The sequence below is a fragment of the Arthrobacter sp. CC3 genome, assembly GCF_039907775.1.
Taxonomy (GTDB): Bacteria; Actinomycetota; Actinomycetes; order Actinomycetales; family Micrococcaceae; genus Arthrobacter.
On the sequence record NZ_JARCCY010000040.1, the window covers coordinates 1 to 44,493 of the forward strand.

General features: G+C 65.8%; 36 protein-coding genes, 1 pseudogene and 1 riboswitch. Of the genes and pseudogenes, 10 read left to right on the top strand and 27 right to left on the bottom strand.

All coding sequences use genetic code 11. The features are described 5' to 3' along the window. The 6 genes and pseudogenes from PV761_RS19245 to fabF form a co-directional block, all read left to right on the top strand. A pseudogene (locus tag PV761_RS19245) lies at window positions 1-1,523 on the top strand (pyruvate dehydrogenase (acetyl-transferring), homodimeric type); the annotation flags it as partial. A gap of 186 nt (window positions 1,524-1,709) precedes the next feature. Beyond that, a complete protein-coding gene (locus PV761_RS19250; RefSeq protein WP_028271676.1) occupies window positions 1,710-2,954 on the top strand; it encodes a helix-turn-helix domain-containing protein in 1,245 nt (414 codons plus the stop codon). A gap of 87 nt (window positions 2,955-3,041) precedes the next feature. Further along, a complete protein-coding gene (locus tag PV761_RS19255; RefSeq protein WP_347899233.1) occupies window positions 3,042-3,971 on the top strand; it encodes an ACP S-malonyltransferase in 930 nt (309 codons plus the stop codon). Further along, complete coding sequence (locus PV761_RS19260) at window positions 3,968-5,029, top strand: beta-ketoacyl-ACP synthase III (protein ID WP_347899235.1); 1,062 nt, start codon at window positions 3,968-3,970, stop codon at window positions 5,027-5,029. The genes PV761_RS19255 and PV761_RS19260 overlap by 4 nt, the downstream gene beginning before the upstream one ends. A gap of 122 nt (window positions 5,030-5,151) precedes the next feature. After that, the gene (locus PV761_RS19265; protein ID WP_028271673.1) at window positions 5,152-5,397 is read left to right on the top strand and encodes an acyl carrier protein; all 246 of its coding nucleotides are present in this window, start codon (window positions 5,152-5,154) and stop codon (window positions 5,395-5,397) included. A gap of 158 nt (window positions 5,398-5,555) precedes the next feature. After that, a complete protein-coding gene (gene fabF, locus PV761_RS19270) occupies window positions 5,556-6,794 on the top strand; it encodes a beta-ketoacyl-ACP synthase II (protein WP_055795818.1) in 1,239 nt (412 codons plus the stop codon). An 85-nt stretch (window positions 6,795-6,879) separates the two neighbouring features. Here fabF and PV761_RS19275 read toward each other — a convergent pair whose 3' ends face one another. The 17 genes from PV761_RS19275 to PV761_RS19355 form a co-directional block, all read right to left on the bottom strand. After that, window positions 6,880-7,383, bottom strand: coding sequence for a DUF3145 domain-containing protein (locus tag PV761_RS19275; protein ID WP_028271671.1), 504 nt, complete (start codon window positions 7,381-7,383; stop codon window positions 6,880-6,882). Between the two features lie 247 nt (window positions 7,384-7,630). Beyond that, on the bottom strand, window positions 7,631-8,557 hold the full coding sequence (locus PV761_RS19280) for a tyrosine recombinase XerC (protein WP_347899238.1): 927 nt from the start codon (window positions 8,555-8,557) through the stop codon (window positions 7,631-7,633). A gap of 47 nt (window positions 8,558-8,604) precedes the next feature. Continuing rightward, window positions 8,605-9,789, bottom strand: coding sequence for a DNA-processing protein DprA (dprA, locus tag PV761_RS19285; RefSeq protein ID WP_347899295.1), 1,185 nt, complete (start codon window positions 9,787-9,789; stop codon window positions 8,605-8,607). Between the two features lie 10 nt (window positions 9,790-9,799). Then, the gene (locus PV761_RS19290) at window positions 9,800-11,344 is read right to left on the bottom strand and encodes a YifB family Mg chelatase-like AAA ATPase (protein WP_347899296.1); all 1,545 of its coding nucleotides are present in this window, start codon (window positions 11,342-11,344) and stop codon (window positions 9,800-9,802) included. Further along, entirely contained in the window at window positions 11,345-11,701 is a 357-nt protein-coding gene (locus PV761_RS19295; RefSeq protein WP_347899297.1) for a YraN family protein, read from the bottom strand. A 513-nt stretch (window positions 11,702-12,214) separates the two neighbouring features. Further along, window positions 12,215-12,541, bottom strand: a complete 327-nt coding sequence (locus PV761_RS19300; protein WP_003806068.1) for a DUF2469 domain-containing protein — start codon at window positions 12,539-12,541, stop codon at window positions 12,215-12,217. A gap of 55 nt (window positions 12,542-12,596) precedes the next feature. Beyond that, on the bottom strand, window positions 12,597-13,262 hold the full coding sequence (locus PV761_RS19305; RefSeq protein ID WP_347899298.1) for a ribonuclease HII: 666 nt from the start codon (window positions 13,260-13,262) through the stop codon (window positions 12,597-12,599). Continuing rightward, window positions 13,263-14,168, bottom strand: coding sequence for a signal peptidase I (gene lepB / locus PV761_RS19310; RefSeq protein WP_347899299.1), 906 nt, complete (start codon window positions 14,166-14,168; stop codon window positions 13,263-13,265). It lies immediately after the preceding gene. Then, window positions 14,169-14,846, bottom strand: coding sequence for a signal peptidase I (gene lepB / locus PV761_RS19315; protein ID WP_028271664.1), 678 nt, complete (start codon window positions 14,844-14,846; stop codon window positions 14,169-14,171). Between the two features lie 85 nt (window positions 14,847-14,931). After that, a complete protein-coding gene (rplS, locus tag PV761_RS19320; protein WP_011692321.1) occupies window positions 14,932-15,291 on the bottom strand; it encodes a 50S ribosomal protein L19 in 360 nt (119 codons plus the stop codon). Window positions 15,292-15,546: 255 nt separating this feature from the next. Next, a complete protein-coding gene (gene trmD / locus PV761_RS19325) occupies window positions 15,547-16,371 on the bottom strand; it encodes a tRNA (guanosine(37)-N1)-methyltransferase TrmD (RefSeq protein WP_347899300.1) in 825 nt (274 codons plus the stop codon). Continuing rightward, window positions 16,372-16,947, bottom strand: a complete 576-nt coding sequence (rimM, locus tag PV761_RS19330; protein WP_347899301.1) for a ribosome maturation factor RimM — start codon at window positions 16,945-16,947, stop codon at window positions 16,372-16,374. It lies immediately after the preceding gene. A 168-nt stretch (window positions 16,948-17,115) separates the two neighbouring features. Beyond that, the gene (locus tag PV761_RS19335) at window positions 17,116-17,358 is read right to left on the bottom strand and encodes an RNA-binding protein (protein ID WP_011692324.1); all 243 of its coding nucleotides are present in this window, start codon (window positions 17,356-17,358) and stop codon (window positions 17,116-17,118) included. Between the two features lies 1 nt (window position 17,359). Next, window positions 17,360-17,782 (bottom strand): 30S ribosomal protein S16, encoded by a 423-nt coding sequence (gene rpsP, locus PV761_RS19340; RefSeq protein ID WP_028271661.1) that lies wholly within the window; start codon window positions 17,780-17,782, stop codon window positions 17,360-17,362. 184 nt (window positions 17,783-17,966) lie between these two features. Further along, complete coding sequence (locus tag PV761_RS19345) at window positions 17,967-18,404, bottom strand: hypothetical protein (RefSeq protein WP_347899302.1); 438 nt, start codon at window positions 18,402-18,404, stop codon at window positions 17,967-17,969. Between the two features lie 112 nt (window positions 18,405-18,516). After that, window positions 18,517-19,392, bottom strand: coding sequence for a VOC family protein (locus tag PV761_RS19350; protein WP_028271659.1), 876 nt, complete (start codon window positions 19,390-19,392; stop codon window positions 18,517-18,519). A 78-nt stretch (window positions 19,393-19,470) separates the two neighbouring features. Further along, window positions 19,471-20,559 (bottom strand): amidohydrolase family protein, encoded by a 1,089-nt coding sequence (locus PV761_RS19355; protein ID WP_347899303.1) that lies wholly within the window; start codon window positions 20,557-20,559, stop codon window positions 19,471-19,473. An 83-nt stretch (window positions 20,560-20,642) separates the two neighbouring features. Next, window positions 20,643-20,750, top strand: a riboswitch (TPP riboswitch). Between PV761_RS19355 and thiC the strand changes: the two genes are divergently transcribed. Next, entirely contained in the window at window positions 20,745-22,631 is a 1,887-nt protein-coding gene (thiC, locus tag PV761_RS19360; RefSeq protein WP_347899304.1) for a phosphomethylpyrimidine synthase ThiC, read from the top strand. It overlaps the preceding riboswitch by 6 nt. Here thiC and PV761_RS19365 read toward each other — a convergent pair. After that, window positions 22,600-23,334 carry an alpha/beta hydrolase gene (locus PV761_RS19365; protein ID WP_028271656.1) on the bottom strand — a complete coding sequence of 245 codons (735 nt, stop codon included), beginning with the start codon at window positions 23,332-23,334 and terminating at the stop codon, window positions 22,600-22,602. The two genes, thiC and PV761_RS19365, sit on opposite strands and share 32 nt — an antisense overlap. 96 nt (window positions 23,335-23,430) lie before the next feature. Further along, entirely contained in the window at window positions 23,431-25,023 is a 1,593-nt protein-coding gene (gene ffh, locus PV761_RS19370; protein ID WP_347899305.1) for a signal recognition particle protein, read from the bottom strand. A 151-nt stretch (window positions 25,024-25,174) separates the two neighbouring features. Here ffh and PV761_RS19375 point away from each other — a divergent pair, with 151 nt between their 5' ends. After that, window positions 25,175-26,563 carry a glucose-6-phosphate dehydrogenase gene (locus tag PV761_RS19375; protein ID WP_347899306.1) on the top strand — a complete coding sequence of 463 codons (1,389 nt, stop codon included), beginning with the start codon at window positions 25,175-25,177 and terminating at the stop codon, window positions 26,561-26,563. A 157-nt stretch (window positions 26,564-26,720) separates the two neighbouring features. Here the strand turns inward: PV761_RS19375 and PV761_RS19380 are convergent, their stop codons facing one another. Then, a complete protein-coding gene (locus tag PV761_RS19380) occupies window positions 26,721-27,059 on the bottom strand; it encodes a P-II family nitrogen regulator (protein ID WP_011692333.1) in 339 nt (112 codons plus the stop codon). After that, window positions 27,056-28,408: an ammonium transporter gene (locus PV761_RS19385; protein ID WP_347899307.1), complete on the bottom strand. Its 1,353-nt coding sequence runs from the start codon at window positions 28,406-28,408 to the stop codon at window positions 27,056-27,058. Before PV761_RS19385 ends, PV761_RS19380 begins: the two co-directional genes overlap by 4 nt. A 354-nt stretch (window positions 28,409-28,762) precedes the next feature. On the opposite strand from PV761_RS19385, the gene PV761_RS19390 reads away from it, so the two are divergent. Continuing rightward, window positions 28,763-29,908, top strand: a complete 1,146-nt coding sequence (locus PV761_RS19390) for an MFS transporter (RefSeq protein WP_347899308.1) — start codon at window positions 28,763-28,765, stop codon at window positions 29,906-29,908. A gap of 77 nt (window positions 29,909-29,985) precedes the next feature. On the opposite strand, the gene ftsY is transcribed toward PV761_RS19390, so the two are convergent. Continuing rightward, complete coding sequence (gene ftsY, locus PV761_RS19395; protein WP_347899309.1) at window positions 29,986-31,200, bottom strand: signal recognition particle-docking protein FtsY; 1,215 nt, start codon at window positions 31,198-31,200, stop codon at window positions 29,986-29,988. A 73-nt stretch (window positions 31,201-31,273) separates the two neighbouring features. Then, window positions 31,274-34,909, bottom strand: a complete 3,636-nt coding sequence (smc, locus tag PV761_RS19400; RefSeq protein WP_347899310.1) for a chromosome segregation protein SMC — start codon at window positions 34,907-34,909, stop codon at window positions 31,274-31,276. Between the two features lie 398 nt (window positions 34,910-35,307). On the opposite strand from smc, the gene PV761_RS19405 reads away from it, so the two are divergent. Continuing rightward, window positions 35,308-40,083 carry a DUF4082 domain-containing protein gene (locus PV761_RS19405; RefSeq protein WP_347899311.1) on the top strand — a complete coding sequence of 1,592 codons (4,776 nt, stop codon included), beginning with the start codon at window positions 35,308-35,310 and terminating at the stop codon, window positions 40,081-40,083. 206 nt (window positions 40,084-40,289) lie between these two features. Here the strand turns inward: PV761_RS19405 and PV761_RS19410 are convergent, their stop codons facing one another. The 4 genes from PV761_RS19410 to mutM all read right to left on the bottom strand — a co-directional run bounded on the left by PV761_RS19410 (window position 40,290) and on the right by mutM (window position 44,410). Continuing rightward, window positions 40,290-41,318, bottom strand: coding sequence for a hypothetical protein (locus tag PV761_RS19410; RefSeq protein ID WP_347899312.1), 1,029 nt, complete (start codon window positions 41,316-41,318; stop codon window positions 40,290-40,292). Continuing rightward, window positions 41,315-42,604, bottom strand: coding sequence for an MFS transporter (locus tag PV761_RS19415; RefSeq protein WP_347899313.1), 1,290 nt, complete (start codon window positions 42,602-42,604; stop codon window positions 41,315-41,317). The genes PV761_RS19410 and PV761_RS19415 overlap by 4 nt, the downstream gene beginning before the upstream one ends. A 5-nt stretch (window positions 42,605-42,609) precedes the next feature. Beyond that, the gene (locus tag PV761_RS19420; RefSeq protein WP_347899314.1) at window positions 42,610-43,323 is read right to left on the bottom strand and encodes a hypothetical protein; all 714 of its coding nucleotides are present in this window, start codon (window positions 43,321-43,323) and stop codon (window positions 42,610-42,612) included. Window positions 43,324-43,453: 130 nt separating this feature from the next. Further along, window positions 43,454-44,410, bottom strand: a complete 957-nt coding sequence (gene mutM, locus PV761_RS19425; RefSeq protein WP_347899315.1) for a bifunctional DNA-formamidopyrimidine glycosylase/DNA-(apurinic or apyrimidinic site) lyase — start codon at window positions 44,408-44,410, stop codon at window positions 43,454-43,456. Between the last annotated feature and the right edge of the window lie 83 nt (window positions 44,411-44,493).

Consider the following 44,493-nt stretch of genomic DNA (forward strand, 5'->3'; position numbering starts at 1 on the left):
GCTACGGACTCGGACCGCACTTCGAAGGCCGCAACGCCACCCACCAGATGAAGAAACTCACCCTGGATGACCTCAAGTCGTTCCGGGACCACCTGCGCATCCCGATCACGGATGAGCAGCTCGAGGGCGACCCGTACCAGCCGCCGTACTTCCACCCGGGCAACGACGCACCAGAGATCAAGTACATGCTGGAGCGCCGGGCCGCCCTGGGCGGGTCCGTGCCGGAGCGCCGCAGCAAGCATGCCGCCCTAGCGCTCCCGGACCCGAAGTCCTACGAAGTGGCAAAGCGCGGGTCGGGCAAGCAGCAGGCAGCCACCACCATGGCGTTCGTGCGCCTGCTCAAGGACCTCATGCGGGACAAGGAGTTCGGCAAGCACATCGCCCCGATCATCCCCGATGAGGCCCGCACGTTCGGTATGGACGCGTTCTTCCCGACGGCGAAGATCTACAACCCCAAGGGCCAGAACTACCTGTCCGTGGACCGGGACCTTGTCCTGGCCTACAAGGAATCAGCCCAGGGCCAGCTGATCCACCCCGGCATCAACGAAGCCGGCGCCGTCGCAGCCTTCACCGCCGCCGGCACCGCCTACGCCACCCACGGCGTGCCGCTGATCCCGGTCTACGTGTTCTACTCCATGTTCGGCTTCCAGCGCACCGGCGACGCCTTCTGGGCAGCCGCGGACCAAATGACCCGCGGCTTCATCATCGGCGCCACCGCAGGACGGACCACCCTCACCGGCGAAGGACTCCAGCACGCCGACGGACACTCCCCCATCCTCGCCGCCACCAACCCGGCAGTGGTCACCTACGACCCCGCCTACGGCTACGAAATGGGCCACATCGTCCGCGACGGCATCGAACGCATGTACGGACCGGATTCGACCGACCGCAACCTGATGTACTACATCACCGTCTACAACGAACCCATCACCCAGCCGGCCGAGCCGGAGGACCTGGACGTTGAAGGCGTGATCAAGGGCATCTACCTGCTTGCACCGGCCAAGATCGACGGCCCCCGCACGCAGATCCTGGCCTCGGGCGTTTCGGTGCCGTGGGCGCTGGAAGCCCAGCGCCTCCTGGCCGAGGACTGGGGCGTTTCCGCCGACGTCTGGTCCGTCACGTCCTGGAACGAACTGCGCCGCGACGCCATGGCAGCGGAAGAGGACGCGTTCCTCAACCCCGGCCAGCCGGCACGGGTTCCGTTCGTGACAGCACAGCTCGAAGGTGCCACCGGCCCCATCGTGGCGGTCACGGACTACATGAAGGCCGTCCCGGACCAGATCCGCCAGTACCTCCCGAACGAGTTCGCCTCGCTCGGCGCGGACGGCTTCGGCTTCTCCGACACCCGCGCCGCGGCCCGCCGCTTCTTCAAGAACGACATCCACTCCATCGTGGTCCGTTCCCTCGAGATGCTGGCCCGCCGCAGCGAAGTGGACGCCCAGGCTCCCGCCCAGGCGATTGAGAAGTACCGGCTGAACAACGTCAATGCCGGCTCCACAGGAAACGCCGGCGGCGAATCCTGATCCGGACGCAGTGAATCACGACGGCGGCGGTCCCCACCACAAGGCGGGGGCCGCCGTCGTCGTTGTGCTCCCGTCGTCGTTGCGCTCCCGTCGCCGTTGTGCTCTCGGCGTTTGTGACGCAGCGCAAATCGAGTTGTAGCCTTTGCACAAATGGAGCTTGGCCTGCGCGCACCGTATGCTCGATGCATGGCAGAGCCAACCCCCACTCCCGCAAAGCGCAAGCCGGCCTCCCGCGCCCTGACGCCGGAAAAAACCCAGACGCTGAAGAAACTCCGGGCCAGCGTGGGGCAGTTGTCCACCACCACCATGCGACAGCTCGAAAAATCGCTGCCCTGGTACGGACGGCTCAGTTCCGATGAGCGGTCGGCCCTCGGCATGGTGGCCCAGAACGGCATCGCCGCGTTTGTGACCTGGTACGAGCGGCCCAGCTCGCCGTCATGGATCCTCACGGATGTTTTCGGGACCGCCCCCACCGAGCTGACCCGCTCCATCAGCCTGCAGAAGGCGCTCCAGCTCATCCGGATCGTGGTGGAGGTGGTGGAGGACCAGGTGCCAGTCATCGCGCCGGAGGCGGACCAGCCTGCGCTGCGGGAAGCCGTGCTCCGCTATTCACGGGAAGTGGCCTTTGCCGCCGCCGATGTCTATGCCCGGGCAGCCGAGTCCAGGGGTTCCTGGGACACCCGCCTCGAGGCGCTGATTGTTGACGCCATCCTGCGCGGCGAAAATACCGATGCCCTGCGGTCGCGCATTGCCGCCCTTGGCTGGAAAGCACAGGAGCGATTTACCGTCATGGTGGGCAATTCGCCCTCGGAACCCAGCGCCAGCTACGTCAGCGAGCTGCGCCGGACCGCCGGCAGGTTCGCCGAGGACGCGCTGGTGGGGATCCAGGGGGACCGCCTGATCCTGATCCTTGGCGGAGTCCAGGACCGGGAGAGCGCCTACCTGAAGCTCAGCGAACTTTTCGCCCCGGGCCCTGTTGTCTACGGACCGGAGGCCGGATCCCTGCTGGAAGCCAGCAGTTCGGCTCAGTCCGCCTTTGCAGGGCTGACCGCGGCGCGGGCCTGGCCCTCGGCGCCGCGCCCGGTGGCAGCTGACGACCTGCTGCCGGAGCGGGTCATCTCCGGGGACGACGCCGCACGCCGGTCCCTCATCAAGAACATCTACCGGCCGTTGATTGCCGCGTCCAACGGACTGGTGGAGACCCTGGGCACTTATCTCGAACTTGGACACTCGCTCGAAGCGACGGCGCGTGAGCTCTTTGTGCACGCCAACACCGTCCGCTACCGGCTCAAGCGCGTTTGTGACGTCACCGGCTGGGATCCGCTGCTCCCCCGGGAGGCATTTGTGCTCCAGGCGGCCCTTGTGGTGGGACGGCTTTCCGTGCCGCCCAAGGCGCCCACCGAACGCCAGACGTCCCGGAACGGCAACTGAACCGTTGTAGACTTCCTACAAACTGACCCAGTGAGCTTGGTGCATGAATACACCGAGAATCACGCGGTAATTTGGAAAGCTGGATACGTGCTTGCAATCGTCTGCCCTGGACAGGGCTCCCAGACCCCTGGTTTTCTGGCCCCCTGGCTGGAACTGCCTCCCGTCGCCGGCCATTTGGCCTCCCTCAGTGAAATAGCAGGCATCGACCTCACCGCACACGGCACCACGTCGGATGAGGAAACCATCAAGGACACGGCGGTGGCGCAGCCGCTGATCGTCGCGGCCGGCCTGGTCGCCGCAAAGTCTCTGTTCGACGTCGAACTCAGCGCCCTCCCCGTCATCCTCGCCGGACATTCCGTCGGCGAGATCACGGCGTCGGCGCTTGCCGGAGTCCTGACCGAGACCGAGGCCATGACCTTCGTCCGGGAGCGTGCCAACAGCATGGCCGCTGCCGCCGCTGTCACCCCCGCCGGCATGAGTGCCGTGGTTGGCGGGGACCCGGCCGAGGTACTGGCCGCCATCGAAGCCGCCGGCGCCACGCCGGCCAACGTCAACGGGGCCGGCCAGACGGTCGCGGCGGGCACGTTCGAACAGCTCAAGGCCCTCGCGGAGAATCCTCCGGCCAAGGCGCGCGTGATCCCGTTGAAGGTTGCCGGGGCGTTCCACACCTCGCATATGTCACCCGCCGTTGCGGCGCTGGAAGCGCTGAAGCCCTCGCTGCAGCCCCGGAACCCGCAGGTGCCGCTCCTGTCCAACTTTGACGGACAGGAAGTGACCGACGGCGACGCAGCTGTCGGCAGCCTCATCGCCCAGGTCTCCCGCCCGGTCCGCTGGGACCTGTGCATGGAAACGCTGGTGCAGCGCGGCGTCACCGGCGTCATCGAACTTGCACCGGCCGGAACCCTGGCCGGACTCGCCAAGCGGGGCATGCCCGGGGTCAAGACCGTTGCCGTCAAGACGCCGGACGACCTCACCGCTGCCCTGGCCCTATTCGCAGAACTGGAGGGACAGGCATGAGCGTTCCCGCACTCAAGCAGGCGCCACTGCGCGAACACACCCGCATCCTCGGACTCGGTGCCTACCGGCCAGATGTCATCGTCACCAACGAAGACGTCTGCCAGTGGATCGATTCCTCGGATGAATGGATCCGGCAGCGCACCGGCATCGTAACCCGTCACCGGGCTCCCGCAGACGTCAGTGTCATTGACATGGCTGAGGGCGCGGCCCGCGAAGCCCTGGCGAAAGCGGGCATCGAGGCCAGCCAGCTGGGCGCCGTGATCGTGTCCACTGTGACGCATCCGTATGCGACGCCCTCAGCTGCTGCCAGCCTGGCAGACCGGATTGGGGCCACGCCCGCTCCGGCCTTCGACATCTCCGCTGCGTGTGCCGGCTACTGCTACGGCATCGCGCAGGGCGACGCGCTGGTCCGTTCCGGCGCAGCCGACTATGTGCTCGTGGTGGGCGCCGAGAAGCTTTCGGACGTCATCGACAACACTGAACGCACGATTTCGTTCCTGCTGGGCGACGGCGCCGGCGCCGTCGTGATCGGCCCCTCCGACATTCCGGGCATCGGCCCGTCGGTCTGGGGTTCGGACGGCAGCAAGTGGGACGCGATCGGCATGACGCATTCCCTGCTCGACGTCCGCGAGCTTGCCCTTGCCGCGAACAAGTCAGGGGCGCTGAGCACCGAAGAGGCCGAGGTTACCGACGCCGCCATCTGGCCCACCCTGCGCCAGGACGGCCAGACTGTCTTCCGCTGGGCTGTGTGGGAGATGGCCAAAGTTGCCCAGCAAGCCTTGGACGCGGCCGGGATTTCAGCCGAAGACCTCGCAGCCTTCATCCCCCACCAGGCCAACATGCGCATCATCGACGAGATGGTCAAGAAGCTCAAGCTTCCGGAGACCGTCAAAGTGGCCAGGGACATTGCCGAAGCCGGAAACACGTCCGCGGCCTCCATTCCGCTTGCCACCCACCGCCTGCTCCAGGAAAACCCCGAACTCAGCGGCGGACTCGCCCTGCAGATCGGATTTGGCGCCGGACTGGTGTTCGGTGCCCAGGTCATAGTGCTCCCGTAGCCGAACCCTTTACCCACAACTGAATACGTTCTGAAAAGCACGGATTCGCGAACCAAGCCGTAATCGCGGCTTGAATCATTTCCGGCAGCACCTGCCGGCAACAACAAGAAAAGGAGCCATCAATGGCTAGCAACGAAGAGATCCTGGCCGGCCTGGCTGAAATCGTCAACGAAGAAACCGGCCTCGCCACCGAAGCCGTCGAGCTGGACAAGTCCTTCACCGAGGACCTGGACATCGACTCCATCTCCATGATGACCATCGTGGTCAACGCTGAGGAAAAGTTCGGCGTGCGCATCCCGGACGAAGAGGTCAAGAACCTCAAGACCGTCGGTGACGCTGTCAGCTTCATCGCTGACGCACAGGCCTAGTCCTGGCTCCTGCCGGCAACGGCCGAATCCGGTAGCCGGTCCGGGGCGCTGATCCAGCGTTCCGGACCGGGCACCGCTGAATGACCCCAAGTTTTCCCCACGCATCCCCGGCCAGGCATTTCCCGGACTCGGCATGCGCACCGATAGAGAGTGATCCCATGGCACGCAAAGTAGTCATTACCGGTCTGGGTGCCACCACGCCCATTGGCGGCGATGTCCCCACAATGTGGAATAACGCGCTGAAGGGCGTCTCCGGCGCACGCACGCTCGAGGACGACTGGGTAGCGAAGTATGAACTGCCCGTCCACTTCGCAGCCCGCGCCTCCACCCCCGCCCTGGACGTCCTGAGCCGCGTCGAAGCGAAGCGCATGGACCCGTCCACGCAGTTCGGCGTTGTGGCCGCCCGCGAAGCCTGGGCCGACTCCGGCATTACCGAAGTGGACCACGACCGTTTGGCCGTGGCTTTCGCCACGGGTATCGGCGGCGTATGGACCCTGCTGGACGCGTGGGACACGCTGCGCGAGAAAGGCCCGCGCCGCGTCCTGCCGATGACCGTGCCCATGCTGATGCCCAATGGCGTGGCAGCAGCGGTAAGCCTCGACCTTGGCGCCCGTGCCGGTGCGCACACTCCGGTGTCCGCCTGCGCGTCAGGCACCGAAGCCCTGCACCTCGGCCTGGACCTAATCCGTTCCGGCAAGGCAGACGTCGTGGTCTGCGGTGGCGCCGAAGCGGCGATCCACCCCATGCCCATTGCCGCATTCGCCTCGATGCAGGCTCTGTCCCGCCGCAACGACGATCCCGAGCACGCCTCGCGCCCCTACGACACGGGCCGCGACGGCTTCGTCATGGGTGAAGGCGCCGGCGCCCTGGTCATCGAGGCCGAGGAACATGCGCTGGCGCGCGGAGCCCGGATCTACGGCGAGCTGGCCGGAACGTCCGTGACGGCAGACGCCTATCACATCACCGCCCCGGACCCGCAGGGCCTGGGAGCCACCCGCGCCCTGAAGGCGGCCATGTTCGACGGCCGGATCCAGCCCGAGGAAGTGGTCCACGTCAACGCACATGCGACGTCCACGCCCGTGGGTGACAAGCCGGAATACACCGCCCTACGCGCCGCCCTTGGGGCGCACGTCGACAATGTTGCGGTCTCCGCGACGAAGTCTCAGATGGGCCACCTGCTGGGTGCCTCGGGTGCCGTAGAGGCCGTGCTGACCGTGCTGGCCGTCTACGAACGCAAGGCGCCGGTAACCATCAACCTGGAAAACCAGGACCCGGAGATCCCGCTCGACGTCGTCACCAAGACTGCCCGCGACCTGCCCTCCGGCAACATCGTGGCACTGAGCAACTCGTTCGGGTTCGGCGGCCACAATGCCGTGATTGCAGTCCGCAGCATCTAACGTCCCCCGCTTGCAAGCGCAAGAGGCCCCTGCCGTCCGGCGGGGGCCTCTTGCGTTATGGAGGGTGTAGCAAGGCGGAGGCCGGTCAGCCCACCTGGTGCAGCCAGCGCACGGGTGCGCCCTCGGCCGCGTGCCTGAAGGGCTCCAGCTCTTCGTCCCAGGCTTCGCCGAGCGCCAGTGACAGCTCGTGGTAGACGGCGGACGGGTCGCCGGCGCCGGATTCGTAGGCGTAACGGATGCGGTCCTCGGAGACCATGATGTTGCCGTGCACGTCGGTGACGGCGTGGAAGATTCCCAGCTCCGGAGTGTGCGACCACCGGCCGCCGTCAACGCCCTGGCTGGGCTCTTCCGTGACCTCGTAGCGAAGATGCGCCCAGCCGCGCAGGGCGGACGCCAGCAGCGCGCCGGTGCCCGGCGTGCCGGTCCAGGACAGTTCCGAACGGAACATTCCGGGCGCAGCAGGCTGAGCAGTCCACTCAAGGTCCGTCCGCTTGTCCACGACCGACCCGATGGCCCACTCAACGTGGGGGCACAGGGCGGTCGGGGCCGAGTGAACGAACAAGACACCGCGGGTCATTGCAACAGACATTCCATCCTCCATAGCTGTAGGTACGTCTTCCCCAACGACCTCTGCCTGGATGTGTGTCTGCCGCGCCGGGTCCGCATGCTGCCGGTGGTCCCTGCAAAGCTATGAAATTAGTGCCGGCCGATGCCTGAAACCGCTTGAGGGCGAGCTTCAAGCCTGACTTGATAGTTGCCGGGCATGAGTCTTATTGTGCCGTACCCCGCCTAATTACGCCAGTGCAATTCGGCGCGCCGGAAGCGGCCTGGAAGTTTCACGCGCGCGGGTGCGCCTGCTGGTAGCTTCGCCGGAGCCGGTCCACCGAGACGTGGGTGTAGATCTGCGTGGTGGCCAGGCTGCTGTGGCCGAGGATTTCCTGCACGGCCCTGAGATCGGCTCCGCCGTCGAGCAAATGGGTGGCCGCGGAGTGCCGGAGTGCGTGCGGACCGGTGGCAGCGGTGTCGCCCAGCGCATCGAGCAGGTCCTTCACCACCGCGCGAACCTGCCGTTGGTCCACCCTGCGGCCCCGGACCCCCAGGAAGAGTGCCGGACCGCTCCCCTCGGCGGCCAGCAGTGGCCGTCCGCGTCGCAGCCAGTCGTCGACAGCGACAGCGGCCGGGAGCCCGTAGGGCACCGTCCGTTCCTTGTTGCCCTTGCCGAGCACCTTCAGTGTCCGCCGGTCGGGGTCGAGATCGTCAACGTCCAGCCCTGCCAGCTCCCCCACCCGGACACCGGTGGCGTACAGCAACTCCACCATGGCGCGGTCTCGAAGGGCGAGGGCACCGCCGTCTTCCGCAGCAGCCTGCAGCCCGTCCAGGACACGGACAACCTGTTGCTGGTGCAGAACGCCGGGCAGGGACTTGTCCCGCTTCGGCGCCTTCAGGCGAAGCGCAGGGTCGGCATCGAGGAGCTCTTCACGGACTGCCCAGGCGGTGAAGGACCGTGCGGTGGCTGCCCGCCGAGCCAGTGTAGAACGGGACATGCCAGCTTCACTCTGCGTGCCGAGCCAGCGCCGCAGGGTGGCCAGTTCGATCCCGTCGAGGTCGGTGGCCCCGTCGGCAGCGGCGGCCGACAGCAGGCTGTGGACGTCGGACAGGTAGGCACGAACTGTGTGGGGGGACCTGGCGCGTTCATTTCCAAGGTAGCGGCCGAAGCCGTGGGCCGCGCCAGCGAGGGCTGCGGGAAGTTCGGGGGTGTCCACGGTCCCACTTTCTCACTGTTTGGCAGCCACACAACGGACCGCAGGGCTCAACACGCCTTGCGGGAACGCTTCCAGCCGCCGCGTTCGGATTCAGCGAGCCCCAGCAGCCCCAGCCTGCCCAGCCCCGCCCTGACGGAATCAGCACTCAGCCCGGCAACTGAGGTCAGTTTTTCGACCGAACTGGTGGACCGCAGCGGCAGCGCGTCGAGCAGGATGAGGTCCTCCAGCGTAAGCCCGTCATGGTCGGCGGGCTGTCCCGGGCCCGGCTCGGCCATCGATTCACCGCTGGGCGAGGCAAGTTCGGCAATCTCCCCGGCATCTGTGACGCACACGGCTCCCCCCTCGCGAATCAGCCGGTGGCAGCCGGCGGAATTGGCACTGTGCACGGACCCGGGGACGGCGCCGACGGCACGGCCCAGCGTTTCGGCATGATGGGCTGTGTTCAGTGCGCCCGAGCGCCAGCGGGCCTCCACCACCACTGTGACGGAGGACAGCGCGGCGATGAGGCGGTTCCGCTGCAGGAACCGGTACCGGGTGGGAGCGGATCCGGGCGGGACTTCAGCCAGGACAGCCCCCTGGTTTGCGACGGCCCTGAGCAGGTCTTCGTTGCCGGATGGATAGAAGCGGTCCACTCCCCCGGCCATGACGGCGACGGTGGGCATGGTGTCACCGGCACCGGCCAGCGCAGCCCTGTGGGCGTGGGCATCAATCCCGTAGGCCCCGCCGGAGACGATGGTGAAGCCCCGTTGGGCCAACGAATAGGCGAGGTCGCCGGTGACGGCTGCACCGTAGCTGGTGCTGTCGCGGGACCCGACCAGCGCAATGGACCTTGACGCTGCGGGCAGGGGCTGTTCCACGCCACGCCACCAGAGGCAGATGGGTTCTTGAAGGTCCAGGTCCGTCAACTGCCGGGGCCACAGGGCATCGGAGGGCATAATCATGCGCCCGCCCAGCCGGTGCATGGTGGCGAGGTCCCGCTCCGGAGCAAGGTCCGGTATGCGGGGAGCCCAGCGTTTGAGCGAGGCGTTCATTCCCGGCCAGCTGCTGGTGCCGTTCTCTGCCAGCAGCGCGGTCAGAGCCTGTTCAAGCTCCGGACCGGATGCCAGTTGTCCGGTGGCGATTCGAAGCGCATCCACCGCGCCTGCGGTCCTCACGAGCGCCAGGCCCACGGCGTCCTGGGGCTCCATCAAACGCGACAGGGCGGCCCGCGCCAGGCGTTCAGTGTCAGTCATCGTATTCCTTTCAGGCCGCAGCCGAGGCAGCTTGCCGGAGACCCAGCGCTTGCCCGATATCGTCGTGGTCCGGGGTGTCACGCCCGGCGAGGTCCGCCAGTGTCCATGCGAGGCGCAGGACGCGGTCGTATCCGCGGGCCGTGAGTACGCCGCGTTCGAGCGAGTGGTCCAGGATTCGCGTGGTGGGTGATGAGAGGCGCAGTGCCCCGCGAAGGACGCGGCCGGGCACTTGTGAGTTGGTTTCCAGCCCCAGGGGATGAAGCCTCAGCAGCTGACGCTCCCTGGCGGCACGGACCCTGGCGGCGATGGCGGGAGTGTCTTCCTCCGCGCCCGTCCGGCCGAAGTCCGCAAGCGATACCCGTTCCACTTGCAGCTGGATGTCCACCCGGTCCAGCAGCGGCCCGGACATCCGTGCCAGGTAGCGGCGACGCATCATCGGCGTGCAGGTGCAGTCGAGTCCTTTGCCCGATGCCTTACCGCAAGGGCAAGGGTTGGCGGCAAGCACGAGCTGGAACCTTGCCGGATAGGCGGCGGTACCGGCGGACCGGTGGATGACCAGTTCGCCGCTCTCCAAGGGTTGCCTGAGCGCGTCAAGGACCCGCCGCTCGTATTCCGGTGCCTCGTCAAGGAACAGCACGCCACGGTGGGCCCTGGACGCCGCTCCCGGCCGCGGCAACCCCGAGCCGCCCCCGATGATGGCGGCTGCGGTGGCGCTGTGATGGGGATTCTCAAATGGCGGCCGCCGCACGAGCTGCACGGCGGCAGTCGGCAACGCACACAGGGAGTGGATTGCGGTCACCTCCATGGCCTCGGTGTCAGCCAAATCCGGCAGCAGGCCCGGAAGCCGTTCAGCCAGCATTGTCTTCCCGGCCCCCGGAGGACCGGACAGGAGGAGATGGTGCGCACCGGCGGCAGCAACTTCGAGCGCCCTCCTCGCATCACCCTGCCCGGAGACATCGCACATATCCGGCGCCACCCCGGCCCCGGAGGCGGCGTCGCCGGAGGCATCTTCGTCGTCGGGTTCGAAGTCCAGGGCCAGTTCCTGCGGATCCGCACCGAAGTCACAGGCGAGCCGGGCCAGGGTCCTGTACCCGCGGACCCTGGCTCCCGGCACGAGCTCTGCCTCTGCCGCATTTGCGTGCGCCACCACAATGTCCGGATACCCGGCCTGCACGGCGGCCATCACAGCGGGGAGGATCCCCCGGACCGGCCTGAGCCTGCCGTCGAGGCCCAGTTCGGCGATGAACACTGTCCGCTCAGTTGATCGGATGTCATTCGCGGCGCGAAGGACGGCCATGGTGATGGCCAGGTCAAAGCCGGAGCCCCGTTTCGGCAGCGATGCCGGGATAAGGTTCGCGGTGATCTTTCGCCGGCTCAACGGGATTCCCGAGTTCTGCGCGGCGGACCGGATGCGTTCCTTGGCTTCGTTGAGTGAGGCGTCCGGAAGGCCGAGAATGACGAAGGCCGGGAGGGTCTGGCCGATGTCTGCTTCGACTTCTACGATGTACCCGTTGAGTCCCACAAGCGCCACTGAGTACGTCCTGCCCAGGGCCACCTACCCCACCCCCCTGAGGTGCTCGACACGCGGCTGCCCCGCCCCGTCATCCAGGACCGCAACGACGTCAACGCGGCGGAACGGCATGCGGAGCTCGTGGTCGCGGCACCATGCCGACGCGAGCCGGTGCAACCGGGCCAGTTTGGCAACGCCGACGGCTTCGAAGGGATGCCCGTAGGCAAGGGATTTGCGCGTCTTCACTTCGGCGATGACGAGCGAGTCGCCGTCCAGGGCGACGATGTCGATTTCACCTTCAGGGCAACGCCAGTTGCGGTCCACGATCCGCATGCCCTGTGATTCCAGATATCCGGCAGCTAATTCTTCCCCGCGCCGGCCAAGCAAGTCTTTGGCTCTCATTGTTACCTCCGCCACCAGCCTGCTGGAGGGGCGAAGGCCGGCATACCGGCGGAGGGAGCTATGTGGGAAACCCGGTCAAAAGGGTCCTGTGGAGGAGATGTTGACGCGTGGAGTCAGCCGCTAGGCGCGGGTTCCGCATCTCATGCAATGGGCCGACTGGTGTGGCCGCTCATCATAGAATCCGGCATGGCTGCTCCAGATGTGCCCAAGGAACCAACAGAGTATTTTCATGGTGAGATCTTCTCTGATTTCAGCCAGGTAGGCGGTGCCAGTAAGAGCCCGCGGTGCTCGCACTGAAGCACCGCCAGTATTTGTCTGCACGACGCGGAACCCCTCCGCACTGCGGCAGGCCGTCGGACAGAAACTACGAATCAATCCCTAAGAGTAGTCTCGCGCCAAGGACCGCCGGGAGGCCAGACCCCTGGCAAAAAACAGGTAGCGCAACCTGCAGATAAGGGGGTCGGCTACGGTGCCAAGCGCCCGGCCCGGCAGCGCGCGTGTCCGCCGCTGCGGTCAGTTGCCCAGGTCCACGTCCTTGGGAAGGGCAAGTTCCTCGTTTCGGGGCAGTTCTTCGACGTTGACGTCCTTGAACGTAATCACCCGCACGCTCTTGACGAACCGGGCCGAGCGGTAGACGTCCCATACCCAGGCGTCCTGGAGGGTGAGGTCGAAATAGACTTCGCCATCGGCGCTGCGCGCCTGCAGGTCCACGTGATTGGCGAGATAGAAACGCCGTTCGGTCTCGACTACGTAGCTAAACAGCCCGACGACGTCACGGTATTCGCGGTAGAGCTGCAGCTCCATGTCGGTTTCATAGTTCTCAAGATCCTCGGCACTCATGGTTCCATCTTGCACCATTCCGCGCGGCCCCGCGGCCAGGGTCGGAGATCCGGGGTCAGAGAATCTGCCAGCTGACCCGGTGATAGGGGGTTGGCCCGGCAGCTTTGAGGGCCTCCTTGTGGGACGCCGTTCCGTAGCCCTTGTTTTCGTTCCAGCCGAAGGACGGGTACTCATCGTGCAGCGAACGCATCAGCTGGTCCCGCTCCACCTTGGCCAGGATGCTGGCTGCCGCCACGCTCAGGCACTGCATGTCCGCCTTGACCAGGGTGTGGACCGGCGCGTCGCAGCCGGGGCCGGCCGGTGCGTCGTCGAAGAGGGATGCCTGCGTTTCCGGTGAGAGCCAGTTGTGGCTTCCGTCGAGCAGCACCACGTCGGGGGTGATGCCGGCCGCCAGGATCTGGAGCCAGGCCCGCGTCCCGGCTGTCCGCAGGGCCGCGATGATGCCCATCGCGTCGATCTCGGCCGCGGAGGCGTGGCCGACCGCCGACGCGACGCTCCAGCTCCGCACCAGGGGCTCCAGCCGTTCCCGGTCGGCTTCCTTCAGGAGTTTGCTGTCCCGGACGTCGTCGAGCAGCACTGGCCGGCTCAGGTCCACAACGGCAATTCCGACGGTCACTGGTCCTGCAATGGCACCGCGTCCTACTTCATCGATCCCGGCCAGCAGCCGGGCACCGGAGCTCAGGAAGCGGTGCTCGTAGTCGAGGGTCGGTGCAATGGACATCTATTTTCCAGCCGGCGCGGGAACGTTCCGGAACACATCGGGATAGTTGCCCAGCCCTGTCAGCCGGTTGAGCGGCCAGGCAATGACGGCCGCCTTGCCCTCAATGTCAGGCATGTCGATGAAGCCGCCGTTGCTTTCCTGGTGGGCGCGGGAATCGGCTGAGTGGTTCCGGTTATCCCCCATGACCCAGATCTTGCCGTCAGGGACAACGACGTCGAAGTTACGGATGTCCGGGACCTCCGCCGGGTTGATGTACGTTTCGTCCACGGCCTGGCCGTTGATGGTGAGTTTGCCTCCCGCATCGCAGCACACCACATGGTCGCCCGGCAGGCCGATGACGCGCTTGACCAGGTGCTGCTCCGAATTATCGGGCAGGAGCCCCACGAAGGTCAGGCCGTCCTGGACCCAGGTGAAGGGTCCGTCCGCCTTTTCCGGCGTGGGCACCAGCCACCCCTTGGTGTCTTTGAAGACCACCACGTCGCCGCGTTCGAGGGCAAACGGCTCCGGAACAAGGAGGTTGACGAAGATCCGGTCGTTCACGTCAAGCGTGCTCACCATCGATTCCGACGGGATGTAGAACGCCCGGAACAGGAACGTCTTGATCAGGAATGACAGCACCACGGCGATGGCCACCACCGTGAGCACCTCTTTGATCCAGAGGTACACCGGGCCATGGGCCCTGCCTTCCTTCGCCGGCGTCGACGGGCCCGACTTCGAATGTGCGCCTCTCGAACCGGCGGCCCGGCTGTCGGTCGGGTGAGCGGGCGCATCGGACTCTGCCGGCAGGCTCGTAGCCGGAGCCGCCTCCGGAAAGGAGGTGTCCCTGTCCGTGGCAGTCCCCGCGAGGTCGCGGCCGGCGCGATCGCGCTTGAACGGATCAGGAGTCCGGGGGTCAATCTCGGGCATCTACTGTCCGTCCTTCGTCGTCGTGCTGGTTTCTGCGGGCCGGGGTACGGCCGCAAATCTGTCGAGTGGCCAGATGATCTGGACCGGCCTGCCGATGATCCGGTCCAGGGGCACCATACCGCCACCCGGCGCGCCCAGCAGGCTTCGGGAGTCGGCGGACATGGACCGGTGGTCTCCAAGCAACCATAACCGTCCGGCCGGAACGATCACACTGAACTTCTGCTTGCTCGGAGCGTCTCCGCCATAGAGGTATGGTTCCTCAAGCGCCTGACCGTTCACTGTGAGCCGCTGCCGGTCATCGCAGCAGATCACATGATCGCCGGGCAACCCGATAACCCGCTTTATGTAGGTTGTATCACTGCCGGTGATGCCAAGCCAGTGGCCGGCCGCCGCCACGCCGTCCTGCAGCGGTCCGTTGCCGCTGTTGAGCGGGGCGAACGTCCCGCGGCCGTCGAAGACCACAACGTCACCGCGCCGGACAGGTTCGGACTGGAAGTCGGTGCGGGAAACGAGAATCCTGTCACCCGCACCGAAGAGCGGCTCCATGGAGGCGGACGGGATGTAATAGACATCCAGCCAGAGGCCGCGGACAAGCCCGCTGATGAGCAATGCCAGCGCGATGGCCAGCAACGCAAAACGCCAGCCCAGTTTCCTGGGCTGGCGTTCTGACTGGTCCATGATCCGTATCCTGTGGCGCTGTTGCGGAAGAGCTCCGGCGCGGGCCGGATCCGGGTTCTGAACCTGCCGTGGAAGTCCGGAGGACTTACTTGGCGGTGCTGAAGTCGCGCTTTTCCTTGATCTTCGCAGCCTTACCGCGCAGTGCACGCATGTAGTAAAGCTTGGCGCGGCGGACGTCACCCTTGGTGACGACCTCGATCTTGTCGATGATCGGGGAGTGTACCGGGAAGGTACGCTCTACGCCGACACCGAAGGAGACCTTGCGGACCGTGAAGGTTTCGCGAATGCCGTCACCCTGGCGGCCCAGGACAAAGCCCTGGAATACCTGGACACGGGAGTTCTTGCCTTCGATGATGTTCACGTGAACCTTGAGGGTGTCACCCGCACGGAACTGGGGAACATCGGTGCGCAGCGAGGCTGCATCTACGGTATCGAGGATATGCATTGATCCACTCCTGGTGAACGCCACAGGTCATCCACTTTGGGTCACGACGGCCAAGCCGGGACTTGCCCGGAATCACCGCCGAAAGTTTTCTGATCCGGCCCCCTCACTGCTTGAAGGCGCCGGGGTGCCGGGCTGTTGGTGACGCTCCCCCTGTGGCAGGTGCGCACCCAGCAGGCACAAGGACTAATTTTGCCACATCCGGAGGATTCCGGCTAATCCGGTCCCGCCTGGGACGAGGCGCCGGCGGAACCTCTGTCAGTCTTCCGCCGGAGTGCCGTTCCCGCCCTCGGACGGGCGGCGCCTGAGGCGACCGTCGACGACGTCGTACCCCAGATCCCCGAGCGCGGTGCGGTCCGCGCGGGGAAGTTTGCCGGCGTCGAACTCGGCCAGCAGATCGGGGCGGCGTTGCGCCGTACGGCGGTACTGCTCGTGGCGGCGCCACTGGGCAATCTTGCCGTGGTTGCCGCTCAACAGGACGGGCGGAACGTCGCGGTCCCGCCAGGTGGATGGCTTGGTGTACACGGGGTACTCCAGCAGGCCGTCCGAGTGCGACTCTTCAACCAGTGATTCCGGGTTGCCGACAACGCCGGGAAGAAGCCGGACGATGGCTTCGGTCATAGCCAGCACGGCTACTTCGCCTCCGTTGAGGACGTAGTCACCCAGGCTCATGGGCCGGACCGTGAAGTGCTCTTCCGCCCACTCTATGACCCGCTCGTCGATGCCCTCGTACCGGCCGCAGGCGAAGACCAGCTGGTCCTCCTCGGCCAGTTCGTGCGCCAGCGCCTGGGTGAACCGTTCGCCCGCCGGTGACGGGACAATCAGCACCGGCTTCCGGGCGGTGGCACCATCCCTGGCTGCGGGCACCGAGCTGAGCGCCTGCGCCCATGGTTCCGCTTTCATCACCATGCCGGCGCCGCCGCCGTAGGGGGTATCGTCCACCGACCTGTGCTTGTCCGTGGTGAAGTCCCGGAGGTCGTGGACATTCAGGTCCAACAAGCCGTCCTGGCGGGCCTTCCCGATCAGGGAAAGTTCCAGGGGCGCGAGGTACTCCGGGAAGATGCTGACGACGTCGATCCTCATTTAGGCGTTGTCCCCGGCCTCAGACTTGCCCTGCCCTGTTGCGCCGGACTCATCGTCCCCGGAATCCTCAACGTTGATCTCGAACAGCCCGGGCGGCGGGGTCACCAGGATGTACTTCTCCCCCACGTTGACCTCGGGCACGATCTCCTCGACGAAGGGAATCAGGATCTCCTTGCCGTCCGCCGCCTCCACCACAATCAGGTCCTGGACCGGCATGGTACGGAGCCCGGAGACCTTGCCGACGACGGTGTCGCCCACGCGGACCTCGAGGCCGACGAGCTCGTGCTCGTACCAGCCTTCGTCATCGTCCTCGTCGAGCTCTTCCGTCTCGATGAACAGCCGGGCGCCGCGCAGGGCCTCAGCCTGGTTGCGCGTCTCGACGCCCTCGAATCCCAGCAGCAGGATGTCCTTGTTCCAGCGTGCACTGTCCACGGTCAGCGTTCCGACCGAGGCGGGCTCAACCACGAATTCCGTGCCCGGAACGAAACGGTCCTCCGGCGCATCGGTCAGGACCTGGACGGTCACTTCGCCGCGGATGCCGTGCGGTTTGCCGATTCGTGCCACCTGAAGCTGCATCTGTTCCTCTGTTCCGGGATTCGTTCTGTACTGGTTTTACTGCGGCCGGTTGCGGGGACTCGCTCCACCGCGCGCCCGCCGCCGCGCCGGGTTCTTCCTGAAAACAGTCCGGCCCCTCCACCATAATCTGGTGAAGGGGCCGGACTTGAGACAAATAGTGCGGGGCGTTTACCGGCGGCGGTCGGTGTCGACGACGTCGACCCTGACCTGTTCGCCGCCGGCCAGCGCCGCAACGACAGTGCGCAGTGCGCGTGCCGTGCGGCCCTGACGACCGATCACCCGTCCGAGGTCATCCTGGTGAACTCGCACCTCGAGGGTGTCCCCGCGGCGGTTGTTCTTGGCGCTGACCTTGACGTCCTCAGGACTGTCAACGATCCCGCGGACAAGGTGTTCGAGCGCTTCTGCCAGCAATTTACTCAGCCTCGGTGGTCTCTGCTTCAGCTTCGGTGGAAGCTTCGGCTGCTTCGTCCTTCTTGGCCTTCTTGGTGATGGCTTCCGGGATGATCACGGAACCCTTTTCCGGGGTAACGAAGGCAGCCTTGGGAGCCTTGGTCTTCAAGGTGCCCTCCTGGCCGGGGAGACCCTTGAACTTCTGCCAGTCACCGGTGATCTTGAGGATCGCGGCAACCTGCTCGGACGGCTGTGCGCCAACTCCGAGCCAGTACTGGGCACGGTCCGTGTCAACCTCGATGTACGAGGGCTCTTCGGTGGGGTGGTACTTGCCGATCTCTTCGATCGCACGGCCGTCACGCTTGGAGCGTGCGTCCATGACAACGATGCGGTAGTACGGTGCGCGCATCTTGCCGAAGCGCTTAAGGCGAATCTTTACGGCCACTTTTGTGGTCACTCCTGTTTCTGAAACGGGGTCGAGCCCGGCGTTCTGCACCCGTGGGGCGGGCCGTACTAGGGGGTTCTAAAAGGACAAGATCCGGACGCGGAGAGAGGGGCCACGCAGATCAAGTACCTGTTCATTGTGCCAGATCAGCGCCGGGATTTCGACTTGACACCCGGCGGCCCGGTCAGGCCGACCAAACGTACAGGCCGGTCCGGGCGTTGGCGTCCACGCTGCCGGCCATCTGCGCGAGCCGCTGGACATAGCCAAGGGCCTCCTCGGAGCCGAAAGGCATGTCCTCCTCCGCCGCCCACCTGGCGGCAACATCCTCCAGAACGTTGCCCTCGCCCTCGGTCTCGTAGCTGAGGAGTTCCGCGAGCGCCCGGACCATGGCCGGCGGTACGCCCAGGAGGGAATCACTGGCCACGTCCACCATGGCGAGTTCATAGTCCGCGCCCGCCGCGTGCACGGCCGCTCCGGCCAGGTCGCCGAGTTGCTCAATCTCGAAATCGCTGATGTCCGGAATCCGCAGCGAGTCAGGACCCGCGGGCCCGCCGCCCTCAAGTGCCCCCGCGCGCTTGAGCGCCTCATCGTGGGTGGAAACAAAGATTTCAGTAAAACCCATGGAAATCATCCTCATTCCGTCGGCGCTGCGATGGTCCCGCCGGGCACCTTTACAGCTGCCCCGGACGTCCGGAATCAGCCTAACGCAGAAGGACGCGCAGGTCAGCGACGCCTTAGCGGACGGCGACGCGGATCCGGTTGCGCCACGGATCCTCGAACCGCAGCTCCACTCCGGTGTGGTGCGACGCCACACCGGCAACCCGCAAACGGTCGGCGAGTGCGCCGACGTCGTCCGTTCCCGGCACTTCGATCAGGACTTCGCCCAAGCCCAAGGTGTCCTTCCGGGGCCCCGCTCCGCGGCTGTTCCAGACATTCATTGCCATGTGGTGGTGGTAGCCGCCGGCGGAGACGAACAGTGCCTGCCCGTGCCATCCGGCGGTTTTCTCGAAACCAAGAGTGCCCACGTAGAAGTCATGGGCCGACCGGACATCGCCCACCTGAAGATGGACGTGGCCGACGCCGGCATGGGACTCACGCTGGCCGCTTACCGCTTCCTCAGTGAGGAATTCCTGCAGGAACCGCTGCGGCGGGAGGGCAAGGCTGTCCATGACCACGCTGGTCCCCTCCCAGGACCAGTCACTGCGGGGACGGTCCCAGTACAGCTCGATGCCGTTGCCCTCGGGGTCGCTGAAGTAGAAGGCCTCACTGACGAGGTGGTCGGCGCTGCCGGTGAACAGCCGCGGCTCATACCGGGCCGCCGAAGCCACCGTGGCAGCGAGCGACGGCCTGTCTTCGAAGAGCAGGGCGGTATGGAACAGTCCGGCTTCACCCCGGGCCGGAAGGTTGAGCCCGGGGGCGGGTGCCAGGTGGACCAGGGGCGTTCCGCGCCGGCCAAGGTACACGCCGCCGTCCTGCTCAGCCACGACTTCCAGCCCGAGCGCGCGCTGGTAGTAGTCCGTCATCAGCTTCATGTCCCCGACCTTGAGCATCACCGTGCCCATGGCGAGATCCGCCGGCAGCAGGTCCTTGCTGCTGGATTCTGTGGTCATGGCAACTCCAAACTCCCGAAACTCTGCCGCCGGTCCTCCGGTGACGCTTACATAGAGTAAATTACTTGAACCTTCAATTTATTCCTGTCGGAGCCGACGTCCCCGAAGAATGATGTGCGCCAGGTTCCGCAGCGTTTCCGGACTGATCCTGGGGTCCTGTTCGCACAGTAAGACGTCGGCGCTGGCACCCTCGGCGATACCCTCCGCTCCCAGCCACTTCCGGGCGCCCCACGACGCCGCGTCCAGCGCTGCCGCCGCCGGCAGGCCTGCAGTGTGGAGCGCCTGGATCTCGTCCACGATCCGGCCATGGCCGATGACGCTGCCCGCATCCGTCCCGGCGTAGATTGGCACACCCGCTTCGAAGGCTTCCACAATCCGCTCGTTCCGCCGCTGCCACAAGGCGCGCATGTGTGCGGCATACACCGGAAACTTCGCTTCCGCCCGGGCCGCGATGTCCGGGAACGTTGCAATGTTGATCAGCGTGGGAACAATAGGGACGCGCTGTTCCACGAAGCGGGGTATGTGCCGCGGGAGGAGTCCGGTGCCGTGTTCGATGCAGTCGATGCCGGCGTCGAGCATGTCATCCAGCGTGTCTTCGGCGAAACAGTGCGCGGTCACCCGGGCACCTTCATCGTGGGCGGCGCGGACGGCATCCCGCACCACTGCGGCCGGGAACGACGCCGCGAGGTCGCCGGCGCCGCGGTCGATCCAGTCCCCCACGAGCTTGACCCAGCCGTCACCCGCGCGCGCCTGCTTCCGCACGGCTTCGACCAGTCCGTCCGGCTCGACTTCGATGGCGAATCCGCGCAGATAGCGGCGGGTCCTGGCAATGTGGCGTCCCGCCCGGATGATCCGCGGCAGCTCCGGACGCTGCTGGATCCACCGCGTGTCATGCACCGCTCCAGCGTCGCGGACCAGCAGCGTGCCGGCCTCAAGGTCTGTCACGGCCTGCTCTTCGGCGATGGACTCGGACACATCCCCGTCGGGTCCAAGGCCGATGTGACAATGTGCGTCCACGAGGCCCGGAAGCACCCAGCCGTCCAGCACCACGTCCGGCGGAGCGGCCGGCCGGGTGAATGTCAGCCTGCCGTCCACGGCCCAAAGGCCGTCCCGTTCCTGGTCGGGGGCGGTCAGCACGGTCCCGGTGAATTCGATGATTCCACGCATGCCTCCAGCCTAGACCGCGGTTCCGGGTCGTGGATGTGAACCTCGTGTGACGTGGAGGCTGCCCGGGCCTGTGGTAGCTTCGTCTACGACCACACGGGTGCCCCTGCAGGGGCTGAGATCGGGCTGACGCGGCCTGCGACCGTCGAACCTGTCCGGGTAATGCCGGCGAAGGAAGTGAGTATTCCGTGAATACACCAGAAACACAGCTGAACCCTGCCCAAAATGGGTCCGTCGCCAGCCAGGCGGGCACTCATGAAACGCAGTCCCTGAAGTCCCATTCACTGGCGTTCATCGCCGACGAGGCCACCGGGATCCGGGTACCGGTGACCGAAATTGCCCTGGAGGATTCGCCGGGGGGCGCGGCCAACCCGCCCTTCCGGGTCTACCGGACAGCAGGGCCCGGCAGCGATCCGGTGGTGGGATTGGAACCGTTCAGGACCCGGTGGATTGAATCCAGGGGGGACACCGAGCCGTACAGCGGCAGGGAACGGAACCTCCTCGACGACGGCAAGTCGGCCGTGCGCCGGGGCGCTGCGTCCGCGGAGTGGAAGGGCGCACAGCCGGTGCCCCGCCGTGCGGTCGCGGGCCGCACCGTCACCCAGATGCACTACGCCCGGCAGGGCGTGGTGACTCCCGAAATGCAGTTCGTCGCGCTACGGGAAAACTGCGATGTTGAGCTGGTGCGCAGCGAAGTTGCCGCGGGCCGAGCCATCATCCCCAACAACATCAACCACCCGGAGTCCGAGCCGATGATCATCGGCAAGGCCTTCCTCGTGAAGATCAACGCCAACATCGGCAACTCGGCTGTTACCAGTTCCATCGCCGAGGAGGTCGACAAGCTGCAGTGGGCCACCCAGTGGGGTGCAGACACGGTGATGGACCTGTCCACCGGAGACGACATCCACACCACCCGGGAATGGATCATCCGCAACTCGCCGGTGCCGATCGGCACCGTGCCCATCTACCAGGCCCTGGAGAAGGTTAACGGCGAGGCCAACAAACTGACGTGGGAAATTTTCCGCGACACCGTCATCGAGCAGTGCGAGCAGGGTGTGGACTACATGACCATCCACGCCGGAGTCCTGCTGCGCTACGTACCGCTGACGGCCAACCGCGTCACCGGCATCGTCTCACGCGGAGGATCCATCATGGCGGGCTGGTGCCTGGCCCACCATCAGGAAAACTTCCTGTACACGCACTTCGACGAACTGTGCGAGATCTTCGCCAAGTACGACGTTGCGTTCTCGCTTGGCGACGGGCTGCGGCCCGGCGCGACGGCGGACGCAAACGACGCCGCGCAGTTCGCAGAGCTGGATACGTTGGCTGAGCTGACGCAGCGCGCCTGGGAATTCGATGTGCAGGTGATGGTGGAGGGCCCCGGACATGTGCCGTTCCACCTTGTCAGGGAAAACGTGGAGCGCCAGCAGGAACTCTGCAAGGGAGCACCCTTTTACACGCTCGGGCCGCTGGTCACGGACATAGCTCCCGGCTACGACCACATCACGTCAGCCATCGGCGCCACGGAAATCGCCCGTTACGGCACGGCCATGCTCTGTTACGTCACACCCAAGGAACACCTGGGGCTGCCGAACAAGGACGACGTGAAGACCGGTGTGATCACTTACAAGATCGCCGCCCACGCCGCCGACCTCGCCAAGGGCCACCCGGGGGCCCATGAACGTGACGACGCCCTGTCCAAGGCCCGGTTCGAATTCCGCTGGCGGGACCAGTTTGCCCTGTCTCTGGACCCTGTCACGGCTGAGGCCTTCCATGACGAGACGCTGCCCGCGGAACCGGCAAAGACAGCGCATTTCTGCTCCATGTGCGGGCCCAAGTTCTGCTCCATGCGCATCAGCCAGGACATCCGGGACGAATACGGTTCAGCCGAAGCCCAGACCGCCCTGGCCGAGATGGCGGCAGGCATGCGGGAGAAGAGCAACGAATTCCTGGCAGCCGGCGGCAAGGTCTACCTTCCGGAACTGCAGCTTCCCCGCCAGGAACAGCCGGAGCTGCGCAATGCCACAGCGGGTGAAGGCGCCGCTAAGACGCCTGTGAGTGCTGACGCCGGCTGACCTCTGCAATAAATGACCGGATGAACCGGTCTCCCTCCACGGAGTCCTGAGGCCGGTGCCCGCCCGCTGCAACGCGGTGCAGGGCACCGGTTTCGCGCAGGTACCCGGCAATCTCCTCGTACAGCGGCTCCCAGCCGCCGGTGAGCACAAGCGTAGGGACTCCCGGGACGATCTCCAGCGGCGCCTCCCACGGGGGCGCCTGCAGCCGGAGCCTGCGGGCGCTGTTGAGCGCTTCCGGTGTGGCCGGGCCGTCGCTGTGAACGGAAAATGCGCGCCGGACGAACTCCCGCTGGAAGTCGTCGTCGCCCAGCTGGTGCCGCACATCGAATAGGGGCTGCATCAGGGACCGGTGCGCTGCCGTCGCGGGCAGTTCGGCAGTCAGCGACAGGCACGCGGGCTCCACCAGGGTGAGGGAGTGCACCAGGTCCGGGCGCTCCACGGCCGCCATCATCGCCGCGATGGCGCCCTGGGAATGGGCCACCACATGACCGCCGGCAGCGCCGCGGCCTTCATCTGCCAAAGCGGCCAGCACAATCCGGGCGTCGGCCTGAAAGTCCGACTCAAGAGGTTCCGCCACCGGGTCAAAGCCGTAGCGGCGCAGGAACAGTGCGTCATAGGCAAGTGCCATGCCGTGCTGCTTGGGCCACGCGGCGGACCCGAAGGCCCCCGAACCGTGGACGAACACTACGCGCTGCTTAAACATGCCCCAACCCTATGGCAATGGCCGGATAATTCGGCGGGCGACATTGAACCGGCCGACAATCACGTTGCCCGCGCGGAAAACTGCCCTGCCGGTAACTTACTTGCTCCCGCCGAGGAACTTGTCGAAGCCCTTGGGCAGGTTGAGCTGGGACGGATCGAAATCCGCTCCCTGCTGGCCGAAGGCGGCACCGGTGGGCAATGCCTTGCCGGCGTTGGCACGCCGGGCCTCCGCCTCGCGGAGCTCCTGGGCTGCCTTGGCCGGGTTTCCCGACTTGGCCTTCTTCTTGGGCGCGTTCTTGGCGCCCTTGCGGGCACCTCCCGCGCCGCCGCCCATGCCCGGCATCCCCGGCATGCCGGGCATTCCGCCGCCGGCTGCCATCTTCTTCATCATCTTCTGCGCCTGGGCAAACCGCTCCAGCAGGCCGTTGACGTCCGACACATGCATGCCCGACCCCTTGGCGATGCGGGCCCGGCGTGATCCGTTGATGATTTTCGGGGCCACGCGCTCGTGTGGCGTCATGGAACGGACGATCGCTTCCACGCGGTCGATTTCGCGTTCGTCGAACTGCTCCAGTTGCTGGCGGATGTTCTGCGCGCCCGGCATCATCATGAGCATTTTCTTCATGGAGCCCATGTTGCGGATCTGCTGCATCTGGGCGAGGAAGTCGTCGAGGGTGAAGTCTTCCTGGTCGGCGAACTTCTTCGCCATCCGCGCCGCTTCGTCCTTGTCCCAGGACTTTTCCGCCTGCTCGATCAGGGTGAGGACATCGCCCATGTCGAGGATGCGGGACGCCATGCGGTCCGGGTGGAAGAGCTCAAAGTCGTCAACGCCTTCGCCGGTGGAGGCGAACATGACCGGCTTGCCGGTGACCGACGCAACGGACAGGGCGGCACCGCCGCGGGCGTCGCCGTCGAGCTTTGAGAGAACGATGCCGGTGAAGTTGACGCCTTCATCGAAAGCGAGCGCCGTATTGACGGCGTCCTGGCCGATCATGGAGTCGATGACGAAGAGCACTTCGTTCGGCACGATGGCACGGCGGATCTGGCGCGCCTGCTCCATCATGTCGGCGTCCACGCCGAGTCGTCCGGCGGTGTCAACGATGACGACGTCGTAAAGCTTCTGCCGCGCTTCCTCGACACCGGCGCGGGCAACCGCCACGGGGTCGCCCGCAGGATGGTCCAGTTCGGTGGACGTGGCACCCGGGTGCGGGGCGAAGACGGGAACTCCGGCGCGCTGGCCGACCACCTGGAGCTGGGTTACGGCGTTGGGCCGCTGGAGGTCGCATGCCACGAGCATGGGGCTGTGGCCCTGGGACTTCAGCCACTTGGAGAGTTTGCCGGCGAGGGTGGTTTTGCCGGCACCCTGAAGGCCCGCGAGCATGATGATGGTGGGGCCGGTCTTGGCCAGCCGGATGCGCCGGGTTTCGCCGCCCAGGATCTCTACGAGTTCCTCGTTGACGATCTTGACGATCTGCTGGCTGGGGTTCAACGCACCGGAGACCTCGGCGCCCAGGGCACGCTCGCGCACCCGGCCTGTGAACTCGCGGACCACTGGCACAGCAACGTCGGCGTCCAGGAGGGCCCGCCGGATCTCGCGGACCGTGGCGTCAACGTCCGCCTCGGTGAGGCGGCCCTTGCCGCGGAGATTCTTGAAGGTTGCTGTCAACCGGTCAGAGAGTGAATTGAACACGCGCCGTGCACTTCTTTCAGTGGATCTACAGCTGGCGGCCGGTGCGGCTCGCCAGAGTCGTGACTGTTGTTGGCCTGGACCAACTGCCTCGACAACGGGACTCGACTATCTAGGGTACCAAGACAGCCCTTCAAGATGGCATGCTGGCAGGATGGCCACCCAAACAACTGTAAAAACCCTGCTCATCCTTGGTGCGTCAGGGGATCTTACCGGCCGGCTGCTCCTGCCGGGGCTCGCACGGCTGGCCGCCCGGGGCCGCGCCGACGGGCTGACGCTCGTGGGGGCAGGGTCGGATCCCTGGACCCGGGAGCAATGGCTTGAACGTGTGGAGACGTCCTTTGCCGACTCGAACTCCCAGGCGGACGCCGCCGGCAAGCGCGAACTCAAGCGGATTGCGGGGTCAACGTCGTATCACCAGCTTGACGTGACCGCCGCCGGCGGACTTGCCTCCCTGCTGTCCGGCCTCGAAGCCCCGGTGGCGGTGTACTTCGCCCTTCCGCCCCACGTCAGCCAAAAAGCCTGCGAAGTGCTGGCCCCGGAGGACGTGCCCGCCGGCACGCGCCTGGTGATGGAAAAGCCGTTCGGTTCCAGTGAGGATTCCGCCCGCCACCTCAACGTGACCCTGGCGGCGCTGGTCCTGGAGGACCACATCCACCGGGTGGACCACTTCCTGGGCAAGGCGACGGTGCTCAACATCCTCGGCCTGCGTTTCGCCAACACCTTCCTGGAGCCGGTCTGGAACCGCGATTACATCGAGAAGGTGGAGATCATCTTTGATGAGGACCTGGCGCTGGAAGGCCGCGCACGCTACTACGACGCCGCCGGCGCGCTCCGTGACATGATCCAGAGCCACCTGCTGCAGATCATGGCCCTGATGGCCATCGAGCCGCCGGCAACCGTCGATGAGCGCGATCTCCGCGACGCTGTGGCCACCCTCCTGCGCGCCAGCAGCATCAAGGCCCCCTACCGCGCGAACACGCGGCGGGCCCGATACACCGCCGGGTCCATCGACGGCAGGCAGGTCCCCGACTATGTCAAGGAAGCAGGCGTGGACGCGGCCAGGAACACCGAAACACTCGCGGAGGTGCAGGTGGGCATCGACAACTGGCGGTGGCAGGGTGTCCCCTTCATCCTCCGTTCCGGCAAGGCGCTCGGAGCAAAACGCAAGGAGGCAGTTGTCACCTTCAAGCCAGTGCCGCACCTGCCCGCAGGATTCACCGGCGTCGACTCGCCCAACCAGCTCCGCATCGGGTTCGGGCCCGACACCCTCCAGTTCGACGTCGACGTGAACGGCCCCGGCAACGTCCTGAGCCTCGACCGGGTAACGCTCAACGCCGAACTCAGCGCTTCCGACCTGCTGCCCTACGGTGAAGTGCTCGAGGGCGTCCTCACCGGCGATCCGCTGCTCTCAGTGCGGGCGGACACCGCCGAGGATTGCTGGCGGATCATTGAGCCGGTGATCAAGGCATGGGAACGCGGCAGCGTTCACATGGAGGAATACGCGGCCGGAACGTCCGGTCCCGAGGGCTGGCCGGCCTAGGTGCTCCCAGCGCCGCCGTTCCCAAGGTAACTGTTCCCAACACAGCGGTTCCCACCGCAGGTCTTCGCAACGCAGCGGTTCCCAACGCAAAAGCGGGCCCGGCACCTTGTCAGGTGCCGGGCCCGCTTGAGGCAAAGCTCATTGGGCTGGCCGTCGGCTAGATGGCGGCTGAGCCGCGTTCACCCGTTCGTACCCTTACAGCTTCAAAGACGTCCACCGTCCAGACCTTGCCGTCACCGGCACGGCCTGTGTTGGAGCTGGCGATGATGACATCCAGGATGTCGTCCGCCTGTTCGTCCGTGGCCAGGACCTCAACGCGGATCTTGGGAAGCAGGTCCACGTTGTACTCAGCCCCGCGGTACACCTCGGTGTACCCGCGCTGCCTGCCGTACCCGCTGGCGGCGCTGACCGTGAGGCCCTGCACGCCATAGGATTCGAGCCCCTCCCGGATGGAGTCGAGCTTTTCCGGCCGGACGATTGCTGTGATCAGTTTCATGCCCCCACACTTTCCTTACCTGTTGCTGCGTCAGTCTTCTTGCCGTCTTCGGCTACCGGAGCGGACTCCTCGCCCTGCTTGCCGGTGATCAGTTCATGCAGCGGCTGGAAGCTCCCGCCGTGGCCGCCGACGCCGAATTCGTAGGCAGTTTCTGCGTGCAGGCTGAGGTCCACGCCCACAACTTCCTGCTCCTGGGAGACGCGGAAGCCCATGGTCTTGTGGATGGCCAGTGCGATCACGGTCGTCAGGACGGCCGAGTAGGCGATGGCAATGCCCGCCGCTGCGAGCTGGGCCCACAGCTGGGTCAGTCCGCCGCCGTAGAACAGGCCGCCACCGACCCCTTCAACCGGGAGGGCGATGAAGCCGAGTGCCACGGTACCGATAACGCCCGAGACGAGGTGGACGCCGACAACGTCCAGCGAGTCATCGAAGCCCCAGCGGAACTTCAGGCCGACTGCCAGGGCGGAGGCCACACCGGCGACGACGCCGAGGCCCAGCGCGCCGATCGGGCTGACGTTTGCACAAGCCGGGGTGATGGCGACCAGGCCGGCCACCACGCCGGAAGCTGCGCCCAGTGACGTGGGGTGGCCGTCGCGGATGCGTTCGGTGATGAGCCAGCCGAGCATGGCAGCTGCCGGTGCGGCGAGGGTGTTGACCCAGATTAGGCCGCCCTGTTCCGCCGTCGTTGCTGCGCCGCCGTTGAAGCCGAACCAGCCGAACCACAGGATCGCCGCACCGAGCATCACGAACGGGATGTTGTGCGGGCGGTGGTTCGGGTCCTTGCCGAAGCCCCTGCGGTTGCCGATGATCAAAACGAGAATGAGTGCGGCCACACCGGCATTGATGTGCACCACGGTGCCACCGGCGAAGTCAATGGCAGGACCGAGAGCCTTGCCGACGGCACCCTCAGGCCCGAAGAGGCCTCCGCCCCAGACCATGTAGGCGATCGGGCAGTAAACCAGCGTGACCCAGACCGGGACGAACACGGTCCATGCGCCGAACTTTGCGCGGTCCGCGATGGCGCCGCTGATCAGTGCCACCGTGATGATGGCGAAGGTTGCTGCGTAGCCGACCTTGATGAGTCCGTCCGGGGTGGTGATTCCCTCGAGTCCGAACGTTGCGAACGGGTTGCCGACGATCTGCATGAAGCCTTCGCCGGAGCTCATGGATGCGCCCCAGAGTACCCACACCACACCGACCATGCCGATGGAGATGAAGCTCATCATCATCATGTTCAGCGCGGCCTTCGCACGCGTCATGCCGCCGTAGAAAAATGCCAGCCCTGGTGTCATGAACAGCACAAGTGCCGCCGCAACCATAAGCCATACGTGACCTGCGGTAAGTTCCATGGTGCACGTCCTCCCTTGCCTAGATGCTTTGTTGATCCCGCGGAGTTCTCCGCATGCCCAACGCCTATTTGCGTTCTAAGAAGATTTTTGCCGGGCTGTGTTTCGCCGGCGGAGGAATTAGATGTCCGGGTTGTTACAAGAACCTCCCGGAAGTAAATGGTGCATATCCCACTTGTTACGGTTATGTTTCACCAGTCCCAAACGCCCTCCACAGCACTCCGCAAGGACAACGGCACCATGAACGATCGTTTCCGCCCCGGTAAGGCCTTGCCCGGCCGAAATGGCGGCCCACCAGGCCACCCCGGCCCCGCGGCACAGACTCCCGGCACACGCCTCCCGCGCGACATTAAGGTGATGCTGGTCGCAGCGTTCCTGATTGCGCTTGGTTTCGGGCTGGTGGCGCCTGTGTTGCCCCAATTCGCCACCACCTTCGACGTCGGCGCCACTGCCGCCGCCGTCATTGTGAGCATCTTTGCCTTCACGCGGCTGCTGTTCGCGCCTGCCGGCGGCGCGTTGATCGTGAAGCTGGGCGAACGTCCCGTCTATGTTGCCGGCCTGTTGATCGTGGCCGTCTCAACTGCGGCGTGCGCGTTCGCCCAGGACTATTGGCAGTTGCTCATTTTCCGGGGACTGGGCGGCGCGGGCTCGGTGATGTTCACGGTCGCATCCATGGCCCTGGTGGTTCGGCTGGCACCGCCGGAAAGCCGCGGAAGGGTTTCCGGCGCCTACGCTTCCGCTTTCCTCATCGGCAACGTCTGCGGCCCCATCGTCGGCGGATTGCTCGCCGGCTTCGGCCTGCGCATCCCGTTCCTGGCGTACGCGGCCGCGCTGGTCCTGGCGGCACTGGTGGTCCAGACCCAGCTCAGCCATGTGCCGGGGAAATCACGGAAGGACGGCGGCACCGGGCCGGCGATGGGGCTGGGCGAGGCGATGCAGGACAGTGCCTACCGTGCTGGACTCTTTTCCAGCTTCGCCAACGGCTGGGCTACGTTCGGTGTGCGCATGGCCACGGTGCCGCTCTTCGCCGTGGCGGCGCTGGGTGGGGGGCCGGCTGCGGCGGGCTGGGCGCTGGCCGTCTTTGCCGGCGGCAACGCCGCAGCACTGACAGTCTCGGGGAAACTTGCTGACAGCCTCGGACGCAAGCCCCTGATGATTGCCGGTTTGGTCCTGACGGGCGTGGCGACGGCGGGAATCGGGTTCACCCACGACATGACCTGGTTCCTGGCGGCCTCCGCCGTCGCCGGAATAGGTTCCGGCCTGCTGGGTCCGGCCCAGCAGGCCGCCATTGCCGACGTGATCGGCAACGGGCGCTCCGGCGGCCGGGTGCTCGCGGTCTTCCAGATGATGTCCGACGCGGGTGCCATCGTCGGCCCCGTCCTCGCCGGTGTGCTCGCGGACCGGTTAGGGTACGGTTGGGCCTTCGGCGTGACCGGTGGCGTGCTGATCGTGGCTGCGGCCGGCTGGCTCTTCGCGCGGGAGACCGTCCACAGGCCTGCCTAAGCCGTGCACGTAGTTCAGCAGTGCACGTAGTTCAGCAGTGCACGTAGTTCAGCAGTGCACGTAGTTCAGCAGCGCACCTAGTTCAGCAGCGCGTCCACGAAGCTCTCGGCGTCGAACGGTGCGAGGTCGTCCGCGCCTTCGCCCAGCCCGATCAGCTTGACCGGAACCCCGAGCGTCTTCTGGATTGCCACCACGATGCCGCCCTTGGCGGTGCCGTCCAGTTTGGTGAGCACGATGCCGGTGATGTTCACGACCTCGGAAAACACGCGGGCCTGGTTCAGGCCGTTCTGTCCGGTGGTGGCATCCAGCACCAGAAGGACCTCGTCCACTTCGGCCAGCTTCTCGATGACGCGCTTGACCTTGCCGAGCTCGTCCATCAGGCCGACTTTGTTCTGCAGCCGGCCGGCGGTGTCGATCATCACGACGTCGACCTCCTGGTCGATTCCTGCCTTGACCGCTTCATAGGCGACTGAGGCGGGGTCGGCGCCGTCGACGTCGGACTTCACGGTGGGAACGCCGACGCGCTGGCCCCACGTGGCGAGCTGTTCGGCGGCTGCGGCACGGAACGTGTCCGCAGCGCCCAGCAGGACGTCCTTGTCTTCGGCCACAAGGACGCGCGCGAGCTTGCCCACTGTGGTGGTTTTTCCTACGCCGTTGACACCGACCACCATCATGACAGAGGGCTTGTCAGCGTGGCGTTCGGTGCGGAGGCTGCGGTCCATGGTCGGGTCCACGAGCTTGATCAATTCTTCGCGAAGCAGGGCCTTGACCTGCTCGGGGGTCCGTGTCCCCAGCACCTTGACGCGTTCCCGGAGGGCGTCCACCAGCTGGATGGTCGGTGCGGTGCCAAGATCCGCCAGCAGGAGGGTTTCTTCGACTTCGTCCCAGACGTCTTCGTCAATCTTGTCGCTGGACAAGAGCGCGAGCAGGCCCTTGCCGAGGATGTTGTTGGACCTGACAAGGCGTTCACGGAGCCGGGTCAGCCGTCCGGCAACCGGCAGCGGAGTTTCGACAGCAATGGTTTCAAGCCCCGCCGCGTCGTCCGGGACCTCGGCCGGTTCCAGTCCTTCGAGGTCGACGGCGGCTGGCGCCTGGCGCTCGGTTGTCACCGCCGGGCGGTCCTCCACCAGCGTTCCGCCCGCGCCGCGCACGGGTTCGACAGGATCGTTGGCGTCGCGGGTGCCCGGGTACTTCGTGATGTTCCGGCGGGTCTTCAGGAGGACCGGGATCAGTCCGCCAACGACCACCAGGGCAGCGAGGATGGCAAGGATAATGGGGAGGATGTCATTCACTCCCCTAGCTTCTCACAATCGCGGGACGCGGCCGGAGACTGACGCCGGCGTCGGCCGCGGGCCCGCAGCCGGGCTAGACTTCGGCGCCGAGGCGCTGGCTGATGACTGTTGACACCCCGTCGCCCCGCATGGTGACGCCGTACAGTGCATCGGCAACCTCCATGGTCCGCTTCTGGTGCGTGATGACGATCAGTTGGCTGGACTCACGGAGTTCCTCGAAGATCGTGATGAGCCTGCCCAGGTTGGTGTCGTCCAAAGCAGCCTCCACTTCGTCCATCACGTAGAACGGCGACGGGCGCGCCTTGAAGATGGCCACGAGCAGGGCCACTGCGGTCAGCGAACGTTCGCCGCCGGACAGCAGGGAGAGCCGCTTGATCTTCTTGCCGGCCGGCCGTGCCTCCACCTCAATGCCCGTGGTGAGCATATCCGACGGGTCGGTCAGGACGAGCCGGCCCTCGCCGCCGGGAAAGAGCCGGGCGAACACACGGACGAACTGTGCCGAGGTGTCCGCGAACGCTTCGGCGAAGACCTTCTGGACACGGTCATCCACTTCCTTGATGATGTCCAGCAGATCCTTGCGGCTGGATTTGAGGTCCTCCAGCTGGCTGCTGAGGAACTGGTGCCGTTCCTCCAGGGCCGTGAACTCCTCCAGTGCCAGCGGGTTCACCCGGCCCAGGGAGGAGAGATCCCGCTCGGCCTTGCGAAGCCGTTTTTCCTGCTCGCCGCGGACAAACGGTTTGCCCTCCGGGATCGGCCTGCCGTCCTCGTCCACCACCGCGCGGAGGGCCGCCCACTTGTCGGCGGATTCTTCGGCGGTCACGGGCACCGGCTGGTCCGGACCGTAGTCCGCTACCAGCTGGTCCGGAGACAAGCCGAGCTCCTCGACCGAGCGCAGCTCGAGGGCCTCGATCCGCAGCCGCTGCTGCGTCCGGGCAAGCTCGTCGCGGTGCACCGAATCCGTCAGTTCCGCCAGCTCGCGGCCCAGGGCGTCATTCTGTGACCGTACCTCCACAAGTTCGCGATCCCTCAGCTCCCGCTCTTCCTCCGCAAGGTCCCGGGCGCGGAGGGCGAGATCCACGGAGATGTCCATGAACGCGATAGCCTGCTCCGCCGCAGCCGAAACAGCAGCAGCCCGGCCCGCCTGGAGCCTGCGGCGGCGGGCACGCCGCGCCGCTTCTTCCCGCGCCCGGCGCTCGGCCGCCGCGGCACGTTCCAATGAAAGGGCCCGGTTGCGGGTGGCGGTGAGTTGTTCCTCGGCGCTCCGGAGCGAAAGCCTGGCCTCCATCTCGGCAGACCGTGCCGCGGACGCCGCCAGCGCCAGCTCGTCACGGAGCTCGGCTGAGGGCTCCTCGTCCGCGGGGGCCTGCCGGGCTGCATCGAGGCGTGCGGTCGCGGCTTCGAGGGCCTCCTGTTCGGCGACAATGTTTGCCTCGGCCCTGGCCAGCGACGCACCGAGCCTTTCGCTCTCCCCCACTGCGCTCCGGAGGACCGAGTTTAGATGGCCCAGCCGTTCCGCCACGGCGGCCAGCCGGGCATCTGATTCGTGGAGACGGTCCAGGGCGGCGTCTGCCCGTTCCTGGGCTTCGGCCTTTCGCGCCACCGCCGAGGCCAGTGCAAACCGGTTCCGTTCGAGATCGGCGCCAACCGCGGCGAGCCTCGTTTCGGCGTCGTCGACGGCAGCCTGCACTTCCAGCAGCGACGGTGCACTCGCCGAGCCGCCCCGGACGGTGAAGGCTGTGAAGACGTCGCCCGCGCGCGTCGCAACCGTCAGACAAGGCTGCTCGCGGATAAGCTCCGACGCCGCTTCCAGGCCGTCAACAACCACAGTGGCATCCAACACGCTGCGCACCAGGGTGTCCAGCAGCAGGTCCGCCGCGGCACCGCCGGCGTCAGATGCCCTGACCAGCTCCGCAGCCCATCGGGCACCCTGCGGAAGGGGACGTCGGGCCGGCACAGCGGGTACATCAGACATCGCTTCCGGGTTGCCCTGCCCGGCAGGGGCCGCCAGCAGCAGCGAGGCGAGGCCGGCGTCGTCGTCCTTAAGCAGTTGCAGCGCTTCGACGGCGGTACCGTCGTCCCGGACGACGACGGCGTCAGAGCAGTTCCCCAATGCGGCGGCGACGGCCGCTTCATAGCCGGATTCGACGGCGAGCATCGAGGCCAGGGGCCCAATGACCCCGGGCAATCCCGAGCCGGCCACGCGGCCGGACCCGTCCTTGCGGTTGAGCCCGAGCTGGAGTGCGTCGCGCCTGGCGAGCAGCGAATCGCGTTCCCGTTCCCCGTCGCGCCCGGCCGACGTGAGGGCTTCAATGTCGGTCAGGATTTCGTCCAGGGCAGCGCTGGCATCCTCGTAATCGGCGTCAAGGGATTCCTCGCCGTCCTCGACGCCGGCGACCTGCGATTCCAGCGCCGTAAAATCGCTCTGGGCGCGGCGCCGCCGCTCGTCACCGGCGGCCTGGGATTCCCGGAGCCGGCCAAGTTCGGCTTGTGCCGCCTCAACGCGTGACCGTGCCGCACCCACCTGGCCGGCCAGTTTTGCCAGCCCCTCCCGGCGGTCGGCAGCCGCACGAAGCACAGCAGCCAGCCGTTTGTCTTCGGCACTCGCCGCACTCTCGGCGTCCTGCTTGGCTGCCGTCGCGGCTTCCAGCGCGATGCGTTTTTGCAGGATCCCGTCTTCCAGTGCGGCTTGTTCTTCGCGGACGCGGGCAGCGTTTCTTTCAAGCTGTTCCGGATCCCGTCCCGAGTCCGGCATCTCGTCCGCGGCGCCCAGCAACCGGCGGCGTTCCTCCGCAAGCGACCCGAGGGAACGGAATCTTTCGCGGCCTGCCGAGAGCTGGTACCAGGTGTCCCGCGCAGCGTTGAGCTTGGGCGTTGCCTCGGCCGCCTGCCGTTCCAGCGCCGACTGCCGCTGACGACCGTTTTCGAGGCCCTGCTCCACAATCGCCCTGCGCGCCTTCAGCGCGGATTCATCCGCCACCTCCTGGGCCAGGACGGACCGCAGCTGCACAAGGTCGTCCGCCAGGAGCCGGGCTCGGGCGTCCCGCACTTCAAACTGCACGCTTTGGGCGCGGCGGGCCACTTCCGCCTGTTTGCCGAGCGGGGTCAGCTGCCGCCGGATTTCACTGGTGAGGTCACCCAGTCGCTGCAGGTTCGCCTGCATCGCCTCCAGCTTCCGGACCGTCTTTTCCTTGCGCCGGCGGTGTTTGAGAATCCCGGCGGCTTCTTCGATAAAGCCGCGCCGGTCCTCCGGTGTGGCGTGCAGGACCTTATCCAGCTGCCCTTGCCCCACAATCACGTGCATTTCACGGCCCAGTCCGGAATCGGAGAGCAGTTCCTGAATGTCCAGGAGCCGGCAGCCAGCGCCGTTGATGGCGTACTCCGACCCGCCGGTGCGGAACAGCGTGCGGGAGATGGTCACTTCGCTGTACTCGATCGGCAGGGCGCCGTCTGTGTTGTCGATGGTCAACGAGACGTGGGCCCGGCCCAGCGGCGGCCGGCCCGACGTGCCCGCGAAGATGACGTCCTCCATCTTGCCGCCGCGCAGTGTTTTGGCACCCTGTTCGCCCATGACCCAGGACAAGGCGTCCACAACATTGGATTTTCCGGAACCGTTCGGACCGACCACTGCAGTGACGCCCGGCTCGAAGTCGAACGTCGTGGCTGACGCGAACGACTTGAATCCGCGGACGGTCAGGCTCTTGAGGTGCAAGGTGTTTCGGATCTCCTGAGTGGCTGATGTTCTGAGCTGCTGAAATTCTGAGTGCTGAAATTCGGCGTGTTCCTGCCTCAAATCTACTGCGTGGCACCGACATTGCCCGGATTTGGGCATGTTCACGCAATCAGACCCTTGCCTCGCGTCCCCGCGTACCCTTAGACTCGCGGCTAGAGGTTGCTTGACGCTGCTCGACCCGGTGGTCTCACACCGGATCGACTTGGCAAGATCCAGCGAAGCTGGACAGGCCATGATGCAGTGAGGGGCGTTAACGACGCAACCTTTTGATGGACGACAACTGAATATCTTGGTTTGGCTGCGCCGGGGGGCGGCATGCAGGGCAGTGCATCGAGCACCGCCTGATCCGCAACTGCGCACTCACTCCAGGAGTTCACATGTCCCAGTCCTCAGTCGATCGCACCATTAGAGCCTTCAAGCAGGTCGTCTTTCTGCTGTCATTGGCCATGGTGGCCGCGCTTCTGCCCGCTGCGGCACCGGCCGCGCTGTTACCTTTCGCGTACGCGGCGGACCCCTGCTCTCCGGTTGTGAACGCCATAGCGTGTGAAAACTCCAAACCGGGAAGCCCTCCGTCGGAATGGGACATCGACGGCGCAGGCGACTCCGCCATTCAGGGTTTCGCGACGGAAATCAGCGTCAATGCCGGCCAACCGATTAACTTCAAGGTCGATACCAATGCGCCCAGCTACACCATTGCCATTTACCGGACCGGCTGGTATCAAGGGCTCGGCGCTCGCAAGATCGCCAACGTCACCCCACTTGCTTTCAGGCAATCACAGCCTCAATGCCGTTCAGACGTAGCAACCGAACTCTACGACTGCGGAGTATGGGCTGTCTCGGCCACATGGCAGGTACCGGCGACGGCAGTCTCCGGCGTATATGTCGCCCTGCTGACCCGGCCGGACACCGGCGGCCGAAGCCATATCACCTTCGTCGTCCGCTCCGACGGCAGCAAGTCCGACGTGGTCTTCCAGACCTCCGACACAACGTGGCAGGCCTACAACACCTATGGCGGGGCCGATTTCTACCAAGGTGCAGTCAACGGGAGGGCATACAAAATCAGCTACAACCGGCCGTTTGCCACCAGGGGCGAGTCTTCCGGCCGGGACTTCTATTTCGGCAATGAATACCCGCTGGTGCGTTTCCTGGAGAAGAACGGCTACGACGTCAGTTACATCAGCGGCATCGACACCGACCGGAACGGCGCGCAACTCCTGAACCATAAAGTCTTCCTCTCCGTAGGCCACGACGAATACTGGTCCGGCGCGCAGCGGGCCAACATCGAGGCAGCCCGTGACGCCGGCGTGAACTTGCAGTTCCTGTCCGGCAATGAAGGCTACTGGCGCACGCGGTACGAACCCTCCCAGGTCGACGGGGCCGGGTACCGGACCATCACTTCTTACAAAGAGACCTGGTCAAACGGCAAGATCGATCCAAGCACCGAGTGGACCGGAACTTGGCGCGATCCCAGGTTCGCGTCGCCGGCTAACGGGGGCGGCCTGCCGGAGAACGCACTGACGGGAACCCTGTACATGTCAAACTTCACAGATCTGCCCGTGACGGTGAGCGCCGAGGAGGGTAAGGGACGCCTGTGGCGTAACACGGCGCTCTCGTCGCTCGCCGCCGGCAGTTCCGCGCAACTTGCACCCCATACTGTCGGATACGAGTCCGACGAGGACCTGGACAACGGCTACAGGCCGGCGGGCCTGGTCAGGCTGTCCACCACCACCGGCCCCACATCCCAGTACCTCCAAGACTTCGGTAACACGGTAAAGCCCGGAACCACCACGCACAGCACCACCCTGTACCGCGCTGCGAGCGGAGCGCTGGTCTTTTCCGCCGGTAGCGTGCAATGGACGTGGGGCTTGGACCAACAGCATGACGGCGATGGAGCCGCTGCGGACCCGCGGATGCAGCAGGCACAGGTCAATCTGCTGGCGGATATGGGCGCCCAGCCCGGCACGCGTGACCCTGCCTTGACCGCGGCAACCGCCAGTAGTGATGTGACAGCACCAACAACCACCATTTCCTCGCCCGCGGCAGGAGCCACGGTTGCCCACGGCAGTAGCGTGACGGTCTCAGGCACCGCCAGCGATACCGGCGGCATCGTGGCTGGCGTCGAAGTCTCAGCCGACGGCGGCCGCACCTGGCATCCGGCCCAAGGAAAACAAAACTGGACTTACTCCTACATCCAAAAGGGACTCAACACGGCCAGCATCATGGTTCGCGCAGTGGACGACAGCGCCAACATCGGTGCCCCTGCGACGCGTAACCTGCAGCTCAGCGGCCCCTACACCGTCTTTGGCCAGGAAGTGCCGGCCGTTCCCGACGCCGGTGATGCCGGCGCCTACGAGCTTGGCATGAAGATCACGCCGAGCGTAGACGGTTTCATCACCGGAGTCCGATTTTATAAAAGCACCGCAAATACCGGCACCCACGTCGGCTCTGTCTGGAACTCGGCCGGGCAACGTCTGGCGACCGCCACGTTCACATCGGAGACGGCGTCAGGCTGGCAGAAGGTCCTGTTCAGCCAGCCCGTTCCAGTTACCGCGGGACAAAAATATGTCGTTTCCTACTGGGCGCCGAACGGTCGCTATTCAGCCCAAGAAAACCGATGGGTGTACGCCGGTTCTAGCGACGCTCCCCTGACCGTGGCGGGCGGATTCGGGGCTGAGCCGGCTGGCGTCTATGGCACTGAGCCAAGCTATCCCACCAATAGTTTCAACAACGGCAATTATTTCGTCGATGCCGTGTTCGACACGGTGGACAGCACCCCGCTGACCGCTTCGGGACAGTGGCCGCTGGGCGGATCGTCCAGCGTCCCGCAGGGCACAACGGTCGGGGCCGTCTTCTCAAAGCCGGTGACGGCATCCAGCGTGCAGTTGACACTTAAAGCAGCCGACGGCACCACTGTGGCAGGCTCAACCAGCTACGACTCCACAACGCGCAAAGTGACGTTCACACCGGCTGCCGTCCTCTCCCTGGCGACAGGGTACACTACCACGCTCAGCGCTACTGCCTCCACCGGCGGGTCCCTTACTGCCGGTGGAGCATGGTCCTTCACCACGGTGGTCTCGCCGCCGTCTCCAGGCAGCTGCCCGTGCAGCTTCTACGATGACTCGGTCCTCCCCGGAATCCAGGAGATCAGGGACGGCGTCCCGCTGACCCTCGGCGTCCGTTTCTCCAGCACAGCCGATGGCACCGTCACAGGTGTCCGCTTTTACAAGTCCGCCGGCAACACCGGCACCCATACCGGCACTCTGTTCACCGCCGCGGGGCAACAACTGGCAACAGTCACCTTCGCCAATGAGAGCACAGCCGGATGGCAGACGGCGTACTTCAACCAGCCGGTCGGGATGTCGGCCAACACCGAGTACATCATGGCCTACAAGACCTCGACGGGTGCCTACTCCGCCACGGTGAACGGCTTTGGTCCCGGCGGCCTTAGCGTCGGAAACTTGCGGACTGTCTCCGATGCCGGCGCCTATTCGTACAGCAACGACTTCCCGAATGTCCGCTCCACTGCCAGCTACCTGGTGGATGTCGTGGTCCAATACCCGGAACCGGCGTTTGTGGCGGGCGCCCAAACCCCGCTCCCCGGTTCGTCCAGTGTTGGGCTGAACACAACTGTCAGCGCGACATTCTCCAAACCGGCCACCGCAGCGAGTGTCCAGTTCACGCTTGCTGGCCCCGGGGGCACAAACATCGCCGGGACCACGAACTACGACCCGGCAACTGGCAAGGTGACATTCACGCCCTCGGCACAACTTGCGGCGGCCACCAGCTACACGGCGAACCTGACGGCCACCTCCACAACTAACCAGCCGCTCAGCGCCGGCGGAACTTGGACCTTCACCACGGTGCCGCTCCCCCGGACCGATGGAGTCTGTCCCTGCACCCTTTACCAGGACACGGTCACCCCGACCGTTCTGGAAGTCAAGGACGCAGCCCCGCTGGCTTTGGGCGTACGGTTCGCCAGCTCCACCAGCGGACAGGTCACCGGCATCCGCTTCTACAAGTCCGCCGGCAACACCGGAATCCACACGGGAGGCCTCTTCAGCATCACAGGCCAACAGCTCGCGACAGTCACATTCACGGCCGAGTCCAGCGCCGGCTGGCAAACGGCTACCTTCAACCAGCCAGTGGCCATCGCAGCTGACACCGAGTATGTGGCAGCCTACAAGTCGCCGACCGGCACGTATTCGGCAACACCCGGCGGCTTCACCACCGGGTTTACGAGCGGACCGCTGCGGACGGCAGCCGACTCCGGCGGGTTCTCCTACAGCGGCGACTTCCCGGGTTCGTCGTCCAGCTCCAGCTACCTTGTTGACCTGGTCTTCCAAACGTCGGGTGTGGCGCCTCCGCCTCCGCCGGAGCCTTTGACGGTGACTGCGCAGTCGCCGGCACCGAATGCCACCGCGGTGGCGCTCAACGTCCAGCCGAGCCTCACGGTGTCCTCGGCCGTACAGCCCGGCGCTTCACTCACCCTGGCGGCCGGCGGAGCCAACATTGCAGGAGCGTCGGCGCTGTCCGCGGACGGCCGCACGCTGACGTTCACGCCGGCACAACAGTTGCCTGCCAATACCGTCATCACAGCGAGCGCGTCCAATGTCGTGTCGCTGGCGGGCGCGGCGCTGGCGCCCACCTCGTGGCAGTTCACCACGCTCACTCCTCCGCCGCCCACACAGTCCCTCTTCGCGTCTGTGCTGCCGCAGATCGCAGCGTCAACGGATGTCCGGGCAGTGGAACTCGGTGTGGTGTTCAAGTCCTCCGTTGCCGGTTCTGTCACGGCCATCCGCTTCTACAAAGGGACGAGCAACACGGGCACTCACACAGGTTCGCTGTGGACGGCATCTGGTGTGCGGCTGGCTAAAGTGACGTTCACGAACGAAACGGCCAGCGGCTGGCAGACCGCATTGCTGCCGACCCCGATAGCGCTGACAGTAGGCACGAACTACGTCGTGTCCTACAACGCCCCGGCGGGCCGTTACTCCTATACGCCGAACTTCTTTTCCAAGGCGTGGACAAGCGGTGCGCTGACAGCCAGGGCCAACAACAACGGGCTGTACCGTTTTGGTTCGGGAACGGCGGTTCCTAACCAAACAAGCAATTCGACCAACTACTTCGTGGACGTTGTCTTCGCTCCGAAGTAATCCGGAACCGGAAACCGTGACACCCTGAGGGCCCCTCGGCCAAACATCGAGGGGCCCTTTGCTGTACCCCGGGGAGCCTTCGGGCCTCACCGCGGAAGAAGCTCCTCGGCCGTACCGCTCATGGCGGTGCGGAGGGGCCCTCGCCTACGGCTGGGGTGTGTGCGGGGAGACGTTGCCGGTGCGGCGGGCGGATCCTACGGCGGGAGTTAGCGCACCACGGACGGCGACCAGGCGTGCTCTATGAAGAGCGAGGCAGGGGCAGAAGGATGTGTCCCGATCTGCCAGATATCGCTGTCGCCCGCAGCGCCGTCGCGGGGCAGCCCGTAGAGCAGTGTTACGTCATCGAGCCACTCGATCTGGTCGTCAACGCTGCGGGCCTCTGACAGGACCGTTTCGACTCCGCTTTCCAGGTCCAGGACGGCGATCTTCCAGTGTGCGGCCAAGGCCGTGCCAGTGTTCTTCTTGTAGGCAATGCGGGTGCCGTCCGGCGAAACCGAGGGGCACTCGACGCCGTCATGGACTGCCGTAAGGGTCCTGGCCGAAATGCTTCCTTTAACGAGCCAGATGCGCCCTGACGACGCCGCCGTGGCATAGAACGCGTCAGTATCCCCGGGGACGAAGGTCACGCCCCAGATATTCCGGTCCGCCGCCGTCACCTGCGCCCCGTTGGCCAGGAGGGCGAAACCTTCCAGGCTCCCGGTTCCGGCGCCTCCGTCAGTCCGGCTGATGGACGTTTCGGTTGAAAAGCCGGCAGCGCCGTAGGAGTGGCCGGAGACAAACACCGTGGTGGACACCAGTGAGCCGTCAGCGCTCATCCGTGTACGGCTGGGGATCCCCGGCAGAGCCCACCGGCCGGTGGGCTGCCATTGCCGGTCCAGCAGGACTGCCTCGAAGTTGGTGACGAGCCCGCGGTTTGTCTTCAGGCAAACGAGGTTCCGGGCGGTGCCGTAGACCCGGTCGCAGGCCTCGGACGCCAGCGACCGCCGGCCGCCGGGTGCCGCCAGCGGAACGGTGCCGGCCATCCCGTACCCCTGTCCAGCCGCCGTGTTGCGGAACAGGACAAAGGGGGCTTCCGGGAGGGCACCGCCGGATGCCACGTTGACGGCGGACGCTGCCGAGCGGCTGTCCTGGAAGCGCTGGAAGGCGACGGCAGCGTAGGAGCCGGCAGCCGTAAGGACCACCACTGTAATCGCCAAAAGGATGATCCAGCGGTTCCTGCCGCTTGCGGGGTTCAAGCTGCTTGCCTCTGACGTGCGCCCGCCCGCAGGATCAGCAACGAGGCAGGTACGGCGACGACCAGGCAGCTTCCCACCACCACCATGGCCGTGGACGGACCCAGTGCGAACCACAGCACGCCAAAGCCGGCCGAAGCTGCCATCCGGCTCAGGGCCACGACAGTCTGGGCTGCGCCGATGCCCGTGGCCAGCTTGTCCGGCGGAGTGAGCTGGCTCGCAAGGGCGGCGAGGACGCCGTCAGTCGCGGCGTAGAAGGCTCCGAGTAGGACCAGGCAGGCCAGGGTCGGGCCCAATCCGCCAAGCGGCGCCGCAGCGAGGAGATAGCTAAGCAGGAGGGCCACATGCCCCGCCACGAAAACTTTCGCCTTCCCCCAGCGGTCCGCCAGCTTGCCCAGCGGGATCGCAAGGACGAGAAACACGACGTTGGTGCCCACGTACAGCAGCGGAAACCACTGCACGGCAAAGGAGTCCCGGTCCTGCAGGACGAGGTAGATGAATCCGTCGCCCACGGTCAGCAGTCCGAGCAGTCCCGAGGCGACGAGCAGCCTGCCCAGTCCGGGCTCCCGCAAGAGGCTCCAGCGGAAGACGAACACCGGGCCCGGCCTCCGTTCCGGCGCGGGTCCCGCCGGGTTTCCCGTCTTCAGGTTGGGCACGAGCAGTGCGAGCGCGGCGACGCCGATCACCGCGAAGGCCAGGGAGACCACGAAAAGGGTGCCATAGCCGTTCGGAATCAGCATGAGGATGAAGAATGCCAGCAGCGGTCCGCTTGCGGCACCGATGTTGTCCAGCATCCGGTGGACGCCGAAGTGGCGCGCCAGGTATTCGGGCTGGGCGGACACCGTGATCAGCGCATCCCGCGGTGCCGTCCGGATCCCCTTGCCGATCCGGTCACCGGTCACGATCGCGGTCAGCGCCCAGAAACCGCCGGCGAAGAGGAAACCGATCCTGGCCACCATTGACAGTCCGTAACCGGCGAGTGCTATCTGTTTTGGATGTCCGCTGCGGTCTGCGGCCCAGCCTGCAGCGATCCTGACAATCGCGCTGGCCCCTTGGTTGATTCCATCCAGAATCCCGAACGCAATGGCGGACAGTCCGAGAAATCCGGTGATGTAGAGCGGGAGGACGGCGGATACCGATTCTGAGGAGACATCGGTGAACATGCTGACGACACCGAGCCAGAGGATGACGGGGGACAGCCGGAATGCCCGCGGGGGCACCGTGGAATCGTTGGCTGCCGGCAGCGCGTCCTTCTTGCCGCCGTTCCGATCCGAGACCGAGATATACATGGCCGCTACCCCGCCGTCGTGTGAAGGTTGCCGAGCAACATGAAGCGGGTACTGCCCGTGCCCGTCGCTGATGTTGTCAGGGTCACCGAATCGGCGCCCCTGACAAAACGGACCGCCCGTTGTCCCTCCGTTGCGGGGGCCGGCTCTGACCAGAAGTTGAGTTTTGCGAGCTGCTGCTGGAAATGGCCCACGACCGAGTCCTGGCTGGCCGCCGATATGGCATCGGCCGTCACCTGCAGCACCGTATCCGCGGCTGATACACCGGTGGAGACCACAACGCTTCCGTCCGGAAAGCGGAGGGATTCCTCGGGGAAGCCAGCCACGATTTTCCCTTGGGCCGAGGCTGTTGGCGGCAGCGGCATGCTAACCAGTGCCGCCGGCGTGGACGGCACCGGAAGCCCGGTGGGGGCCGCCGCCACAGGGGGAAGAACCTCCTGCAACCCGGCGGCCGGTGCGGGGCTTCCCGTTCCCTCCCCTGCTGCTCCGGGAGATTGTCCGGTCCCGCTGTCTGTCGCCGTTCCAGGCGCGGCGGGTATCCCTGCGTCCGGACCTCCCTGCGCCGGAGAGGCTTCGGCCCCGTCCGGGGCGGCAGTGCCGGTGCCTGACGGAGCCGACAGGCTTGCGCCCGGGGCTCCCGCCAGCTGATCGAAGACAAGAGCGGCACCGCCCAGCGCTGCCGCGACACTCACCCCCACGATGACAAGCCTCTTCGCTAACATTGGGCCCCCGCCTCCCGTTCAGGCGTTGAAGACCAACGCGCCTGCGATTCCGGCAGCCTCGGCCGCCTTGAGCACAGTCTGACACCGGGAAAGACAGCTTCGATAGAGTGGCGCTACCTGCTTTTTCGGCCTACCACCGGCCGTTGCGGGGCCTCGGCTGGCAGACGGGGCAGGTGTAGGAGGACCGGTTCATGAATTGTTCGCGTTTCATGAGGCTCACTATTCCTGCAGCTGCGCAGCGCTTGCACTCCTGGTTTTCCCTGCCGTAGGCGTTGAGGGACCGGTCAAAGTACCCCGAGGCGCCGTTGACGTTGACGTACAGGGAGTCGAAGCTGGTCCCGCCCGCGGCGAGGGCATCCAGCATGACCTCACGGGCGGCGTCGAGAACCCTCAGGGCATCGGCGCGGCGGAGCGTATCGGTGGGTCGGGCGTAATGGAGGCGTGCACGCCACAGTGCCTCGTCCGCGTAGATGTTGCCGATGCCGGAAACAAGCCCTTGGTCCAGGAGGGCACGCTTCAACCCCGTCTTCCGGTTCCGCAAGCGGCGGTAGAAGGAGTCGAAGGAAAAGTGCGGGTCCAGCGGATCCCGGGCGATGTGTGCGGCTTCCGCGGCAATGTAGGGCGCGGGCACCTCCCCCAGGCCGCCGGGTCCGCCGTCGGCCGTGGGAACCAGCGACGTCACGAACAGTCCGCCAAAAATGCGTTGATCCACGAACCTGAGCTGTTCCGGCATTCCATCAACAGGGCTCAGCCGCAGGCGGATTTTCAGGTGCTTTTCGTCCGGCACACCGGAATCCTGCATCAGCAGTTGGCCGCTCATTCCCAAGTGCGCCATCAGGGCCACGGCAGGACGGTCATTGGCCGGCGTCGCAGCTGCCGGTTCCTCCAGGGGAAGCCAGAGGAACTTGCCGCGGCGCACCACATCCATGACCCGGGCGCCCTCAAGGTTGCCCGCGAAGTCCTCGGCGCCGAGCGCATGCCGGCGGATGGAACGCGGATCCAGGACGTCAACGGAGGTGATTGTCCGGCCGCGGACCCAGCTCACCAGGCCGCGGCGGACAACTTCAACTTCCGGCAGTTCGGGCACGAAGAACCTAGTGTCCCGCGCCTGAAATTCGGTTCAGAAGTCGGCCGATGGATTCGAGGATCTGTTCTGCTGTCTTGGTCCAG

Coding starts and splice junctions, on each gene's coding strand:
- PV761_RS19250 (WP_028271676.1), top strand. CDS start 1,710: ATGGCAGAGCCAACCCCCACTCCCGCAAAGCGCAAGCCGGCCTCCCGC.
- PV761_RS19260 (WP_347899235.1), top strand. CDS start 3,968: ATGAGCGTTCCCGCACTCAAGCAGGCGCCACTGCGCGAACACACCCGC.
- PV761_RS19265 (WP_028271673.1), top strand. CDS start 5,152: ATGGCTAGCAACGAAGAGATCCTGGCCGGCCTGGCTGAAATCGTCAAC.
- fabF (WP_055795818.1), top strand. CDS start 5,556: ATGGCACGCAAAGTAGTCATTACCGGTCTGGGTGCCACCACGCCCATT.
- PV761_RS19275 (WP_028271671.1), bottom strand. CDS start 7,383: ATGTCTGTTGCAATGACCCGCGGTGTCTTGTTCGTTCACTCGGCCCCG.
- dprA (WP_347899295.1), bottom strand. CDS start 9,789: ATGACTGACACTGAACGCCTGGCGCGGGCCGCCCTGTCGCGTTTGATG.
- PV761_RS19295 (WP_347899297.1), bottom strand. CDS start 11,701: ATGAGAGCCAAAGACTTGCTTGGCCGGCGCGGGGAAGAATTAGCTGCC.
- PV761_RS19300 (WP_003806068.1), bottom strand. CDS start 12,541: ATGAGTGCCGAGGATCTTGAGAACTATGAAACCGACATGGAGCTGCAG.
- PV761_RS19305 (WP_347899298.1), bottom strand. CDS start 13,262: ATGTCCATTGCACCGACCCTCGACTACGAGCACCGCTTCCTGAGCTCC.
- lepB (WP_347899299.1), bottom strand. CDS start 14,168: ATGCCCGAGATTGACCCCCGGACTCCTGATCCGTTCAAGCGCGATCGC.
- lepB (WP_028271664.1), bottom strand. CDS start 14,846: ATGGACCAGTCAGAACGCCAGCCCAGGAAACTGGGCTGGCGTTTTGCG.
- rplS (WP_011692321.1), bottom strand. CDS start 15,291: ATGCATATCCTCGATACCGTAGATGCAGCCTCGCTGCGCACCGATGTT.
- trmD (WP_347899300.1), bottom strand. CDS start 16,371: ATGAGGATCGACGTCGTCAGCATCTTCCCGGAGTACCTCGCGCCCCTG.
- rimM (WP_347899301.1), bottom strand. CDS start 16,947: ATGCAGCTTCAGGTGGCACGAATCGGCAAACCGCACGGCATCCGCGGC.
- PV761_RS19345 (WP_347899302.1), bottom strand. CDS start 18,404: ATGGGTTTTACTGAAATCTTTGTTTCCACCCACGATGAGGCGCTCAAG.
- PV761_RS19350 (WP_028271659.1), bottom strand. CDS start 19,392: ATGACCACAGAATCCAGCAGCAAGGACCTGCTGCCGGCGGATCTCGCC.
- PV761_RS19355 (WP_347899303.1), bottom strand. CDS start 20,559: ATGCGTGGAATCATCGAATTCACCGGGACCGTGCTGACCGCCCCCGAC.
- PV761_RS19365 (WP_028271656.1), bottom strand. CDS start 23,334: ATGTTTAAGCAGCGCGTAGTGTTCGTCCACGGTTCGGGGGCCTTCGGG.
- PV761_RS19375 (WP_347899306.1), top strand. CDS start 25,175: ATGGCCACCCAAACAACTGTAAAAACCCTGCTCATCCTTGGTGCGTCA.
- PV761_RS19380 (WP_011692333.1), bottom strand. CDS start 27,059: ATGAAACTGATCACAGCAATCGTCCGGCCGGAAAAGCTCGACTCCATC.
- PV761_RS19385 (WP_347899307.1), bottom strand. CDS start 28,408: ATGGAACTTACCGCAGGTCACGTATGGCTTATGGTTGCGGCGGCACTT.
- PV761_RS19390 (WP_347899308.1), top strand. CDS start 28,763: ATGCTGGTCGCAGCGTTCCTGATTGCGCTTGGTTTCGGGCTGGTGGCG.
- PV761_RS19405 (WP_347899311.1), top strand. CDS start 35,308: ATGTCCCAGTCCTCAGTCGATCGCACCATTAGAGCCTTCAAGCAGGTC.
- PV761_RS19415 (WP_347899313.1), bottom strand. CDS start 42,604: ATGTATATCTCGGTCTCGGATCGGAACGGCGGCAAGAAGGACGCGCTG.
- PV761_RS19420 (WP_347899314.1), bottom strand. CDS start 43,323: ATGTTAGCGAAGAGGCTTGTCATCGTGGGGGTGAGTGTCGCGGCAGCG.